At 70.7% G+C, this 51012-nt stretch carries 58 protein-coding genes and 1 riboswitch; of the genes, 5 read left to right on the forward strand and 53 right to left on the reverse strand.

Translation table 11 applies throughout. From position 1 onward, the window contains the following. Nucleotides 1–50 precede the first annotated feature (50 nt). Complete coding sequence (locus AC5RWQ_RS28640; RefSeq protein ID WP_494285744.1) at nucleotides 51–1082, reverse strand: ABC transporter substrate-binding protein; 1032 nt, start codon at nucleotides 1080–1082, stop codon at nucleotides 51–53. A gap of 265 nt (nucleotides 1083–1347) precedes the next feature. On the opposite strand from AC5RWQ_RS28640, the gene AC5RWQ_RS28645 reads away from it, so the two are divergent. The 4 genes from AC5RWQ_RS28645 (at nucleotide 1348) to AC5RWQ_RS28660 (ending at nucleotide 5952) form a co-directional block, all read left to right on the forward strand. Then, complete coding sequence (locus AC5RWQ_RS28645; protein ID WP_334488210.1) at nucleotides 1348–2136, forward strand: ABC transporter ATP-binding protein; 789 nt, start codon at nucleotides 1348–1350, stop codon at nucleotides 2134–2136. A 2-nt stretch (nucleotides 2137–2138) separates the two neighbouring features. Next, a complete protein-coding gene (locus AC5RWQ_RS28650) occupies nucleotides 2139–3089 on the forward strand; it encodes an LLM class F420-dependent oxidoreductase (RefSeq protein ID WP_494285767.1) in 951 nt (316 codons plus the stop codon). After that, nucleotides 3086–3394, forward strand: a complete 309-nt coding sequence (locus AC5RWQ_RS28655; protein ID WP_494285745.1) for a cupin domain-containing protein — start codon at nucleotides 3086–3088, stop codon at nucleotides 3392–3394. Before AC5RWQ_RS28650 ends, AC5RWQ_RS28655 begins: the two co-directional genes overlap by 4 nt. A gap of 65 nt (nucleotides 3395–3459) precedes the next feature. Continuing rightward, nucleotides 3460–5952: a hypothetical protein gene (locus tag AC5RWQ_RS28660; RefSeq protein ID WP_494285746.1), complete on the forward strand. Its 2493-nt coding sequence runs from the start codon at nucleotides 3460–3462 to the stop codon at nucleotides 5950–5952. 63 nt (nucleotides 5953–6015) lie between these two features. On the opposite strand, the gene thiC is transcribed toward AC5RWQ_RS28660, so the two are convergent. From thiC to AC5RWQ_RS28715, 11 genes are all read right to left on the reverse strand, one after another. After that, the gene (thiC, locus tag AC5RWQ_RS28665) at nucleotides 6016–7608 is read right to left on the reverse strand and encodes a phosphomethylpyrimidine synthase ThiC (RefSeq protein ID WP_494285747.1); all 1593 of its coding nucleotides are present in this window, start codon (nucleotides 7606–7608) and stop codon (nucleotides 6016–6018) included. Between the two features lie 17 nt (nucleotides 7609–7625). Further along, nucleotides 7626–8414 carry a bifunctional hydroxymethylpyrimidine kinase/phosphomethylpyrimidine kinase gene (gene thiD, locus AC5RWQ_RS28670; RefSeq protein ID WP_494285748.1) on the reverse strand — a complete coding sequence of 263 codons (789 nt, stop codon included), beginning with the start codon at nucleotides 8412–8414 and terminating at the stop codon, nucleotides 7626–7628. Next, nucleotides 8411–9061 carry a thiamine phosphate synthase gene (locus tag AC5RWQ_RS28675; RefSeq protein ID WP_494285768.1) on the reverse strand — a complete coding sequence of 217 codons (651 nt, stop codon included), beginning with the start codon at nucleotides 9059–9061 and terminating at the stop codon, nucleotides 8411–8413. Before AC5RWQ_RS28675 ends, thiD begins: the two co-directional genes overlap by 4 nt. 47 nt (nucleotides 9062–9108) lie before the next feature. Beyond that, complete coding sequence (locus AC5RWQ_RS28680; RefSeq protein ID WP_494285749.1) at nucleotides 9109–9879, reverse strand: thiazole synthase; 771 nt, start codon at nucleotides 9877–9879, stop codon at nucleotides 9109–9111. 5 nt (nucleotides 9880–9884) lie between these two features. Beyond that, complete coding sequence (gene thiS, locus AC5RWQ_RS28685; protein ID WP_334488228.1) at nucleotides 9885–10085, reverse strand: sulfur carrier protein ThiS; 201 nt, start codon at nucleotides 10083–10085, stop codon at nucleotides 9885–9887. Continuing rightward, complete coding sequence (thiO, locus tag AC5RWQ_RS28690; RefSeq protein WP_494285750.1) at nucleotides 10076–11200, reverse strand: glycine oxidase ThiO; 1125 nt, start codon at nucleotides 11198–11200, stop codon at nucleotides 10076–10078. Before thiO ends, thiS begins: the two co-directional genes overlap by 10 nt. After that, entirely contained in the window at nucleotides 11194–11820 is a 627-nt protein-coding gene (locus AC5RWQ_RS28695; RefSeq protein ID WP_494285751.1) for a thiamine phosphate synthase, read from the reverse strand. The genes thiO and AC5RWQ_RS28695 overlap by 7 nt, the downstream gene beginning before the upstream one ends. Next, nucleotides 11815–11923, reverse strand: a riboswitch (TPP riboswitch). It overlaps the preceding gene by 6 nt. Nucleotides 11924–12227: 304 nt before the next feature. Further along, nucleotides 12228–13190: an aldo/keto reductase gene (locus AC5RWQ_RS28700; RefSeq protein WP_494285752.1), complete on the reverse strand. Its 963-nt coding sequence runs from the start codon at nucleotides 13188–13190 to the stop codon at nucleotides 12228–12230. 183 nt (nucleotides 13191–13373) lie between these two features. Further along, nucleotides 13374–14183 carry a nucleotidyltransferase domain-containing protein gene (locus AC5RWQ_RS28705; protein WP_494285753.1) on the reverse strand — a complete coding sequence of 270 codons (810 nt, stop codon included), beginning with the start codon at nucleotides 14181–14183 and terminating at the stop codon, nucleotides 13374–13376. After that, on the reverse strand, nucleotides 14168–15847 hold the full coding sequence (locus AC5RWQ_RS28710; protein ID WP_494285754.1) for an ABC-F family ATP-binding cassette domain-containing protein: 1680 nt from the start codon (nucleotides 15845–15847) through the stop codon (nucleotides 14168–14170). The genes AC5RWQ_RS28705 and AC5RWQ_RS28710 overlap by 16 nt, the downstream gene beginning before the upstream one ends. A gap of 41 nt (nucleotides 15848–15888) precedes the next feature. Further along, on the reverse strand, nucleotides 15889–16491 hold the full coding sequence (locus tag AC5RWQ_RS28715; RefSeq protein ID WP_494285769.1) for a class I SAM-dependent methyltransferase: 603 nt from the start codon (nucleotides 16489–16491) through the stop codon (nucleotides 15889–15891). A gap of 125 nt (nucleotides 16492–16616) precedes the next feature. Here AC5RWQ_RS28715 and AC5RWQ_RS28720 point away from each other — a divergent pair, with 125 nt between their 5' ends. Further along, entirely contained in the window at nucleotides 16617–17750 is a 1134-nt protein-coding gene (locus tag AC5RWQ_RS28720; protein ID WP_494285755.1) for a hypothetical protein, read from the forward strand. A 60-nt stretch (nucleotides 17751–17810) separates the two neighbouring features. On the opposite strand, the gene truA is transcribed toward AC5RWQ_RS28720, so the two are convergent. The 41 genes from truA to rpoB all read right to left on the reverse strand — a co-directional run bounded on the left by truA (nucleotide 17811) and on the right by rpoB (nucleotide 50469). Next, nucleotides 17811–18641 carry a tRNA pseudouridine(38-40) synthase TruA gene (gene truA / locus AC5RWQ_RS28725; RefSeq protein ID WP_494285756.1) on the reverse strand — a complete coding sequence of 277 codons (831 nt, stop codon included), beginning with the start codon at nucleotides 18639–18641 and terminating at the stop codon, nucleotides 17811–17813. A gap of 74 nt (nucleotides 18642–18715) precedes the next feature. Beyond that, nucleotides 18716–19282, reverse strand: coding sequence for a 50S ribosomal protein L17 (gene rplQ / locus AC5RWQ_RS28730; protein WP_334488251.1), 567 nt, complete (start codon nucleotides 19280–19282; stop codon nucleotides 18716–18718). 34 nt (nucleotides 19283–19316) lie between these two features. After that, a complete protein-coding gene (locus tag AC5RWQ_RS28735; RefSeq protein ID WP_117665116.1) occupies nucleotides 19317–20339 on the reverse strand; it encodes a DNA-directed RNA polymerase subunit alpha in 1023 nt (340 codons plus the stop codon). A gap of 96 nt (nucleotides 20340–20435) precedes the next feature. Then, nucleotides 20436–21062, reverse strand: coding sequence for a 30S ribosomal protein S4 (gene rpsD, locus AC5RWQ_RS28740; RefSeq protein ID WP_334488256.1), 627 nt, complete (start codon nucleotides 21060–21062; stop codon nucleotides 20436–20438). Nucleotides 21063–21076: 14 nt separating this feature from the next. After that, nucleotides 21077–21484 (reverse strand): 30S ribosomal protein S11, encoded by a 408-nt coding sequence (gene rpsK / locus AC5RWQ_RS28745; protein WP_030329919.1) that lies wholly within the window; start codon nucleotides 21482–21484, stop codon nucleotides 21077–21079. Between the two features lie 18 nt (nucleotides 21485–21502). Next, on the reverse strand, nucleotides 21503–21883 hold the full coding sequence (gene rpsM / locus AC5RWQ_RS28750; protein ID WP_130340099.1) for a 30S ribosomal protein S13: 381 nt from the start codon (nucleotides 21881–21883) through the stop codon (nucleotides 21503–21505). Between the two features lie 262 nt (nucleotides 21884–22145). Then, nucleotides 22146–22259 carry a 50S ribosomal protein L36 gene (rpmJ, locus tag AC5RWQ_RS28755; protein WP_334488266.1) on the reverse strand — a complete coding sequence of 38 codons (114 nt, stop codon included), beginning with the start codon at nucleotides 22257–22259 and terminating at the stop codon, nucleotides 22146–22148. A 93-nt stretch (nucleotides 22260–22352) separates the two neighbouring features. After that, the gene (infA, locus tag AC5RWQ_RS28760; RefSeq protein WP_007073013.1) at nucleotides 22353–22574 is read right to left on the reverse strand and encodes a translation initiation factor IF-1; all 222 of its coding nucleotides are present in this window, start codon (nucleotides 22572–22574) and stop codon (nucleotides 22353–22355) included. A 251-nt stretch (nucleotides 22575–22825) separates the two neighbouring features. Beyond that, nucleotides 22826–23443, reverse strand: a complete 618-nt coding sequence (locus AC5RWQ_RS28765) for a DUF1707 SHOCT-like domain-containing protein (protein ID WP_494285757.1) — start codon at nucleotides 23441–23443, stop codon at nucleotides 22826–22828. A gap of 183 nt (nucleotides 23444–23626) precedes the next feature. Continuing rightward, nucleotides 23627–24478 (reverse strand): type I methionyl aminopeptidase, encoded by an 852-nt coding sequence (map, locus tag AC5RWQ_RS28770; RefSeq protein WP_494285758.1) that lies wholly within the window; start codon nucleotides 24476–24478, stop codon nucleotides 23627–23629. Between the two features lie 94 nt (nucleotides 24479–24572). Next, the gene (locus AC5RWQ_RS28775) at nucleotides 24573–25226 is read right to left on the reverse strand and encodes an adenylate kinase (protein WP_073834919.1); all 654 of its coding nucleotides are present in this window, start codon (nucleotides 25224–25226) and stop codon (nucleotides 24573–24575) included. Beyond that, nucleotides 25227–26555, reverse strand: a complete 1329-nt coding sequence (gene secY, locus AC5RWQ_RS28780; protein ID WP_494285759.1) for a preprotein translocase subunit SecY — start codon at nucleotides 26553–26555, stop codon at nucleotides 25227–25229. It abuts the gene before it with no gap. 233 nt (nucleotides 26556–26788) lie between these two features. Continuing rightward, entirely contained in the window at nucleotides 26789–27232 is a 444-nt protein-coding gene (rplO, locus tag AC5RWQ_RS28785; protein WP_088991891.1) for a 50S ribosomal protein L15, read from the reverse strand. After that, on the reverse strand, nucleotides 27232–27414 hold the full coding sequence (gene rpmD / locus AC5RWQ_RS28790; RefSeq protein ID WP_334488289.1) for a 50S ribosomal protein L30: 183 nt from the start codon (nucleotides 27412–27414) through the stop codon (nucleotides 27232–27234). Before rpmD ends, rplO begins: the two co-directional genes overlap by 1 nt. Then, nucleotides 27414–28028: a 30S ribosomal protein S5 gene (gene rpsE, locus AC5RWQ_RS28795; protein WP_109801290.1), complete on the reverse strand. Its 615-nt coding sequence runs from the start codon at nucleotides 28026–28028 to the stop codon at nucleotides 27414–27416. Before rpsE ends, rpmD begins: the two co-directional genes overlap by 1 nt. Before the next feature lie 33 nt (nucleotides 28029–28061). Next, nucleotides 28062–28451, reverse strand: coding sequence for a 50S ribosomal protein L18 (rplR, locus tag AC5RWQ_RS28800; protein ID WP_334488295.1), 390 nt, complete (start codon nucleotides 28449–28451; stop codon nucleotides 28062–28064). Next, complete coding sequence (rplF, locus tag AC5RWQ_RS28805) at nucleotides 28448–28990, reverse strand: 50S ribosomal protein L6 (RefSeq protein ID WP_088973237.1); 543 nt, start codon at nucleotides 28988–28990, stop codon at nucleotides 28448–28450. Before rplF ends, rplR begins: the two co-directional genes overlap by 4 nt. A gap of 16 nt (nucleotides 28991–29006) precedes the next feature. Continuing rightward, the gene (rpsH, locus tag AC5RWQ_RS28810) at nucleotides 29007–29414 is read right to left on the reverse strand and encodes a 30S ribosomal protein S8 (protein ID WP_007465270.1); all 408 of its coding nucleotides are present in this window, start codon (nucleotides 29412–29414) and stop codon (nucleotides 29007–29009) included. Nucleotides 29415–29510: 96 nt separating this feature from the next. Continuing rightward, the gene (locus AC5RWQ_RS28815) at nucleotides 29511–29696 is read right to left on the reverse strand and encodes a type Z 30S ribosomal protein S14 (protein ID WP_007465272.1); all 186 of its coding nucleotides are present in this window, start codon (nucleotides 29694–29696) and stop codon (nucleotides 29511–29513) included. A gap of 1 nt (nucleotide 29697) precedes the next feature. Then, nucleotides 29698–30267 (reverse strand): 50S ribosomal protein L5, encoded by a 570-nt coding sequence (gene rplE, locus AC5RWQ_RS28820; protein WP_088960259.1) that lies wholly within the window; start codon nucleotides 30265–30267, stop codon nucleotides 29698–29700. Further along, a complete protein-coding gene (gene rplX, locus AC5RWQ_RS28825; protein ID WP_179801876.1) occupies nucleotides 30267–30587 on the reverse strand; it encodes a 50S ribosomal protein L24 in 321 nt (106 codons plus the stop codon). The genes rplE and rplX overlap by 1 nt, the downstream gene beginning before the upstream one ends. After that, a complete protein-coding gene (rplN, locus tag AC5RWQ_RS28830; protein WP_007073026.1) occupies nucleotides 30584–30952 on the reverse strand; it encodes a 50S ribosomal protein L14 in 369 nt (122 codons plus the stop codon). Before rplN ends, rplX begins: the two co-directional genes overlap by 4 nt. A gap of 100 nt (nucleotides 30953–31052) precedes the next feature. Then, nucleotides 31053–31328: a 30S ribosomal protein S17 gene (gene rpsQ, locus AC5RWQ_RS28835; protein ID WP_334488308.1), complete on the reverse strand. Its 276-nt coding sequence runs from the start codon at nucleotides 31326–31328 to the stop codon at nucleotides 31053–31055. Then, nucleotides 31325–31561 carry a 50S ribosomal protein L29 gene (gene rpmC, locus AC5RWQ_RS28840; protein ID WP_007465283.1) on the reverse strand — a complete coding sequence of 79 codons (237 nt, stop codon included), beginning with the start codon at nucleotides 31559–31561 and terminating at the stop codon, nucleotides 31325–31327. The genes rpsQ and rpmC overlap by 4 nt, the downstream gene beginning before the upstream one ends. After that, nucleotides 31561–31986 (reverse strand): 50S ribosomal protein L16, encoded by a 426-nt coding sequence (gene rplP, locus AC5RWQ_RS28845; protein ID WP_073834927.1) that lies wholly within the window; start codon nucleotides 31984–31986, stop codon nucleotides 31561–31563. The genes rpmC and rplP overlap by 1 nt, the downstream gene beginning before the upstream one ends. Before the next feature lie 3 nt (nucleotides 31987–31989). After that, nucleotides 31990–32850: a 30S ribosomal protein S3 gene (gene rpsC, locus AC5RWQ_RS28850; protein ID WP_334488315.1), complete on the reverse strand. Its 861-nt coding sequence runs from the start codon at nucleotides 32848–32850 to the stop codon at nucleotides 31990–31992. Further along, nucleotides 32850–33305: a 50S ribosomal protein L22 gene (rplV, locus tag AC5RWQ_RS28855; RefSeq protein ID WP_334488318.1), complete on the reverse strand. Its 456-nt coding sequence runs from the start codon at nucleotides 33303–33305 to the stop codon at nucleotides 32850–32852. The genes rpsC and rplV overlap by 1 nt, the downstream gene beginning before the upstream one ends. A 40-nt stretch (nucleotides 33306–33345) precedes the next feature. Continuing rightward, on the reverse strand, nucleotides 33346–33627 hold the full coding sequence (rpsS, locus tag AC5RWQ_RS28860; RefSeq protein ID WP_088647003.1) for a 30S ribosomal protein S19: 282 nt from the start codon (nucleotides 33625–33627) through the stop codon (nucleotides 33346–33348). A gap of 12 nt (nucleotides 33628–33639) precedes the next feature. After that, a complete protein-coding gene (gene rplB / locus AC5RWQ_RS28865; RefSeq protein WP_154941820.1) occupies nucleotides 33640–34479 on the reverse strand; it encodes a 50S ribosomal protein L2 in 840 nt (279 codons plus the stop codon). Nucleotides 34480–34491: 12 nt separating this feature from the next. Beyond that, a complete protein-coding gene (gene rplW, locus AC5RWQ_RS28870) occupies nucleotides 34492–34794 on the reverse strand; it encodes a 50S ribosomal protein L23 (protein WP_091317975.1) in 303 nt (100 codons plus the stop codon). After that, complete coding sequence (gene rplD / locus AC5RWQ_RS28875) at nucleotides 34791–35441, reverse strand: 50S ribosomal protein L4 (RefSeq protein WP_494285760.1); 651 nt, start codon at nucleotides 35439–35441, stop codon at nucleotides 34791–34793. The genes rplW and rplD overlap by 4 nt, the downstream gene beginning before the upstream one ends. Then, the gene (rplC, locus tag AC5RWQ_RS28880) at nucleotides 35438–36103 is read right to left on the reverse strand and encodes a 50S ribosomal protein L3 (protein ID WP_494285761.1); all 666 of its coding nucleotides are present in this window, start codon (nucleotides 36101–36103) and stop codon (nucleotides 35438–35440) included. Before rplC ends, rplD begins: the two co-directional genes overlap by 4 nt. An 11-nt stretch (nucleotides 36104–36114) precedes the next feature. Next, entirely contained in the window at nucleotides 36115–36423 is a 309-nt protein-coding gene (rpsJ, locus tag AC5RWQ_RS28885; RefSeq protein ID WP_007073037.1) for a 30S ribosomal protein S10, read from the reverse strand. 353 nt (nucleotides 36424–36776) lie between these two features. After that, on the reverse strand, nucleotides 36777–37970 hold the full coding sequence (gene tuf, locus AC5RWQ_RS28890) for an elongation factor Tu (protein WP_494285762.1): 1194 nt from the start codon (nucleotides 37968–37970) through the stop codon (nucleotides 36777–36779). 223 nt (nucleotides 37971–38193) lie between these two features. Then, a complete protein-coding gene (gene fusA, locus AC5RWQ_RS28895) occupies nucleotides 38194–40290 on the reverse strand; it encodes an elongation factor G (protein WP_494285763.1) in 2097 nt (698 codons plus the stop codon). Nucleotides 40291–40365: 75 nt separating this feature from the next. Beyond that, entirely contained in the window at nucleotides 40366–40836 is a 471-nt protein-coding gene (rpsG, locus tag AC5RWQ_RS28900; protein WP_088647009.1) for a 30S ribosomal protein S7, read from the reverse strand. A 1-nt stretch (nucleotide 40837) separates the two neighbouring features. After that, the gene (gene rpsL, locus AC5RWQ_RS28905) at nucleotides 40838–41212 is read right to left on the reverse strand and encodes a 30S ribosomal protein S12 (RefSeq protein WP_007465318.1); all 375 of its coding nucleotides are present in this window, start codon (nucleotides 41210–41212) and stop codon (nucleotides 40838–40840) included. A 465-nt stretch (nucleotides 41213–41677) separates the two neighbouring features. Beyond that, complete coding sequence (locus AC5RWQ_RS28910) at nucleotides 41678–42100, reverse strand: hypothetical protein (RefSeq protein WP_494285770.1); 423 nt, start codon at nucleotides 42098–42100, stop codon at nucleotides 41678–41680. 490 nt (nucleotides 42101–42590) lie between these two features. Continuing rightward, nucleotides 42591–42959, reverse strand: a complete 369-nt coding sequence (locus tag AC5RWQ_RS28915; protein WP_494285764.1) for a hypothetical protein — start codon at nucleotides 42957–42959, stop codon at nucleotides 42591–42593. A 110-nt stretch (nucleotides 42960–43069) separates the two neighbouring features. After that, complete coding sequence (locus AC5RWQ_RS28920; RefSeq protein ID WP_494285765.1) at nucleotides 43070–46957, reverse strand: DNA-directed RNA polymerase subunit beta'; 3888 nt, start codon at nucleotides 46955–46957, stop codon at nucleotides 43070–43072. A gap of 80 nt (nucleotides 46958–47037) precedes the next feature. Continuing rightward, nucleotides 47038–50469 carry a DNA-directed RNA polymerase subunit beta gene (gene rpoB, locus AC5RWQ_RS28925; protein ID WP_494285766.1) on the reverse strand — a complete coding sequence of 1144 codons (3432 nt, stop codon included), beginning with the start codon at nucleotides 50467–50469 and terminating at the stop codon, nucleotides 47038–47040. Nucleotides 50470–51012 lie beyond the last annotated feature (543 nt).

Consider the following 51012-nt stretch of genomic DNA (forward strand, 5'->3'; position numbering starts at 1 on the left):
CGACCGTCGTGCCGGTCGGCCGCACCCCCGTTCGCAGCGGTCGGCGTCGATCAGGCCTTCGGCACGAGGCTGAAGTCGATGATCTGGTCCGGGGTGATGTTCTGCTTGAGCGCGCCCGCGCCCTGGAGGATCGCGATGCTCTTGGCGACCCGGTCGCTGTCCAGCGTGCCGAGCGCGGTGCCGGAGTTGCTGGACCGGACGTACCCGGCCATCAGCTGAAGCTCGGCGGCGGCCGCGGCCGGGTTGGTGGCGGCGACGTTCTTCTTCAGGATGTCGGCCGCCTCCTGCGGGTTGGTCAGGGCGTACTCCAGGCCCTTGAGCAGCGCGGCGGTGAACTTCTTCACCATCTCCGGCTTCTCCTTCGCGGTCTTGCTGGACGTGATCAGCGCGTTGCCGTAGAGGTCCTGCATCACGTTGCTGTACGGCAGCACGACCGGCTTCTTCTTGGTCACCGCCTCGACGGTGGGCTGGCCGACCACGAACTGGCCGATGCCGTCGACGGTGCCGGAGGCGAGCGTGCCCATCAGGGTCTGCGCCTCGCCGTTGACCCAGGTGACCTTGCTGGCATCGACGCCGGCCAGCCGGGCGTACGTCGGGAAGAGCTGGCGGACCACGGAGGTGGGCGTGTCGGCGAGCTTCTTGCCCTCCAGGTCCTTCGGTGAGGCGATGCCCTTGCCCTCGACGGTGACCACGGCCGCCATGGTGCGCTGCTGGATGGCCGCGACCGCGACGAAGTCCTTGGCCACGCCGTTGCCGAGCTGGAGCAGGCCGCCGGTCAGGTCGATCGGGCCGAAGTCGGCCTGGCCGCCGACCACGGTCTGGATCACCGAGCCGGTGCCCTGGCCCGGCTTGATCTCGACGTCGAACCCGGCCTCCTTGAAGAAGCCCTTGTCCTTCGCCACCCAGGCGTACGAGTCGCGACCGAAGTTGCCGAACGAGGTGAGGTACGTCACCTTCTCCAGCGTCTTGCCGTCCCCGCCCTTCGCGTCGTCCGAGGAGTCCGCGCCGCTGCTGCAGGCGGAGACCAGGGCGAGGGCGGTGGCCAGGGCGGCCGCGGCGACCGTACGGGTCAGCCTTCTCATCAGTGCACCATGTCCTTTCCGACCGGGCGTGGGGTACCCGGAAGGGGTCGTCGGTCGGCGGCGTCGACGTGAGGGGGAAACGGACGCCACCGTCGTGAAGGGACTTCTGACGGCACAGCGTACGAGACACCCACCGTCACGACACCAGGCGCATCGGGTTGCGGAACGGAAACATCTGGACTCCACCCCGGACGGTGCGCAAGGGACACTCGCCCGATAGCCTTGTCGGATTCCTGAACCGCAACTCAGGGGAGGCACGGCCGAGATGATCCGACTGTCCGAGGTGTCACGGATCTTCGACGGCCGGTCCGGTCGGGTCGAGGCGCTGCGCGGCATCGACCTGGAGGTCGCCGACGGCGAGTTCGTGGCCGTGCTCGGCCGCTCCGGCTGCGGCAAGTCCACCCTGCTCCGCATGATCGCCGGGCTGCTGCCGGTCAGCTCGGGCGAGATCACCGTCGCCGGCACCCCGGTCACCCGGCCCCGCCCGGACATCGCGATGCTCTTCCAGCGCCCCGCCCTGCTCCCCTGGCGCTCGGTGCTCGACAACGTCCTGCTGCCCGCCGAGATCTTCGGCTGGAGCCGGGCGAAGCACCGCGAACGCGCCCGCCAACTGCTCGACATGGCCGGCCTCGCCGGCTTCGAGAAACGGCTGCCGCACGAGCTCTCCGGCGGCATGCAGCAGCGGGTGTCGCTCTGCCGGTCACTGCTCGGCGAGCCCCGGGTGATGCTGATGGACGAGCCGTTCTCCGCCCTGGACGCGCTCACCCGGGAAGAGCTCTCCGGCGAACTCCAGCGGGTGCACATGGAGACCGGCGCCACCGTCGTCTTCGTCACCCACTCGATCGACGAGGCGGTGCTGCTGGCCGACCGGGTGGTCGTGCTCAGCCCCCGTCCGGGCCGGATCCGCGAGATCGTCGAGGTGGCCGTCCCCCGACCGCGGACCCTCGGTCGGCACGCCCACCTGGCCGACGTCGCCCGGATCAGCGCCGAACTGCACGAACTGCTGATGGAACGCGAGGCGCCGGCGGCTGCCGGGGCGGCGGAGGGACGATGAGCATGCGGGTGGCGATCTTCACCGAGCCGCACCGGGGCGCCGACTACGACGACCAGCTCCGCTTCGCCCGGGCGGTCGAGGCGGGCGGGTTCGACGGCTTCTTCCGGGCCGACCACTACCAGGCGATGGGCGACGAGCCGGGGCTGCCCGGCCCGACCGACGCCTGGCTGACCCTGGCCGCCCTGGCCCGGGAGACCAGCCGGATCCGGCTCGGCACCCTGGTCACCTCGGCCACCTTCCGGCTACCCGGGCCGCTGGCCGTGATGGTGGCCCAGGTCGACCGGATGAGCGGCGGTCGGGTCGAGCTGGGCATCGGCGCCGGCTGGTACGCGCGCGAGCACACCTCGTACGGCATCCCGTTCCCCGCGGTCGGCGAGCGCTTCGGCCGGCTCGCCGAGCAGCTGGAGATCATCACCGGCCTCTGGCGCACCCCGGTCGGCGAGAACTACAGCTTCATTGGCGACCACTACCAGCTGGTCGACGCCCCCGCGCTGCCCAAGCCGGTGCAGCGACCCGGGCCGCCGGTGATCGTCGGCGGGCGCGGCCCGAAGCGCACCCCCGAGCTGGCCGCCCGGTACGCCGACGAGTTCAACATGCCGTTCAAGTCGGTCGCCGAGACCGCCGAGGCGTACGAGCGGGTCCGCGAGGCGTCCGACCGGACCGGCCGTACCGCCTCCGGACGGGACCCGCTGGTGCTCTCCGCCGGCGTGGTGGTGGCGATCGGACGCACCGACGCCGAGGCCCGCCGCCGGGCGGAGCCGCTGCACGTCAAGAGCGCACTGCCGCCGGAGGACCCGGTGGTCGGCTCGCCCGCGCAACTGGTCGACCGGCTGGGCGAGTTCGCCGCGATCGGCACCACCCGGGTGCACCTGCGCCTGATCGAACTCGACGACCTGGACCACCTGGAGCTCATCGCCGCCGAGGTGCTCCCCCAACTGGACGGAACCCGATGACCGACCTGGCCCACTCCCGCGAACTCGGCCCGGTCGGCCAGGAGATCGTCTTCGAGAACGACCGGGTACGGGTGTGGCACATCCGGCTGGCGCCGGGCGAGCGGCAGCCGCTGCACCGGCACGACCACCCGTACCTGGTGGTGGCGATCGAGGGCGCGAAGAACGTGGTGCAGACGGTCGACGGCCTCGAAATCGACGCCGACGAACCGACCGGCGGGGTGGTCTACCGGGATCCGGGCGCCGTCCACATGCTCACCAATGTCGGGGACACGACGTACCTGGCCCGCCTGGTCGAACTGAAGTAACCCCAGGCTGCCGCCTCGCCGCGCCACAGTGGCGATCGGGCGCACCGCGCCGTAACGTGCCCGACATGGCCTTTCGGACGTGGGGCAGACTGCTGCTCACGGCACTCGGGGTGAGCGTACTGGCCGGGGCCGGTCAGCTCGGCATAGCGTACGGCTTCGGCATCGTCCGGCTCACCGGCGCCTTCACCGACGTCAACCGATGGCCGGCCCAGCTCGCCTGGGTCGGCTGGTTCGCGGTGACCGCGGCCGTGGTCGGCGCCGTGCTGACCGGACGCCTCGCCCGGCGGGAGGGCCTGCCGGAGGGCACCGGCGTCCAGCTGGCCGTCTCCGGCGCCGCCGCGCTCGGCGCCGTCGTCGTCGCCCCGCTCTGCATGCAGCCCGCCCGGGCCGCCGAGTTGAGCACCATCGACCCGGTCTGGGCGGTCGGGATCTGCGCCGTGGTCGGCGCGGTGGTCGGGGCGGGCGCCGCGTCGGCCGTGCTGCTCCGCCCGCCGCTGGGCTGGAACGTCGCCATCATCACCGGCGCGGTCTGGCTGATCGCCCTGGTCTCCGCCACGCCGGCGCTGCTGTCCGGCGGGCCGCTGCACACCGTACGTCTCGGGGTGCTGGAACCCTCCTGGCTGGACGCCGACGCCGCGCAACGGCTGGCGATCGTGGTGCTGCCCCTGGTGGCCCTGGTGGCCGGCGCGGTGACCGGTGGGCTGGCCCGCCGGCGCGGGCACGTCCCGCTGATCGCCGCCGCCGCAGGCGCGGCCGGCCCGGTCCTGCTCGCTTTCGCGTACCTCACCGCCGGCCCCGGCGACCCGGCCGACCGCTACCAGCTCGCCCCGTACTACGGCGCGCTGATCGCGGTGGCGGCCGGCGCGCTCGGTTCGACCGCCGCCGCCCTGCTGCGCTGGCCGCTCCTGCCGGCCCGGGACACCGTCCAGGACGCCATCGAGCCGAGCGACATCCTGGCTCCCCTGCGGGCCGCGCCCTCGCCGGTGTCGCCGGCAGGTGCTGGCGCGCGGTCGGCCGCCGGTACGGCGGGCAGCCTCAGCACCGTCGACCTCTCCGGTGCCGTCGCGGCCACCGGCCACACCCCGGCCCACTGGGACTGGCCCGCCCCGTCCACCCACACGGCGACCCCCGCGCCCGGTGCGCCGCCGGCCCCCTTCCCGACCCCGGCCCCCGCGCCGTTCCCGTCGCCGGCCCCCGCGCCGTTCCCGACCCCGACCCCCACGCCGTTCCCGACCCCGACCCCGTCGCCGGCTGACGCTCCGGACGGGTCCGCTGTAGCGGCTCTTGGGGCGGAGCAGGAGCGGGCTCCGGCCGTCCAGGGTCCGGTGCCGGAGGCCGCCCCGGACGCTGCTGTGGCACCGACCGCCGCTGCGGGGCGCGCGGACGCAGCGCCCCCGACCCCGACACGGGGGCAGCCTGTGGCCCCGACCCCGACCCCGACCCCGGCCTCGGCCCCTGCTCCGGTCCCGGCCCCAGCTTCGACCCCGGCCCCGGCTTCGGCTGCGGCTGCGGCTCCGATCCCGGCTTCGGCTGCGGCACCTCCTCCGGCCCAGGCTCCGGCTCCGGCGGAGCAGCCCGCGCCCGTCCGCGTTCCGGCGGTCGCCTCCGCTCCCGTTGCCGACAACGCCCCACCGGCTCAGCAGGCCGACCAGGCGCAGCCGGCCGAGCAGCCCGAGGCTCCCCGGGCGGAGACCGCGCCGAAGCCCCGGGCGAAGCGGGTCCGCAAGCCCCGGGCGACCGCCGCCGCCACCAGCACTCCACCGTCCGTCGAGGCCGAGCCGGCACCGGCCGGGCCCGCCGTCGCCGCCCCCTCCATGGCCGGGCCGGCGGCACCCGCGGCCGCCGCCGGGGACGACCGGTCCGGCGACAGCGCACCGCCGCGGAACCGGAGCACCGCACCGCCGCCGAAGCGGAGCACCGCACCGCCGCCAAAGCGGACCACCCCGCGGGTCACCGGGGACACCACGCCGGCAGCCACCCGGGACACGGCGCCGGCAGCCGCCGGGGACGCCGCCCCGACGGCGACCGGGCCGGCCACCGCCAACGGCATCGCCGACCGGACGTCCGGCGTCCTCCGGCACACCCCGCCGGTCCCCACCGAGTCGACGCCCCGCCCGCGCCACCGGCTGCCCGACCTGAGCAGCGCCGGCAACTGGGATGCCTTCGCGGGATCCCGGACCACCCCGCCTCCGGCGGCGCTGCGTTTCCCGGATCCCGGCGTGGAACCGGAGTCGACGCCCGAACCGGTCAGCCTGCGCTGGGACACCGACGCCCCCGCCCCGGACCGGAACGCCCAGCCGTCCCGCCCGTCGGCGACGCCCGACGGCGGGGAACCATCGGCCGGGAAGTCCCGGGGCAAGCGCGGGCTGTTCCGCCGCAATCGGGCCCGCGTCGCCGAGCAGGAGCCCGCGAGCGTCCCGGCCGAGCCGCTGGCGACCCAGGACGACGAGTACGTGGACTGGGTCACCGGGTTGAGCCGGCCGGTGCCGGACAACGAGCCGGAGACGGAGACCGCCCGCCGCTCGCTGCGCTCCACCGGCCGGCACCACCGGGACTGACCACGTCGGACGCACACGGGCCGCCGGTGTCGTTACCGGCGGCCCGTGACATCGACGGGTCGGTCAGGCCAGCGGCAGGTACACCCGGCCGCCGCCGGAGAGGAACTCCTCCGACTTGTCCTTCATGCCGCGCGCCGCGTACTCCTTCAGCTCCTGGGTGATCTTCATGGAGCAGAACTTCGGCCCGCACATCGAGCAGAAGTGGGCGGTCTTCGCCGGCTCGGCGGGGAGCGTCGCGTCGTGGTACGCCCGCGCGGTCTCCGGGTCCAGCGCCAGGTTGAACTGGTCCTCCCAGCGGAACTCGAACCGGGCCTTGGAGAGCGCGTCGTCCCAGGCCTGCGCGCCGGGGTGGCCCTTGGCCAGGTCCGCCGCGTGGGCCGCGATCTTGTACGCGATGACGCCCGCCTTCACGTCGTCCCGGTCCGGCAGGCCCAGGTGCTCCTTCGGGGTGACGTAGCAGAGCATCGCGGTGCCGAACATGCCGATCATCGCGGCGCCGATGGCCGAGGTGATGTGGTCGTACGCGGGCGCGATGTCGGTGGTCAGCGGGCCGAGCGTGTAGAACGGGGCCTCGTGGCACCACTCCTGCTGGAGGTCCACGTTCTCCTTGATCTTGTGCATCGGCACGTGACCCGGGCCCTCGATCATCACCTGGACGTCGTACTCCCAGGCGATCTTCGTCAGCTCGCCGAGGGTACGCAGCTCGGCGAACTGCGCCTCGTCGTTGGCGTCCGCGATCGAGCCGGGCCGCAGCCCGTCGCCGAGCGAGAAGGTGACGTCGTACCTCGCCAGCAGCGAGCACAGCTCGCGGAAGTTGGTGTAGAGGAAGTTCTCCTCGTGGTGCGCCAGGCACCAGGCCGCCATGATCGAGCCACCCCGGGAGACGATTCCGGTGACCCGGTCGACGGCGAGCGGCACGTACGGCAGCAGCACCCCGGCGTGCACGGTCATGTAGTCGACGCCCTGCTCGGCCTGCTCGATCACCGTCTCCCGGAACACCTCCCAGCTCAGCTTCACCGGGTCACCGCCGACCTTCTCCAGCGCCTGGTAGATCGGCACGGTGCCGATCGGCACCGGCGAGTTCCGCACGATCGCCTCGCGGGTCTCGTGGATCCGCTTGCCGGTCGACAGGTCCATCACCGTGTCGGCGCCCCACCGGGTGGCCCAGGTCAGCTTCTCCACCTCCTCGGCGACCGAGGAGGTGACCGCCGAGGTGCCGATGTTGGCGTTCACCTTGACCAGGAAGGCCTTGCCGATGATCGCCGGCTCGCACTCGGGGTGGTTGACGTTGAGCGGCAGTACCGCCCGCCCGGCGGCGATCTCGTCCCGGACCAGCTCCGGCGGCACGCCCTCGCGGATCGCCACGAACTCCATCTCCGGGGTCACCACTCCCGCACGGGCGTAGGCGAGCTGGGTCGGCCGCTTCCTGTCCGTCCCGGCCAGCGGCGTCCCCGCACCGCGCACGGGAGCGACATCCCCCCGGGAGGCGATCCACGGTCCGCGCATCGGCGGCAACCCCACCTCCGGGTCGGAGCCCGGTCCGGAGGTGTCGTAGAGGCGTACCGGCGGGTTGTCCCCGGTCAGCTCCACCTCGGCGAACGGCACCCGGACGTCCGGCCGGGACCCCTCGACGTAGACCTTGCGACGTGCCTGCATGACAGCCTCCCTGATGGTCAACGGGACCAGCCGAAGTGGTCCAGCGGCCCGCGTCCCGCGCCCAGCTCCCAGTCCCGCGCGCCGGTCAGCGCGCGGGTGACGTACTCCTTGGCGGCGGCGACCGCGACCGGTACCGGATCGCCGGCCGCCAGCCGGACGGCGATCGCCGCCGAGAACGAACAGCCGGTGCCGTGGCTGTGCCGGGTCGCCACCCGGGGCGCCCGCAGCAGCGTGGTCCGGCCCGCACCGACCAGCACGTCGACGGACTCGCCGCCGGCGTCCACGTCGCCGCCGGTCACCACCACGTGCGCCGGGCCGCCGGCCGCGAGGGCCTCGGCCGCCGCGACCATCTCCTCGACCGTGGTCACCGGGCGTCCGGTGAGGGCCGCGGCCTCCGCGCAGTTCGGCGTCGCCACCTCCGCGTACGGCAGCAGCCGCTCCACCGCCGACACCACGCCGAGCCGGTGTCCACTGGTGGCGACCAGCACCGGGTCGACGACGAGGTGCGGCAGGCGCCCCGCCCCGGCCGCCCCGGCCACCGCGTCGGCGACCGCCGGGGTGCCGAGCATGCCGGTCTTCACCGCCCGCACCCGGAAGTCGGCGAGGACGCTGTCGAGCTGCTCGGTGACGGTGCGCGGGGGCAGCGGCAGGACGGCGTCCACGCCCCTGGTGTTCTGCGCGGTGACGGCGGTGAGCACGCTGGTGCCGTACGCGCCGAGGGCGGCGAAGACCTTGAGGTCGGCCTGGATGCCCGCTCCCCCGCCGGAGTCGGATCCGGCGATGGTGAGGAGCGTTCTCGGCGTCACTGGTTTTCCTTGGCTGCGGTGAGGGGCTGGGTGGGCGGCGCGAGCGTGACCGCCTCCGCAAAGGCGCTGCCCAGCGTGGCGGCTGCCTCCGCCGGGTCCTCGGCTCGCATGATCGCGCCGAGCACCGCCACCCCGACGGCCCCGGCTTCGACGCAGGCCGTCACGTGCTCCGGTGTCTCCACTCCGCCGAGCGCGAGGACCGGGACCGGGCTGAGCCGGACCAGCCGGGCGAGCCCGTCGGGGTGCAGGGGTGGGCCGTAGCCGGGTTTCGTGCGGGTCGGGAAGACGGGCGAGAGGGTGACGTAGGCCTCGGTGGTGAGCCGGCCCAGCTCCGCCTCGTCGTGGCAGGAGCGGCCGACCAGGCCGAGTCGCGGCGGCGGGTACGGGCCGGCGGCCGGCAGGTGGACGGCGTCGCCGCCGAGCGGGTCGGGGCCGGCGACGACCAGGGTGCCGCCCGCCTCGGCCAGGATGGGCCGCAGCGCGGCGGCGAGGGCGGCGCGTTCGGCGCGCGGCAGGTCCTTCTCCCGCAGCACCACCACCCGTGCTCCCCCGGCGACCGCCGCCGCGACCACCTCCGGCAGCGGCCGCCGTGCCTGCCACCGGTCCGTGAGCACCACCAGGCCCGAGGGCGCCGCCCGCCCGGCGATCCACCCCGTGCCGGCTCGCCGCGCGACCGTGAGCTGCTCGATCGCGGTCACAGCTCGGGCCTTCCCTCGTCCGGGGTGGAGGCGAGGGCGTGGAAGCGACGGGCGATCCGCCCGGCCCCGTACGCGAGCCGGCCGGCCTCGACGGCGTACCGCATCGCGGTGGCCATCGCGACCGGGTCGGCGGCCCGGGTGACGGCGCTGGCCAGCAGCACCGCGTCGCAGCCCAGCTCCATGGCGAGCGCCGCGTCGGACGCGGTGCCGATCCCGGCGTCGAGGATCACCGGCACGTCCACGCCCTGCCGGATCAGCCGGATGTGGTGCGGGTTGCTGACGCCCAGCCCGGAGCCGATGGGCGCGCCGGCCGGCATCACCGCGGCGCAGCCGACGGCGGCCAGCCGGCGGGCCAGGATCGGGTCGTCCGAGGTGTACGGCAGCACGGTGAACCCGTCGGCGACCAGCTCCTCGGCGGCGCGCAGCAGCTCCACCCCGTCGGGCAGGAGGGTGCGCTCGTCGCCGATCACCTCCAGCTTCACCCAGTCGGTGTCGAACGCCTCCCGGGCCAGCTGGGCGACCTTCACCGCCTCACCGGCGGTGTAGCAGCCGGCGGTGTTCGGCAGCAGCTTCACCCCGCACCGCTCGAGCAGGTCGAGCAGCCCGCCGGCGGTGCCGGGGGCGGTGTCGACGCGGCGCAGCGCGAGGGTGACCAGCTCGGTGCCGGAGGCGCGGATCGCCTGTTCCAGCACGTGCAGGTTGACCGCGCCGCCGGTGCCGAGGATCAGCCGGGACCCGAACGTCTCGCCGGCGATGGTGAGGGTCACCGCGCTCACCCGCCCTGGGCGGCGCTGAGCACCTCGACCCGGTCGCCGTCGCGCAGCACGGTCGCCGGCCAGCCGCCGCGCGGCACCACCTCGCCGTTGACCGCGACCGCCAGGCCGCGCCGCTGGTCGGTGACCGCGCGGACCAGGTCCGCCACTGTCGAGCCGCCCGGCAGGTCGCGCCCGGCGCCGTTGACGGTCAGTTCCACGTCTCCTCCTCGGTGACGGATGTGCGCGGGGTCGGGCGGGCGGCGGCCGTGAACCGGTCGGCGCGGAAGGGGGCGAGCAGCGGGTCCGGTTCGCCGCCGACGACCAGCCCGGTGATGAGGTCGGCGGTGACCGGGGTGAGCACGATGCCGTGCCGGTGGTGGCCGGTGGCGGCGAGCACGCCGGGCCGCCCGGGCAGCGGCCCGAGGATCGGCGCGTTGTCCGGGGTGCCGGGGCGCAGCCCGGCGGACGTCTCGACCAGGTCGTACTCGGCCAGCTCGGGGACCAGGTCGACGGCGGCGCGGAGCAGCCGCAGCACCGCCCCGGCGGTCACCTCGGTGTCGGCGCGCTCCTCGACGGTCGCCCCGACCACCACCTCGCCGGTGTCCCGCGGCACCAGGTAGACCGACTCGCCGTCGGCGTACCCCCGGATCACGTGCCGGAAGCCCGGCGCGCCGCGGCCGGGCGCGCGGAGCCGGAGCACCTGCCCCTTCACCGGCCGGACCGGCAGCCCGGCCAGCGCGGCGCTCCCGCAGCCCGCCGCGACCACGGTGACGGCCGCGGCCACGTCGGAGATTCTGGCGACCGCGCCGGGCAGTAGCGTGACGCCGGCCCGCTCGGCGGCGGTCCGCAGCGCGACGACCAGCCGCCGGGGGTCGACCTGGTGGTCGCCGGGGGCGACCGCGCCGCCGCGCAGCCGCGGCGCCAGCGCCGGCTCGCGCTCCCGCAGCTGCGAGGGGCGCAGCGGCGTGATCGGCAGCCCCAACCCCTGCTGGTACGACCAGAGCCGCCGCGCCTCGGCCAGGTCGTCGGCGGTCAGCCCGACCACCAGGGTGCCCTCGGTGCGGTACCCGAAGTCCGTGCCGGCGGCCTCGGCGAGCTCGGCGGCGAACCCCGGCCAGCGGGCGGCGGAGTCGGCGAGCAGCCCGGTCAGCTCGGGCTCCCCGAAGTACGCCTCGGCGACCGGCGAGAGCATCCCGGCGGCCACGTGGGAGGCGCCGGAACCCGGGGCGGGATCGTGCACGACGACCCGCAGCCCACGCGCCGCGCAGCGCCACGCGATCGCCAGCCCGACCGGTCCCGCCCCCACGATGGCGACGTCCGGTCGGGTCAGCACGTCAGCGCCCCGAGCAGGACGGCGGTGGCTCTTCCCGGGTCCGACGCTCCCGACAGCGCCCCGACCACCGCCACCCCGTACGCCCCGGCGGCCCGCAGCGCCGGCACCGACCCGGCGGTCACCCCGCCGATCGCGATGACCGGCACGGGCACGGCGTCGGCGACAGCGCGTATGCCGGCCGGGCCGATCGGGTCGGGCAGGCCGATCTTGGTGCCGGTCGGGTGGCACGGCCCGACGCCCAGGTAGCTGGCTCCGGCGGCGACCGCAGCGGCGGCGGCCACCGGTTCCCGGGCGGTCGCGCCGAGCACCGCGCCGGTGCCGAGCACCCGGCGGGCCGCGCCGACCGGCAGGTCGTCGGCGCCGACGTGGCCGCCGTCGGCGCCGACCGCGAGCGCCACGTGCAGCCGGTCGTTGACCAGGCAGGTCGCCCCGTACGGCGCGCAGAGCGCCACCACCCGCCGGGCCAGGTCGTACGCCTCCCGATCGGTGGCGGCGTCCTCGACCCGGACCTGAACGACCAGCTCGGCGCGGGCCACCGGCAGGGCGGCGCGCAGCACGGCGAGCGGGTCACGCCCCGGCCGGGTGTCGGTGATCAGATGCAGTCGCCCAAGGGACGGCACGGCAACACTCCTCCCTGCGCCGGCATTACCCGGATCAGGTTCAACGGTCGGGGGCTTCAGCCCCCCTCTCAGCCCGGTGCACCGGGCTCCCGTGGGTCACTTGCGGCATACCGTACGACGGATGCGGCGGATCCGCCAAGGGCGGGGGTGCGCTTTTCCCACTGACCGTCTCATGTCGACGTCATGGGCAGCGCGTCACCGTCCACTCACGCCATGCTGTCCGGATGCCCTCGGTCCCCCGCGTCGCCCGCCGTCTGGCGTTCCTGCCCTTCCGGGCGCCCGGCGGACGTTGAACGGCGGCGGGCTGAGCGGGCATGGCCCGGCGAGGGGAACACCAGGGCTGTCAAACGGGCCGGATGACGTACCTGGTGTTCCACTCGCCGCGGCGGCAGCGAGGGTGTGGCGGGTCAGAGAATGGCGTCGAGGGCGGCGAGGTCCTCGTCGGTGGGCTGCCAGGTGCCCGCCTCGGCGTTGGCGCGTACCTGCTCGGGCGTGGTGGCGCCAGCGATCACCGACGTCACCGCGGGCCGGGCGGCCAGCCCGCCGATGGCCACCTGGAGCATGGTGATCCCGCGCTCGGCGGCGTACGCCTCGATCGCCTCGATCGTGTCCCAGTCCGCGGCGGCGAGGCGGGCGGCGTACCGGCCGCCACCGGAGAGCCGGCTGCCGGCGGGCGGGGCCTCGTTGCGCCGGTACTTGCCGGTGAGCAGGCCGTTGGCGAGCGGGAAGAACGGCAGCATGCCGAGGCCGAACCGCTCGCAGGCCGGGATGACCTCGGTCTCGACCGAGCGCTCCAGCAGCGAGTAGTGGTTCTGCGCGCTGATGAAGCGGGCCCGGCCGTTGGACGAGGCGACCCAGTCGGCGTCGGCGATCTGCCAGCCGGCGAAGTTGGAGTTGCCCAGGTAGCGGACCTTGCCGGCGCGGACCAGGTCGTCCAGGGCGGCCAGCGTCTCGTCGATCGGGGTGCCCGGGTCGGGCTCGTGCATCTGGTACAGGTCGATGTGGTCGGTGCCGAGCCGGCGCAGCGACGCCTCGACGGCCCGGGCGATGTAGCGCCGGGCACCCCGCGCACCGAAGTCCGGCCCGTTGAGGCCGTTCATGTCCATGCCGAACTTGGTGGCCAGCACCACGTCGTCGCGGCGACCCTTGAGCGCCTGGCCGAGCAGTTCCTCGGAGCCGCCCTGCGGCTCGCCGTAGATGTCGGCGGTGTCGAAGAAGGTGATCCCGGCGTCGAGCGCGGCGTCGACCACCGCCCGGGTGCCGTCGAGGTCCAGCTTGCGGCCGAAGTTGTTGCAGCCGATGCCGACCACGGACACCACGAGCCCGGAGTCGCCCAGCCGGCGGTAGTTCATCTCAGTCACGAGATCCACCCTATGCCCGCCCGACGTCCGCCACGGGCGCAGCCGGCAACCGCCGGGCGAGCGCCGCCCGACGGAGCCCGTACCCGGGCTCCCCGAGGGCAGCGATCCGTTCACGTCATCAAGTTCGTAGTCTCCGCGCCGACCATCGGCCCTCGCCCCGCCCCGAGCCGGGCCGGTCGGTGCGGCGCCCGCTCAGCCGAGCACGTCGGCGACCAGCCCACGGGCGGCGCCGGTGGCGGCCGCCAGCTCCTCCGGGGTACGGCCGACCCCACCGAGCAGCGCCTGCGCCCGCCACGCGAAGTCGGCCGGCGCACCGGGCAGCCGACCGGCCGCGGCGACCATGCCCTTCTCGTTGACCAGCCACCGCCCGGCCCGGGCGTGCAGCACCTGCGCCAGCACCCCGACGACCCGGAACAGGCAGCCCGCCACGTAGGCGGCATCGCCGGACCCGGCCGCCTTCGCCGCTCCCTCGACCAGGAAACCCGCCTCCCAGCCGGCGGCCTCCAGCGCGGCGGCCAGCGCCGGCGGGTACGACGACAGCTCGGCCCGCAGCGCGGTCAACTCCCCGGTCGGGTCACCGAGCACCCGGCAGAGCGCCACCTCCCCGGCGTAGGCGTGCGAGTAGAAGCCGAGCGGATGCCCGGCCTGCACGCCGACGGAGTACCGGCCGGCGCGGCAGTCGGCCGACACCTGGCGTACCCGGTCCAGGTCGCGGTAGATCCAGTCCACCGCGGCCCCGCCGACCCGAAGCCAGCCGCCGCCGTCCACCCAGGGCCCCCAGCCGCCGGGGGCGGTGAGCTCGACGGAGTCGTCGGCGACCGACTCGGCGACGGCCCGCAGCGCGGGCACGTCCAGCGGGCCCCGGTAGTAGAGCCCGAGGTCCCAGTCGGAGTCGGGCCGGTGCTCGCCCCGGGCCCGGCTGCCGCCGAGCGCCACCGCGACCACCCCGTCGACCGCGCAGAGGCGGTCGACCAGCGCGGAACCGATCACTTCACGTCCCACACCGGCTCCGTCGTCTCCACCACCTCGCCGTCGCCGCGGAACAGCACGAACCGGTCGAACGATCGGGTGAACCACCGGTCGTGGGTGACCGCGACCACGGTGCCCTCGAACGCGGCCAGCCCCGCCTCCAGCGCCTCGGCGGAGGCCAGGTCGAGGTTGTCGGTCGGCTCGTCGAGCAGCAGCAGCGTCGCCCCGGAGAGCTCCAGCAGCAGCACCAGGAAGCGGGCCTGCTGGCCCCCGGAGAGGGTGCCGAAGCGCTGGTCGCCCTGGCCGGCCAGCTCGTACCGGCTGAGCGCCGCCATCGCCGCGTGCCGGTCCATCCCGTCCCGGTGCTCGTCGCCCCGCCAGAGGATGTCGACCAGGGTCTTCGCCATCAGCTCGGGGCGGTCGTGGGTCTGCGAGAAGTGCCCGGGGCGGACCCGCGCGCCGAGCCGGGCCACCCCGTCGTGACTCACCGGGGGCAGCGCGGCGGCGCCGTCGACGGGGCCGTTGGCCGGGTCCGGGTCGGTGCCACCCCGGGCCAGCAGCCGCAGGAAGTGCGACTTCCCCGTTCCGTTCGCGCCGAGCACGGCGACCCGGTCGCCGTACCAGAGTTCCAGGTCGAAGGGGTACGTCAGGCCGTCGAGCTCCACCTGCTCGCAGATGACCGCGCGCTTGCCGGTCCGCCCGCCGGACAGGCGCATCCGGATGTCCTGGTCCTTCGGGGGTACGGGCGGCGGCCCGGCCTCCTCGAACTTGCGCAGCCGGGTCTGCGCCGCCTGGTACCGCGACGCCATCCCGTCGTTGTACGCCGCCTTCTGCTTGTACATCAGCATCAGCTCGCGCAGCTTCTGATGCTCCTCGTCCCAACGCTTACGCAGCTCGTCGAGGCGGGCGTGGCGGGCCACCCGGGCCTCATGCCAGCTGGCGAAGCCGCCCGGGTGCACCCAGGCGCTGCCACCCTCCACCGCGACCACCCGGTCGGCGGTACGGGCCAGCAGCTCCCGGTCGTGCGAGACGTAGAGCACCGACTTGCCGGACTCGCGGAGCCGGTTCTCCAGCCAGCGCTTGCCGGGCACGTCCAGGAAGTTGTCCGGCTCGTCGAGGAGCAGCACCTCCTCGCCGCCGCGGAGCAGCAGCTCCAGGGCGAAGCGCTTCTGCTGGCCGCCGGAGAGGGTCCGGACGGGACGGTCCCGGGCGGCGTCCCACGGCAGGTCGAGCACGATGGTGGCGACGGTGTCGAAGAGCACCTCGACGTCGTACCCGCCGGCCTCGCCCCAGGCGGCCAGCGCGTCCGCGTACGCCAGCTGGGCCTTGCCCGCGGCGGTGCTGTACTTGCCGCGCAGCTCGGTCGCCCGCATGGCCGCCTCGGTGTCGGCGAGCCGGCGGCCGGCGTCGCGCAGCGCCGGCGGGGCGAGCGAGAGGGCCAGGTCGGCGAGGGTGGACTCGTCGCCGATCATGCCGATGAACTGCCGCATCACGCCGAGCCCGCCGGCGCGGGCGACCACGCCCGTCTTCACCGGCAGGTCGCCGGCGACCATCCGCAACAGGGTCGTCTTTCCGGCGCCGTTCGGGCCGACCAGGGCCACCTTGGCGCCCTCACCGACCCGGAACGACACGTCGGCGAAAAGTTCCCGACCGTCGGGCAGGATGTGCCCGACCCCTGCCACGTCCACGTATCCCACGCCGGCATCCTGCCGGAGCGGGCCGGCCGGGCGACACTCGTTTACCGGGTGACCCGCAGCACCCGATAGCCCTTCTGGCTGGCGTGCCGCTCGACCTGCCATCCCTCGTCGGTCAGCCAGCGGTGCAGCGAGTCGCCGCCCAGGTGCCGGGCCACCACCAGCCAGGCGATGCCGTCCGGGGCGAGCCGGGGCAGCCAGCGGCGCAGCAGCTCGTGCAGTTCCGCCTTGCCGATATGGATCGGCGGGTTGGACCAGATCTCGGCGAAGGAGACGTCGGCGGGCACGTCGTCGGGGGCGACGGCGCGGACCCGGTCGGCGGCGCCCACCCGCCCGGCGTTCGCGGCGGTCAGGGCGCGGGCCCGTTCGTTGACGTCCACCGCCCACACCGTCGCGGCGGGCGCGACGTCGGCCAGCACGCAGCTGATCGGGCCGAAGCCGGAGCCGATGTCGAGCAGGTTGCCGGTGGCGCCGACGGGCAACTCCGCCTTGCGCAGCAGGACCGCGGTGCCCGGGTCGAGCCGGGCGGCGGAGAAGACGCCACTGGAAGAGGCGAGCGTGTAGTCGCGCCCCGCGACGGAGAACTCGACCTCGCGCGGGCGGGCCGCGACGGTCGGTTCAGCGGTGAAGTAGTGGTCGCCGGTCACGTCCGGCATTCTCCCACCAGGGGGTGAGTGACTCGCCGCCGCCTCGGCCGGAGGGCGCGACGCGCCGCGCGCCACAATTTCCCATTATTACCCCTAAAGGGACAATGGGTCCTACTCTGGGCGACATGGTGTATCGGTACGAGTCCGATGAGGACGCATTCGCGGAGTACCCTCCGCCCGGCTCGGAGCTGTCGGAGCTGCCCGTCGGTCCGCCCCGGCCGGCCGGCCCCTCCCCGTCCCGCTTCCCCACCCCGTCGCTGCCGCGCAGCGTGCCGCCGCCGGCCCTCCCGGCCGCCGATCCCATCCCGGTCCACTCGTCCGTCCAGGCCCCACCGCCGCCCACCACCCACGGGTACGCTCCGACCGAGCCACTCGACCTGCCCCACCCCCGCCGCACCGCCCCCGAGTCGCGGGGCGGCCGGTTCTGGCAGGTGCTCGTCGGCGGCGCGGCGGTGCTGGCGCTGCTCGGGCTCGGTGGCCTCGGCGCCGCCGCCGTGCTGGCCGACCGCTCGTCGGACGACCCGGCCGTGGAGGAGACCCAGCAGGCCGCGCCCGCCGACCAGCCCAGCGCCGCGGACCCCTCGACCGACCCGGCCCAGCGGGACCTCGACTCCCGGGACACCGACCAGCAGCCACTGACCGCCGCGGAGGTGTTCCCCGGCAGCAAGCTGGTGCTCGCCGACGGCCAGCCGGCCTACGTGGTGCTGAAGACCCACTCCGGCGGGGCCTGCGCGGTCGCCGCCACCGGGGAGATCTCCGACCTGCTGGTCCGGCTCGGGTGCAGCCAGGTGGTCCGGGCCACGCTGCGCTCCCCCGACGAGCAGTACCTGATCACCGCCGGCCTGTTCAACCTCACCGACGTGGCCAGCGCCCAGCGGGCCCGGGACCGGATCCGGCAACTGCTCGACGCGCGCCAGGGCCGCTTCCGCGGCATGCCCGCCGACGACGACACCGGCTCGATCGCCACCGCCGCCGCCCGGGTCGGCTGGCAGGTACGCGGCCACTACATCGCCTACTGTCTGGTCACCCGCGCGGACAGCGGCGCGGTGGCGGCCGGCGACAGCGCGGTCCGCGGGATCATCTACGACCTGATCGAGCGGCACCTGAACCGGGGCGTGCTCGACCGGCGGGCCGCCGGAGGCAGCGTCGTACAGCCGGGCGCCCAGCCGTCCGCAGCGAGCACCAGCCCCAGCCAGCGTCGCACCACCGGCAGCGACAGCCCGGACGACACGACCACCGACGAGCTGCCCGGCAACTGACCGGCGGCGGCCACGATCGGCAGGCCCGGTTCCGCGTCGGCGGACCGGGCCTGGTCGTGCTCAGGACTCGGTGGGCACCCGCAGCCGACGGGTGAGGTCGGCGCGGCGGGCGTACTCCGCCGGGTCGTCCGGATAGCCCACGGCGACCAGGGTGAGCCCGTGCGCCGGCGCCACGGTCACCTCGCTGGAGCGTTCCCGGCGGGTGAGCAGGGTCGCCGGCCACTCGACCGGCTTGCGGCCGTCCCCGGCCACCAGCATCGCCCCGACCAGGCTGCGCACCATCGCCTGGCAGAACGCGTCGGCTTGGACGGTGGCGACGAGGATGCCGTCCGGGTCGCGCCGCCAGTCCAGCCGGGTCACCGCGCGCAGCGTGGTGGCGTTCTCCTTGCGCCGGCAGTACGCGGCGAAGTCGTGCTCCCCCACGAGGCCGGCCGCGGCGGCGTTCAACGCGGCCAGGTCCAGCGGCTTCGGCCAGGCGAGGGTGTCGTGCCGGCGCAGCGGCTCGGCGCCCCACGGCGCGTCGGTCACCCGGTACTCGTAGCGGCGGAACGTCGCCGAGAAGCGGGCGTCGAATTCGGGGGGTACCTCGGTCATCGCCCGGACCCGCACGTCCGTGGGGAGCAGCCGGGCCAGCCGGCGCAGCAGCCGCCCGTCGTGCTCGCGCCACACCGGGTCGGGCAGGTCGAGGTGACAGACCTGCCCGGTGGCGTGCACTCCGGCGTCGGTGCGGCCGGCCACCGTCAGTCCGGTCACGGTGCCCGCCCCGAGCACCAGGTCTAGCGTCTCCATCAGGACCCCGGCGACGGTGCGCCGGGTCGGCTGGGCGGCCCAGCCGGAGAAGCCGGTGCCGTCGTACGAGACGTCCAGCCGCAGCCGGATCCGCTCGTCCACCTCGTACCTCCCGTTCAACGGCGGCGGGCCCGGCACCCCAGGAGGGATGCCGGGCCCGACGACGGTGCCTGTGCTCAGGCCTTGTTCTCGGTGTTCTCGGTGGCCTCGTCGCTGTCCTCGCGGGCGGCGTCGGTGTCACCGGAGGCCGAGACCGGGGCCTCGGAGTCCTGGTCGGCCGGGGCCGACTCCGGGGTCTCCTCGGCCGGGGCCAGCGCCTCGACCTTGTCCTGCTGGGCGGTCTTGCGGGCGGCCGTCTTCTTGTTCGCCTTCGGCTCGGCGACCTGCAGTTCCTCGACCAGCTCGATGATGGCCATCGGAGCGGCGTCACCCTTGCGCGGACCGGTCTTCACGATCCGGGTGTAGCCACCGTTGCGGTTGGCGTACCGGGGCGCGATCTGGTCGAACAGGGCGTAGACCACGTCCTTGTCCTTCACGACGCCCAGCACCCGACGCCGCGCGGCGAGGTCGCCCCGCTTGGCCTTGGTGATGAGCTGCTCGGCGAGCGGACGCAGCCGCCGGGCCTTCGTCTCGGTGGTCTTGATCTTGCCGTGCTGGAACAGCGCAGTGGCCAGGTTGGCCAGCATCAGCCGCTCGTGCGCGGGGCTGCCGCCGAGGCGGGGGCCCTTGGTGGGCGTGGGCATGCTTGGTGCTCCTCAGGTGTGGCGGCAGCGCGGACTAGAGCTGCTCGGTCTCGCGGTAGTCGTCGGTGTCGTAGTCGGCCTCGCCGAAGGCGTCCACGACGTTCGCCGGGTCGAAGTTGGGAGCCGAGTCCTTCAGCCCCAGACCCATTCCGGCGAGCTTCATCTTGACCTCGTCGATCGACTTCTGACCGAAATTCCGGATGTCGAGGAGGTCGGCCTCGGTGCGCCCGATCAGCTCACCAACAGAGTTGATGCCCTCGCGCTTGAGGCAGTTGTAGGAGCGGACGGTGAGGTCCAGCTCCTCGATCGGCAGGGCCAGGTCCGCCGCCAGCTGGGCGTCCTGCGGGGACGGCCCGATGTCGATGCCCTCGGCGGTCTCGTCCAGCTCCCGGGCCAGGCCGAAGAGCTCCACCAGCGTCGAGCCGGCGGAGGCCAGCGCGGTACGCGGGCCCATCGACGGCTTGGTCTCGACGTCGATGATCAGCCGGTCGAAGTCGGTCCGCTGCTCGACCCGGGTCGCCTCGACGCGGTAGGTCACCTTGAGCACCGGCGAGTAGATCGAGTCGACCGGGATCCGGCCGATCTCGGCGCCGGCCTGCTTGTTCTGCGCCGCCGTGACGTAGCCGCGGCCCCGCTCGACGGTCAGCTCCATGTCGAGCCGGCCCTTGCCGTTGAGGGTCGCGAGCTTCAGGTCCGGGTTGTGCACCGAGACGCCGGCCGGGGGCTGGATGTCACCCGCGGTCACGTCGCCCGGGCCCTGCTTGCGCAGGTACATGCTGACCGGCTCGTCGTGCTCGGAGCTGACGCAGAGCTCCTTGATGTTCATGACGAGCTCGACCACGTCCTCCTTGACCCCGGGGATCGTGGTGAACTCGTGCAGCACACCGTCGATCTTGATCGAGGTGACCGCGGCACCCGGGATGGACGACAGCAGCGTGCGCCGCAGCGAGTTGCCCAGGGTGTAGCCGAAGCCGGGCTCCAGCGGCTCGATGGTGAACCGGGAACGGGTCTCGTTGATCGACTCTTCGGAGAGAGACGGTCGCTGGCTGATGAGCATTTCTTCTCTTCTCTTCCGGGACGCCCGCTATTTGACGTCCACGACACAAACTGTTCCGGTGGCCCGCCCCGGAGGGCGGGCCACCGCAACGAGCCCTTACTTGGAGTAGAGCTCGACGATCAGCTGCTCCTGGACCTGCGTGTCAATGACCTGCCGGGCCGGGAGCGAGTGCACGAGGATCTTCATCTGGCTCGGGATGGCCTCGAGCCACGCCGGAACCGACCGCGAACCGGCCTGAGCCTGCGCCACCACGAACGGGGTGAGCTCCTTGCTCTTGCCCCGGACCTCGATGATGTCGTGCTCCTTGACGCGGTACGACGGGATGTCGACCTTCTTGCCGTTCACCGTGAAGTGACCGTGCTTGACCAGCTGGCGGGCCTGGTCCCGGGAGCTGGCGTAGCCGGCCCGGTAGACCACGTTGTCCAGCCGCGACTCGAGGATCTGCAGGAGGACCTCACCGGTCTTCGCCTGCTTGCCCACGGCCTCTTCGTAGTACCCGCGGAACTGCTTCTCCAGCACGCCGTAGACACGACGGGCCTTCTGCTTCTCACGGAGCTGGAGCAGGTACTCCGTCTCCTTCGTGCGGCCGCGGCCGTGCTGCCCGGGCGGGAACGGCCGGGACTCGAACGGGCACTTCGGACCATCGCACTTGCTGCCCTTGAGGAACAGCTTCATCTTCTCCCGCCGGCAACGGCGGCAGTCAGCACCGGTATAACGAGCCATTTCTCTCTAACCTCTCAGACCCGACGACGCTTCGGCGGACGGCACCCGTTGTGCGGCTGCGGGGTGACGTCGGCGATCTGGCCGACCTCGAGGCCCACGGCCTGCAGCGAGCGGATGGCGGTTTCCCGGCCGGAGCCGGGGCCCTTGACGAACACGTCGACCTTGCGCATGCCGTGCTCCATGGCCCGACGCGCGGCGGCCTCGGCGGCCAGCTGCGCGGCGAACGGAGTCGACTTGCGGGAGCCCTTGAAGCCAACCTGGCCGGCGGAGGCCCAGGAGATGACCGCACCGGTCGGGTCCGTGATGGACACGATGGTGTTGTTGAAGGTGCTCTTGATGTGCGCCTGCCCGTGGGCGACGTTCTTGCGTTCCTTGCGCCGGACCTTCTTGACAGCGGCTCCGGCACGAGCCTTCGGTGGCATAAGTCTGTGCGCTCCTAGTTACTTCTTGCCGGGCTTCTTCTTGCCGGCGACGGTCCGCTTCGGGCCCTTCCGGGTCCGCGCATTGGTCTTGGTCCGCTGGCCACGCACGGGCAGGCCCCGGCGGTGCCGGATGCCGGCGTAGCAGCCGATCTCGACCTTGCGGCGGATGTCAGCGGCGACCTCGCGGCGCAGGTCGCCTTCAACCTTGTAGTTGCCCTCGATGTGGTTGCGGAGCTGGACCAGCTCCTCATCCGTGAGGTCACGGGCGCGCTTGTCCGGCGAGATGCCGGTGGCGGCCAGGGTCTCCAGGGCGCGGGTACGACCGACCCCGAAGATGTAGGTGAGCGCGATCTCCATCCGCTTCTCGCGGGGGAGGTCCACGCCGACTAGACGTGCCATGTGCGGGCGTACTCCTCGTGATGTGTGGCGGAGGTGTGGACCCGTCCCATCCCGCTACCGACCGTCCCGTCCTTCCGACGCTGTGTGCGCCGGCGACCGGGGTCGATCGCTGCCCGAGCGGGCCCCGGCCTCCGACCGGGGGTCAACCACGATTGAGTACGCGCTGCGTACCGCTCGCGGCTGGGACGAGCTGGTGAGATGTGTCGAGATCTGCGGCCGGGACCTGTTCCGCCGGCCGCTCGTCGCGGTCGGCGGGACTGTGTCAGCCCTGGCGCTGCTTGTGGCGCGGGTCGGTGCAGATGACCATGACCCGGCCGTGCCGGCGGATCACCCGGCACTTTTGGCAGATCCTCTTGACGCTCGGCTTGACCTTCACGGTTGCCTTACTTCCCATCTGGCCCGGAGACGCGACGACTCGCGACACCGGACGTCGAAGACGGACACGGGGACGTCCCGGCCGCCGTCAGGCTTACTTGTAGCGGTAGACGATGCGCCCGCGGGTCAGGTCGTACGGCGAGAGTTCAACGACGACCCGGTCTTCCGGCAGGATGCGGATGTAGTGCTGCCGCATCTTGCCGCTGATGTGAGCCAGCACCTTGTGACCGTTCGCGAGCTCCACCCGGAACATGGCGTTCGGCAGGGGCTCGATGACCCGACCCTCGATCTCGATGGCTCCGTCTTTTTTCGGCATGTCCTCCGCTGTCCTGACGTCGGTTACTCCGGACGGCTCACAACGTCTTACACGGGCAATCTGACCAAGATCAGAGAACCCGCGCCAGCCGCGGCTCCGACTCCCACCGAAGCGCAGGATGGGCATGCCGGAGTGGACGCTGTGCGCCGATCTGAAAGTGTACGCCCGCCTGCGGTCCGTCGCCAAACCGGCCACCCCGCGCGTCACCCGCGCCGGGGAAAACCGGACAGCCGCCCCCACCGGGGACGCCCTCACCACCCGCCGGTACGCCGCTTCCGCCGGGCCCGGCGCCGTTCGTCCCGCCCGACGGCCCGCCGCCGTGCGACCGCTCCGCGCGCCCGCCCGCCGGCGTCGCGCCGCGAATTTCCGGTGGCGAGCCCGCCGGCGGTGCGCAGGAGCAGCAACGCCCCCCACGGCCCGAGCACCCAGACCGGCCAGAAGAAGCCGATCTCCCGCCTGCCGATCGCGCCGAAGAGCCAGATCGTGGCGAGGATGGCCGCCACCCGCAGCCACGGCCCCCACGCCTCGGCGAGCCAGCCACGCGGATCCCCGGCCACCGGTCGGTCTGCGCCGGCCGTCCCGCTCGCGGCCGCCGCCTCCAGCGGCGCTGCCGGCACCGGTCCCCCGGTGTCCGGCCCGCCTGGCCCGGTCTGGCGCGGGGCGAGGGCGGAGCGCTCCGCTGGCGCGGGCGCGGGAAGGTCCCCCACCACCGCGTCCAGTTCCCCGTAGGTCTTCGCCTCGTACGCCAGCCGCAGGCGCTCGTCGTACTCGTGCAGATCGAGCCGGCCCTCGTCGACGGCTACCCGGAGCTGTTCCGCCACCGCCTGGCGGTCGGCGTCTCCCGCCCGCATCCGGTCCCGCGCCTCCATGACGGCAAGCATGCCACCGGGCCGCCAGTGCCCACCGCCCCGTGACCCGCACCACCGGGCACGATCCGCCCGGTCGGGCCGGGTCGCGGTCGGGCCGGGTCGCGGCCGGGCTATCGCGGCCGGGCTGTGTCGCGGTCGCACCGTGTCACGGCCGGGCTGCCCGACGGACCGGAGGGGGCGGGCTCAGGCCGCCGGAGAGTCGGCCGGCTGCCGGGAGGTGACCAGGTCACCCAGGCGGGCCCGGCCCCCGTCGAAGGCGGTGAGCACCCACACGCCGTCCTCCAGCAGGGCCATCGAGTGCTCGACGTGCACCGCCATCGACCGGTCACGGGTGACCACGGTCCAGCCGTCGGAGAGCTCGACCGTCCGGGGCGAGCCCATGGTGATCATCGGCTCGATCGCCAGCGCCAGGCCGGGCACCAGCCGCGGCCCCTTGCCCGGGCGGCCGTGGTTGAGCACGTGCGGGTCCTGGTGCATCTCGGTGCCGATGCCGTGCCCGCCGTAGCCGTCGACGATGCCGTACCGGCCGCCCTTGCGGACCGCGGTCTCCACCGCGTGCGAAATGTCGGTGAGGCGCCCCTTGCCGCTGGCGGCGCCGCGCGCGGCGGCGGCGATGCCGGCCCACATCGCATCCTCGGCGACCGCGGCCATCTTCAGCAGCGAAGGGTCGACCTCACCCACTCCGACGGTGATGGCGGCGTCGCCGTGCCAGCCGTCGAGGATCGCGCCGCAGTCGATCGAGACCAGGTCGCCGTCGCGGAGCACCTGCCCCGACGACGGGATCGCGTGCACCACCTGCTCGTTGACCGACGAGCAGATCGAGGCGGGGAACCCGTGGTAGCCCTTGAACGAGGGGACGGCCCCGGCCTCCCGGATCGTCGACTCGGCGATCGCGTCGAGGTCGGCGGTGCTCACCCCGGGCGCCACCGCCTCGCGCATCCGACGCAGGGCCTCGGCGACCACCAGGCCGGCGGCCCGCATCTTCTCGATCTGGTCGGGGGTCTTCAGCTGGATGTCCAGCTGGGGACGGCGCATGGAGCGGTACCTTTCGTTGCCGAACAGCGAACAGCGGGGCACGTCTCGCGTACCCCGCTGTTCGCACTCTATCCGCCGGATCCCCGGCGGTCAGTCACCCGCCGTACGACCGGAGGGCGTCGATGGCCCGGACCGTGACGTCCTCCACCGGCCCGGTGGCGTCGATCCCGACCAGCTTGCCCTGGGCGCCGTAGTAGTCGACCAGCGGAGCGGTCTTCTCGGCGTACTCCCGCAGGCGGGCGGCGATGGTCTCCGGCTTGTCGTCGTCCCGCTGGAACAGCTCCGCGCCGCAGCGGTCGCAGATGCCCTCACGGGTCGTCGCGTCGAACTCGACGTGCCAGATCTTGCCGCAGCCCCGGCAGGTACGCCTTCCGGAGAGCCGCCGGATCACCTCGTCGTCGTCGACCACCAGTTCCAGGACCAGGTCCAGCGCCGTGCCCAGGTCCGCGAGGAGCTTGTCGAGCGCGGCGGCCTGCGGCGTCGTCCGGGGGAAGCCGTCGAGGAGGAAGCCCTCGCTGGCGTCCGGCTCGGCGAGCCGATCCCGGACCATGTTGATGGTGACCTCGTCCGGGACCAGCTTGCCGGCATCCATGTACCGCTTGGCCTCGACCCCAAGGGGCGTGCCCTGGGAGACGTTGGCCCGGAAGATGTCCCCGGTCGAGATCTTCGGCACCGAGAGGTGGGCGGCGATGAACTCCGCCTGTGTGCCCTTGCCCGCGCCCGGCGGGCCAACCAGAACGAGTCGCATCTACCGCAGGAACCCTTCGTAGTTCCGCTGCATGAGTTGGCTCTCGATCTGCTTCACGGTCTCCAGACCGACGCCGACCATGATGAGCACAGCGGTGCCGCCGAACGGGAAGTTCTGGAACTGCTGGCTGTTCAGCCAGATGAAGAAGAAGTTCGGCAGGATCGCGACGATGCCCAGGTAGAGCGCGCCCGGCAGGGTGATCCGGCTCAGGATGAAGTCGAGGTACTCGGCGGTCGGCTTGCCGGGGCGGATGCCCGGCACGAAGCCGCCGTACTTCTTCATGTTGTCCGCGACCTCGGTCGGGTTGAACGTGATCGACACGTAGAAGTACGTGAAGAAGATGATCAGCAGGAAGTAGATGATGATGTGCTCGGGCGCGCTGGCCTTCACGATGTGGTTCGTGATCCAGGCCTGGGTCTTGCCCGGGTTGGTCTGGTCGAAGAACTGCAGCGCCAGCTGCGGCAGGTAGAGCAGCGACGAGGCGAAGATGACCGGGATGACGCCGGCCTGGTTCACCTTGAGCGGGATGTAGGTCGAGGTGCCGCCGTACATCCGCCGGCCGATCATCCGCTTGGCGTACTGCACCGGGATCCGGCGCTGCGCCTGCTCGATGAAGCAGACCGCCGTGATGACCAGCAGGACCAGGACGAGCACCAGGAAGAACTTGGCCCAGCCCTCGTTGGTCTTGATCTTCCAGCCCTCGCTGGGGAGGCGCGCGGCGATCGAGGTGAAGATGAGGACGGACATGCCGTTACCGACGCCGCGGTCGGTGATCAGCTCACCGAGCCACATCACCATGCCGGTACCGGCGGTCATCGTCATGACCAGGATGCTCAGCGTCAGCCAGTCCGGGATGCCGGTCCCCTCGGGGATGATCGGGAACTGGTCGCAGCGGTTCTGGAAGAGCTGCCCGGAGCGGGCCAGCGCCACGAAGGCCGACGACTGGAGGATGCCCAGGCCGAGGGTCAGGTAGCGGGTGTACTGGGTGATCTTCGCCTGGCCGGCCTGGCCCTCCTTGCGGAGCTGCTCCAGCCGCGGGATGACCACCGTGAGCAGCTGCAGGATGATCGACGCGGTGATGTAGGGCATGATGCCCAGCGCGAAGACCGAGAGCTGCAGCAGCGCGCCGCCGGAGAACAGGTCCAGCAGGTTGAGCACACCGGTGTTCTGACCCTGCAGCGAGTCGAGGCACTTCTGCACGTTGCCGTACGAGACGCCGGGGCTGGGCAGAGTGGCGCCGAGCCGGTAGACCGCGATGATGCCTACTGTGAACAGCAGCTTCTTGCGCAGGTCAGGCGTACGGAACGCACTGAGAAAGGCGGACAGCAACTTCTTCCTCCTGCGCGAGGCGGGCCGCCGGTGATCCCTGGCGGGTGGGGGTGGGTGCCGGGCGAGTGCCCGATATCCATAGCTGGGATGGGACTCTAACAGCCCGCTCCCGCTCCGGGCAGATGCGCCCGGCTACATAAACCGAATCCGATGTTACCCGGCGCACATGCCCCGGGCAGACCAGGGCGCCCGCCCAGTTGCGGACAACTGAGCGGGCGCCACGGGTACCAGCCTTACAGCTCGGTGACGGAGCCACCGGCAGCGGTGATCTTCTCCTTGGCCGACGCGCTGAACGCGTGCGCCGACACCTGGAGGGCCACCCCGCCGAGGTCGCCGGTGCCGAGGACCTTGACCGGCTGGCCCTTGCGGACCGCGCCGGCCTCGACCAGCTCCAGCGGGCCGACCTGGCCGCCGTTCGGGAAGAGCTCGGCGAGCCGGTCCAGGTTGACCACCTGGAAGACGACCTTGAACTTGTTCTTGAAGCCCTTCATCTTCGGCAGGCGCATGTGGATGGGCATCTGCCCACCCTCGAACGCCGCCGAGATGTTCTTGCGGGCCTTGGAGCCCTTGGTACCGCGACCGGCGGTCTTGCCCTTGGAGCCCTCACCGCGACCCACACGGGTCTTCGCGGTCTTGGCACCCGGGGCCGGGCGCAGGTGGTGAACCTTGATCGTCATTACTCGACCTCCTCGACCTTCACGAGGTGGTTGACCGCGAAGATCATGCCCCGGATTTCGGGACGGTCCTCCTTGACCACCACGTCGTTGATCCGCTTCAGGCCGAGCGAACGCAGCGACTCACGCTGGTTGTGCTTGGCGCCGATCTCGGACCGGAGCTGGGTGACCTTCAGGCGAGCCATCAGGACGCCACCCCCGCCCGCGACGCCAGCATGGCGGCCGGCGCGACGTCCTCGACCGGCAGACCACGACGTGCCGCGACCTGCTCCGGGGACTCGAGGCCCTTCAGAGCCGCCACCGTGGCGTGCACGATGTTGATCGGGTTGGACGAGCCGAGGCTCTTGGAGAGCACGTCGTGGATGCCCGCGCACTCCAGCACGGCACGCACCGGCCCACCGGCGATGACGCCCGTACCGGCCGAGGCCGGCTTGAGCAGCACCACACCGGCGGCGGCCTCACCCTGCACCGGGTGCGGGATCGACTGACCGATCCGCGGCACCTTGAAGAAGTGCTTCTTGGCCTCCTCGACACCCTTGGCGATCGCCGCGGGCACCTCCTTGGCCTTTCCGTAGCCCACGCCGACGGTGCCGTCGCCGTCGCCCACGATCACCAGGGCGGTGAAGCTGAAGCGACGACCACCCTTCACGACCTTGGCGACGCGGTTGATCGCGACGACCCGCTCGAGGTGCGGGGTCTTCTCGACGGGCGCGTTTCCGCGGCCGCCCTCACGGCGGTTGTCGCGGCGACCACCCTCGTTGCCACCGGACCCGCCGCCACGGCGCTGTTGACCTGGCATCAGCAGCCTTCCTTCTCTCTCGTGACGGGGTTTCTAGAACTCGAGCCCGGCTTCGCGGGCGGCATCGGCAAGCGCGGCGACCCGCCCCGCGTACCGGTTGCCACCGCGGTCGAAGACGACCTTCGAGACGCCGGCGGCCTTGGCGCGCTCGGCGAGCAGTGCGCCGACCTTGCCGGCCAGGGCGCTCTTGTCGCCCTCCGTACCGCGCAGCGAGCCGTCCAGGGTCGAGGCCGACGCCAGGGTGTGACCCTTGGTGTCGTCGACGATCTGGGCGACGATGTGCCGCAGGGAGCGGGTGACGACCAGGCGGGGACGCTCGGCGGTGCCGCTGACGTTCTTGCGCACCCGGAAGTGTCGGCGCGCACGCCCGACGGCGCGCTTGGCGGCGACGCCGCGGCGGCGCTTGAGCAGCGTGGCGCTCACTTCTTACCTGCCTTTCCAGCCTTGCGGCGGATGACCTCGCCCTGGTACTTGACGCCCTTGCCCTTGTAGGGCTCCGGCGGGCGGATCTTCCGGATGTTGGCGGCGACCTCACCGACCTGCTGCTTGTCGATGCCGGCCACGTGGAACAGGGTCGGCCGCTCCACCGTGAAGGTGATGCCGTCCGGGGCCGGGACGACCACCGGGTGCGAGAACCCGAGCGCGAACTCCAGGTCCTTGCCCTTGGCGGTCACACGGTAACCGGTGCCGGCGATCTCCAGGCTCTTGCGGTAGCCCTCGGTGACGCCGACGATCATGTTGGCGACCAGGGTACGGCTCAGGCCGTGCAGTTCCTTGGCCTTGCGCTCGTCGTTCGGCCGGTTGACGTGCAGCTGGCCGTCCTCGCCCCGCTCCGCCTTGATCGGCTCGGCGAGCGTGTGCGACAGCTCGCCCTTCGGGCCCTTGACCTTGACGGTCTGGCCCTCGATCGTGATGTCGACGCCGGAAGGCACCGGGATCGACTTACGTCCAATACGCGACATTTCTACCTGTCTCCCGTTACCAGACGAAGGCGAGGACTTCCCCGCCAACGCTCCGCTTGCGGGCCTGCCGGTCGGTGAGCAGCCCCTGGGACGTCGAAATGATCGCCACGCCCAGCCCGCCGAGCACCCGCGGGAGCCCGTCCGACTTGGCGTACACCCGGAGACCGGGCTTGGACACGCGCTTGATGCCGGCCAGGCTCCGCTCCCGGTTCTGGCCGTACTTCAGCTCGACGACCAGTCGCTTGCCGACGGCGCCCTCCTCGGGCTCCTCGACGGACCAGGTGGCGATGTAACCCTCGGCCTTGAGGACCTCGGCGATGTTCGCCTTGATCTTCGAGTAGGGCATCTTCACCTGATCGTGGTACGCCTGGTTGGCGTTACGCAGACGCGTGAGCATGTCTGCGATCGGGTCGGTCATCGTCATGAAATTCGTCAACCTTTCTCGCCGGGGTTCCCCGAGCTGGGCCCGGGGCCTACGGCGAAGAGACAGTTCAGCTGACGCGCGAAGCGCGCCGGGCTATTACCAGGAAGCCTTGGACACGCCGGGCAGCTCACCGCGGTGGGCCATCTCCCGGATGCACACCCGGCAGAGACCGAACTTGCGGTAGACCGCCTTCGGACGCCCGCACCGCTGGCAGCGGGTGTAGGCGCGAACCGAGAACTTCGGCTTCGCGGCCGCCTTGATGATCAGCGCCTTCTTGGCCATCTCAGTTCTCCTTGAACGGGAAGCCCAGGAGCTTGAGCAGCGCCCGGCCCTCGTCGTCGGTCGTGGCGGTCGTGACCACCGTGATGTCCATGCCCCGCTGGCGATCGATCTTGTCCTGGTCGATCTCGTGGAACACCGACTGCTCGGTCAGACCGAACGTGTAGTTGCCGTGCCCGTCGAGCTTGCGCCCGTCCAGACCGCGGAAGTCGCGGATACGCGGCAGCGCGATCGACAGCAGCCGGTCCAGGAACTCCCACATCCGGTCGCCGCGCAGGGTCACCTTCGCGCCGATCGGCATGCCCTCGCGGAGCTTGAACTGCGCGATGGACTTGGTCGCCCGCCGCACCAGCGGCTTCTGACCGGTGATGGTGGCCAGGTCACGGACCGCGCCGTCGATCAGCTTGGCGTCCCGAGCGGCCTCGCCGACGCCCATGTTGACGACGATCTTGACGAGCCCGGGCACCTGCATGGGGTTGCCGTAGTTGTGCTGCTCCTGCAGCTTCGCCACGACCTCGTTGCGGTACCGCTCCTTGAGGCGCGGCATGGTCTTGGTTTCGGTAGCCGTGGTCATCACAGGTCCTTACCGGTGCTACGCGCGATGCGGACCTTCTGGCCGTTGTCGTCGATCCGGTAACCGACCCGGGTCGGCTTCCCTTCGGAGTCCAGGACCTGCACGTTCGAGACGTGGATCGGGGCCTCCTGGGTGACGATGCCACCGGTCTTGGCGCCACGCTGGGTGGTGCTGATGCGGGTGTGCTTCTTGACCCGGTTCACGCCCTCGACCAGGACCTTGTCCTGCCGCGGGTAGGCCGCAATGACCTTGCCCTTGGCACCCTTGTCCTTGCCGGCGATGACGACGACCGTGTCGCCCTTCTTGACCTTCACGGTCACAACACCTCCGGCGCGAGAGAGATGATCTTCATGAACCGCTTGTCCCGCAGCTCCCGACCCACCGGGCCGAAGATACGGGTACCGCGCGGGTCCCCGCCGTCCTTGATGATGACGGCGGCGTTCTCGTCGAAGCGGATGTACGAACCGTCCGGCCGCCGCTTCTCCTTGGCGGTGCGGACGACGACCGCCTTGACGACGTCGCCCTTCTTCACACCGGCACCCGGGATCGCGTCCTTGACGGTGGCCACGATGACGTCGCCGATGCTCGCGTAGCGCCGACCGGAGCCACCGAGAACCCGGATGCACAGGATCTCCCGGGCACCCGTGTTGTCGGCGACGCGCAGTCGCGACTCCTGCTGAATCACGTCTATCTCCTATGTCTGCCGGTTCTCCGGCCGCCCTCGCGGACGGCCGGAGCCTGGCGGAACCTGCGCCCGACCGAAACCGGCCGAGCTCGAGCCTTCGCTACTTGGCCTTCTCGAGGATCTCCACGAGCCGCCACCGCTTGGTGGCGGAGAGCGGCCGGGTCTCCATGATCAGGACCCGGTCGCCGATACCGGCCGAGTTCTGCTCGTCGTGCACCTTCAGCTTGCGGGTACGGCGCATGATCTTGCCGTACAGCGCGTGCTTGACCCGGTCCTCGACCTCGACCACGACGGTCTTTTCCATCTTGTCGCTGACCACGAGGCCCTCACGCACCTTACGGCTGGCCCGCGTGGTAGCGGTGGTGTTCTCGCTCATGATGCAGTCACCTCAGTCGGCGCGGCCGAGAGCCCCAGCTCGCGCTCACGCATGATCGTGTAGATCCGGGCGATCTCCCGACGGATGACCTGCAGCCGCCGGTTGTTGTCCAGCTGCCCGGTCGCGGCCTGCACGCGGAGATTGAACAGCTCCGCCTTGGCCTCCCGCAGCTTCGTGACCAGCTCCTCCTCGGAGAGCTCACGCAGCTCGGTCGCCTTAACGCCCGCTGCCATCAGGATTCACCCACTTCGCGCGTCACAATGCGGCACTTCATCGGGAGCTTGTGGATCGCACGACGCATCGCCTCTCGCGCAATCTGCTCGTTGGGGAAGGACATCTCGAAGAGAACCCGCCCCGGCTTGACGTTGGCGACCCACCACTCGGGCGAGCCCTTACCGGAACCCATCCGGGTTTCGGCCGGCTTCTTGGTCAGGGCCTGGTCCGGGAAGATCGTGATCCAGACCTTGCCGCCACGCTTGATGTGACGGGTCATCGCGATACGCGCCGACTCGATCTGGCGGTTGGTCACGTACGCCGGCTCGAGAGCCTGGATCCCGAACTCGCCGAACACCACCCGGTTACCACCCTTGGACGCGCCGTGGCGGTCCGGGTGGTGCGGCTTGCGGAAGCCCTTCGGGGGCTTGCGCGGCATCAGCATCTGTCAGCCCTCCTGCTGCGTTTCTGCCGCGGCGGCGACGGCGGACGGGTCCACCGGCTCGCCACTCGGCGTCTCGGCCTGCTGCGCGATGGTGGTCGCAGCAGCCCGGCCGGCCTCGGTGCCACCGGCCGTCGTGCCGGACGAACCGGACCGACCACGGCGCGGCCGCTCGGGACGGTCGCCACGCTCACCACGACGCGGGCGGGACGGACCGGCCTCGGCCGGAGCCTCCCGGCCCGGGACGGCGTCACCCTTGTAGATCCAGACCTTCACGCCGATCCGGCCGAAGGTCGTACGGGCCTCGAAGAAGCCGTACTCGATGTTGGCCCGCAGCGTGTGCAGCGGAACTCGACCCTCGCGGTAGAACTCCGTCCGGCTCATCTCGGCGCCGCCGAGGCGACCCGAGACCTGGACGCGGATGCCCTTGCAGATCGGGTTCTTCATGGCCGACTGCATGGACTTGCGCATCGCCCGACGGAAGCTGACCCGGCTGGAGAGCTGCTCGGCGACGCCCTGGGCGACGAGCTGCGCGTCCGACTCGGGGTTCTTCACCTCGATGATGTTGAGCTGCACCTGCTTGCCGGTGAGCTTCTCGAGCTCGCCGCGGATCCGGTCGGCCTCCGCACCCTTCCGGCCGATGACGATGCCCGGCCGGGCGGTGTGGATGTCGACGCGGACCCGGTCCCGGGTGCGCTCGATGTCGACCTTGGAAATGCCGGCGCGCTCGAGGCCCTTGGACATCATCCGGCGGATCTTGACATCCTCGCCGATGTAGTCCTTGTAGAGCTTGTCCGCGAACCAGCGGGACTTCCAGTCGGTCGAGATGCCGAGCCGGAACCCAGTGGGGTGAACCTTCTGACCCATTACTCGGCACCCTCCGTCGTGCTCTGCCCCTCAGCGGCCTCGGCCCGGGTGGCCGGAGCGGCCTTCTTCGCCGACTTCTTCGGCGCGGCCGGCGCGACCGCCTCCACCGCCACCGTGATGTGGCAGGTGCGCTTGCGGATCCGGTAAGCCCGGCCCTGCGCCCGCGGCCGGAACCGCTTCATGGTCGGGCCCTCGTCGACGAACGCCTCGCTGACGAGCAGCGCATCGGGGTCCAGCCGCTCGTTGTTCTCCGCGTTGGCGATCGCGCTCGCGAGCACCTTGTACACCTGCTCGCTCGCAGCCTGCGGCGCGAACTGCAGCACCGTGAGCGCCTCCTTCGCGGGCAGGCCGCGGACGAGGTTGACCACCCGGCGCGCCTTCATCGGCGAGATGCGCACGTGCCGCGCAACCGCCCGCGCGCCCGGAAGCACCGGAGCGTCGCCCTTTCCTGGCATCGCTGTAACCCCTTGTTCCTCTATCCGTATGCCCGCGGCGTCAGCGCCGGCGGCTCTTCCGGTCGTCCTTCTCGTGACCCTTGAACGTGCGGGTCAGCGCGAACTCGCCGAGCTTGTGCCCGACCATGGCCTCGGTCACGAACACCGGGACGTGCTTGCGTCCGTCGTGCACGGCGATCGTGTGCCCCAGCATCTCGGGGATGATCGTCGAGCGCCGCGACCAGGTCTTGATGACGTTCTTCGAGCCCTTGTCGTTCTGCGTCTCCACCTTCTTGAGCAGGTGGTCGTCGATGAACGGGCCCTTCTTAAGGCTGCGAGGCATGTCTTATCTCCCTCAGCCGCGCTTACGCGTGGCGTAGCGGCGGCGGACGATCAGCCGGTCGCTCGGCTGGCCCTTACGACGGGTGCGGCCCTCGGGCTTACCCTGCGGGTTGACCGGGTGGCGACCACCGGAGGTCTTACCCTCACCACCACCGTGCGGGTGGTCGACCGGGTTCATCGCGACACCACGGACGGTCGGACGCTTGCCCTTCCACCGCATCCGGCCGGCCTTGCCCCAGTTGATGTTCGACTGGTCGGCGTTGCCGATCTCGCCGATGCTGGCTCGGCAGCGGACGTCGACCCGCCGGATCTCGCCGGACGGCATACGAAGGGTCGCGTACACACCCTCGCGACCGAGCAGCTGGATGCCGACGCCGGCCGAACGGGCCAGCTTGGCGCCACCGCCGGGACGGAGCTCCACGTTGTGAATCGTGGTACCGACCGGGATGTTGCGCAGCGGGAGGTTGTTACCCGGCTTGATGTCGGCGCCCGGGCCGGACTCGACGCGGTCGCCCTGCTTCATGTCCTTCGGCGCGATGATGTACCGCTTCTCGCCGTCGGCGTAGTGCAGCAGCGCGATGCGCGCGGTGCGGTTCGGGTCGTACTCGATGTGCGCGACCTTCGCCGGCACGCCGTCCTTGTCGACCCGCTTGAAGTCGATCAGACGGTACTGCCGCTTGTGGCCGCCACCGTGGTGACGGGTGGTGATCCGGCCGTGGGCGTTGCGTCCGCCCTTCTTCGGCAGCGGAGCCAGCAGCGACTTCTCGGGCGTCGACCGGGTGATCTCGGCGAAGTCGGCGACGCTCGAGCCACGCCGGCCCGGCGTCGTCGGCTTGTATTTACGGATAGCCATTGTCTACACCCCTCAGCTGACCGGGCCGCCGAAGGCCTCGATACGGTCACCGTCAGCCAGCTTCACGATCGCCCGCTTGGTCGACTTGCGCTGACCGAACCCGGTCTTGGTGCGCTTGCGCTTGCCCTCGCGGTTGAGCGTGTTGACCGTCAGGACGCGGACGTTGAAGATCTGCTGGATAGCGATCTTGATCTCGGTCTTGTTCGCGTCCGGGTGCACCAGGAAGGTGTACCAGTTCCGGTTCAGCTCGCTGTAGCTCTTCTCCGAGACGACCGGCGCGACGATGATGTCGCGCGGATCGGCGATCGTGCTCACTTGCCACCCTCCTCGGTGGTCTCGGCGGGAACACCCAGGAACTCGTCCAGGGCGTCCTTGGTGAAGACCACGTCGTCGGCCACCAGCACGTCGTACGTGTTGAGCTGGCCGGCCTCGATCAGGTGCACCCGCGGCTCGTTGCGCAGCGACACCCAGTTCAGCTCGTCGGTGCTGCTCAGCACGACCAGGACCCGGGGGGCCTCGGTCAGCTTGACCAGCGTGGCCAGAGCGGCCTTGGTCGACGGCTTCTCGCCCGAGACGAACGCCTCGACGACGTGCACCTGGCCGGCGCGCGCCCGGTCGGAGAGGGCGCCACGCAGGGCGGCGGCCTTCATCTTCTTGGGGGTGCGCTGGCTGTAGTCACGCGGGACCGGGCCGTGCACCACGCCACCGCCGGCGAACTGCGGAGCGCGGATCGAGCCCTGCCGGGCGCGACCGGTGCCCTTCTGCTTGTACGGCTTCTTGCCGCCGCCGGCGACCTCGCCGCGGGTCTTGACCTTGTGCGTACCCTGACGGGCCGCCGCGAGCTGAGCCACCACTACCTGGTGCATCAGCGCGACGTTCGCCTGGACGTCGAAGATGTCGGCCGGCAGCTCGACGGAGCCGCTCTTGGCGCCTTCGACGTTGAGGACGTCAACGGTGGTCACTTGGCCGCACCGCCCTTCTTCGCCTTGCTCTTGGCCGCGGTACGGACCAGGACCAGCGCGCCCTTGGGGCCCGGGATGGCGCCACGGACGAGCAGGAGGTTGTTATCGGTGTCGACCGCCTGGACGGTCAGGTTCTGGACGGTGTAGCGCACGCCACCCATCCGGCCGGCCATCCGGGTGCCCTTGAAGACACGACCCGGGGTGGCGCAGGCGCCGATGGAGCCCGGCGAACGGTGCTTGCGCTCCACACCGTGGCTGGCGCGCAGACCGTGGAAGCCGTGCCGCTTCATCGGGCCGGCGTAGCCCTTGCCCTTGGTCTTGCCGGTGACGTCGATGGTGACGCCGGCCGGGAACTCCTCGACCGTGACCTCCTGGCCCAGCGAGTAGTCCGCGGCGTCCGCGGTGCGCAGCTCGACGATGTGCCGGCGCGGCGCCACGTCCGCCTTCGCGTAGTGCCCGCTGATCGGCTTCTTGACCTTGCGCGGGTCGATCGTGCCGTACGCCAGCTGGACTGCGGAGTAACCGTCCTTCTCGGCGCTACGAACCTGGCTGACGACGCACGGGCCGGCCTGAACCACGGTCACGGGCACAACGCGGTTGTTGTCCCAGACCTGGGTCATGCCGAGCTTGGCGCCCAGGATCCCCTTGACTTGCCTGTCCATTTGTCCGATCCCTACAGCTTGATCTCGATGTCGACGCCAGCCGGCAGGTCGAGGCGCATGAGCGAGTCGACCGTCTTCGGGGTCGGGTCGATGATGTCGATCAGCCGCTTGTGCGTGCGCATCTCGAAGTGCTCGCGCGAGTCCTTGTACTTGTGCGGCGAGCGGATAACGCAGAAACGGTTGATCTCCGTGGGCAGCGGCACCGGGCCCGCGACCTGCGCCCCGGTACGCGTCACCGTCTCGACGATCTTCCGAGCCGAGGAGTCGACGACCTCGTGGTCATAGGCCTTGAGCCGGATGCGGATCTTCTGTCCCGCCATGGTGGCTTCTGTTCCTTCTCTCGATGCCGCTGTGTTGCGGGCGCCTGTACCGGCTGGTACAGGCCCACTTCGCCGACCCCCGCGGTCGGGCGTGTCGCGCCCTGGGGCCAGGCTCCGCCCCGGGACTCCGGAGCGGTTCTTGAACCACGCGGTGGGTCAAGGCGCCGATCGCATCACAGCGATCCGGACGCCGTGCGAGGGTGGTTGACCGCCTGGGGCGATCAACCACCCTACGCGCGACTGTTGGTCTCCCGGAGGTCCAGCATTCACCGGACGCAGGTGACTAACCGTCGTTACGCAACCTGACTAGTATGCCGCACGACCGGCGGCGACGCTAATCGGGGTTACCCAGCTCACTTGAGGATGTTGGTGACGCGACCAGCGCCGACCGTACGTCCACCCTCGCGGATCGCGAACTTGAGGTTCTCCTCCATGGCGATGGGCTGGATCAGCTTCACCGTCATGGTGGTGTTGTCGCCCGGCATGACCATCTCGGTGCCCTCGGGCAGCGTGACGACGCCGGTGACGTCCGTGGTCCGGAAGTAGAACTGCGGACGGTAGTTCTGGAAGAACGGGGTGTGCCGGCCGCCCTCCTCCTTGGAGAGGATGTAGACCGTCGCCTCGAACTCCGTGTGCGGGGTCGTGGTGCCCGGCTTGACGACGACCATGCCGCGCTCGACGTCCTCGCGCTTGATGCCACGCAGCAGCAGACCGACGTTCTCGCCCGCGCGGGCCTCGTCGAGCAGCTTGCGGAACATCTCGATGCCGGTGCAGGTGGTCTTCATCGACTTCTCACGGATGCCGACGATCTCCACCTCCTCGTTCGGCTTGAGGATGCCGCGCTCGGCGCGACCGGTGACGACGGTGCCACGACCGGTGATCGTGAAGACGTCCTCGATCGGCATGAGGAACGGCTTCTCGGTCTCGCGCTCCGGCTGCGGGATCGCGGTGTCAACGGCGTTCATCAGGTCCATCAGACGCCCGGTCCACTCCGGGTCGCCCTCGAGGGCCTTCAGCGCCGAGACCCGGACGACCGGCAGGTCGTCACCCGGGTACTCCTGCGAGGAGAGCAGCTCACGGACCTCGAGCTCGACGAGCTCCAGGAGCTCCTCGTCGTCGACCATGTCGCTCTTGTTGAGCGCCACGACGATGTACGGCACACCGACCTGACGGGCCAGCAGCACGTGCTCGCGGGTCTGCGGCATCGGGCCGTCGGTCGCCGCCACCACCAGGATCGCGCCGTCCATCTGCGCGGCACCGGTGATCATGTTCTTGATGTAGTCGGCGTGACCGGGGCAGTCGACGTGCGCGTAGTGACGCGCCTCGGTCTGGTACTCGACGTGCGCGATCGAGATCGTGATGCCGCGGGCCTTCTCCTCCGGCGCCTTGTCGATCTCGTCGAACGGCGTGTACGGGTTGAGGTCCGGGAACTGGTCGTGCAGGACCTTCGTGATGGCCGCCGTCAGCGTCGTCTTACCGTGGTCGATGTGACCAATGGTGCCGATGTTGACGTGCGGCTTAGTCCGCTCGAACTTCGCCTTCGCCACTGGTGTCCTCCTGTGGACTTCTTGGTTCGTTCGCCCCGGCGCGCCAGGTCGGCGCTTAGGACTCTGTCGACAGCCTTTCCGGCCTGACGGCCGGAGAGCTTTGGTGGGTTCTGCGGCGATGAAGCCTACAGGCCCGGTCTCACACAATCCGATCGAGGTGGTCGCGGGCGGGGAGTGCCCTCCCGCGACCAGCCTCGGATCATCGGATCAGCTCAGGTGAGCTTCACTCACCCGTCGCCTTGGCGATGATCTCCTTCGCCACGCTCTGCGGAACCTCGGCGTAGGAGTCGAACTGCATGCTGTAGCTAGCCCGGCCCTGGGTCTTCGACCGCAGGTCGCCGACGTAGCCGAACATCTCCGACAACGGCACCAGAGCCTTCACGATGCGGGCGCCACTGCGCTCCTCCATCGCCTGGATGATGCCGCGGCGGGAGTTGAGGTCGCCGATGACGTCACCCATGTTCTCCTCAGGAGTGGTGACCTCAACGGCCATCATCGGCTCGAGCAACGCCGGGTCGGCCTTGCGGGCCGCGTCCTTCATCACCATCGAGCCAGCGATCTTGAATGCCATTTCCGACGAGTCGACCTCGTGGTACTGGCCGTCCAGCAGCGTCAGCTTGACACCCACCAGCGGGAAGCCGGCGAGGATGCCGTACTGCATCGCGTCCTGGGCGCCGGCGTCCACCGACGGGATGAACTCCCGCGGGATGCGGCCACCGGTGACGGCGTTGGCGAACTCGTAGGTCGGCGAGTCGTTGTCCAGCGGCAGCGGCTCGATGCTCACGATGACGCGGGCGTACTGGCCGGAACCACCGGTCTGCTTCTTGTGGGTGTACTCGACCTTGTCCACCTTGCGGCGGATGGTCTCGCGGTACGCCACCTGCGGCTTACCGATGTTCGCCTCGACGTTGAACTCGCGGCGCATCCGGTCGACCAGGATGTCCAGGTGCAGCTCGCCCATGCCGGCGATGACCGTCTGACCGGTCTCCTCGTCCAGCTTGACGCGGAAGGTCGGGTCCTCCTCGGCCAGCCGCTGGATGGCGGTGCTGAGCTTCTCCTGGTCGGCCTTGGTCTTCGGCTCGATGGCGACCTCGATGACCGGCTCCGGGAAGGTCATCGACTCCAGGATGACCGGGTTCGCCGGGTCGCACAGCGTGTCACCGGTGGTGGTCTGCTTGAGACCCTGCACCGCGATGATGTCGCCAGCCTGGGCCGAGCCGCGCTCTTCCCGCTTGTTGGCGTGCATCTGGTAGATCTTGCCGATGCGCTCCTTGCGGTCCTTGGTGGAGTTGACCACCTGGGTACCGGTCTCGACCACACCGGAGTACACCCGGACGTAGGTGAGCTTGCCGAGGTGCTTGTCGGTCTGGATCTTGAAGGCCAGCCCGGAGAACGGCTCCGACTTCGACGGCTTCCGCTGCAGCGGGGTCTCGCCGTCGGTGGCCGTACCCTCGATCGCCGGAACGTCCAGCGGCGACGGCAGGAAGTCGACGACGGCGTCGAGCATGGGCTGCACGCCCTTGTTCTTGAACGCCGAGCCGCAGAGCACCGGGTTGGCCTTGCTGGCGATGGTGGCGCGCCGGATGGCGGCCTTGATCTCCGCGACGGAGATCTCCTCGCCCTCCAGGTACTTCTCCATCACCGCGTCGTCGACGTCGGCCAGGGTCTCCACCAGCTTCTCGCGCCACTCGGCCGCGGAGTCGGCCAGCTCGGCCGGGATCTCCTCGATGGCGTAGTCCTCACCCTTCTGGGTCTCCCCGCGCCAGGTGAGCGCCTTCATTTCGATCAGGTCCACGACACCGATGTGGTCGCCCTCGAGCCCGATCGGGATCTGGAGCACCAGCGGGGTGGCGTTGAGCCGGTCGATCATCATCTGCACGCAGCGGAAGAAGTCGGCACCGGTCCGGTCGAGCTTGTTGACGAAGCACATCCGGGGGACGTGGTACTTGTCGGCCTGACGCCAGACGTTCTCCGTCTGCGGCTCCACGCCGGCGACACCGTCGTAGACCGCGACCGCACCGTCCAGCACCCGCAACGACCGCTCGACCTCGACCGTGAAGTCGACGTGACCGGGCGTGTCGATGATCTGGATCGTGTGGCCCTTCCACTCACACTTGGTAGCAGCGGAGGTGATGGTGATACCACGCTCCTGCTCCTGCTCCATCCAGTCCATGACGGCAGCGCCCTCGTGGACCTCACCGATCTTGTACGTGATACCGGTGTAGAACAGGATCCGCTCGGTGGTCGTGGTCTTACCGGCATCGATGTGCGCCATGATGCCGATGTTGCGTACGTTGGCGAGCGCGTCTGCGGCGGCCACTTCAATCCCTACTTATCGTCGTCTCGACTCAACTGGTGGCGGTTCCGGCGCCGGTCCGGCGCCGGAACCAGGGTGTTACCAGCGGTAGTGCGCGAAGGCCTTGTTCGACTCGGCCATCTTGTGCGTGTCCTCGCGCCGCTTCACCGCGGCACCCAGACCGTTGCTCGCGTCCAGCAGCTCGTTCATCAGCCGCTCGACCATGGTCTTCTCACGACGGGCCTTGGAGTAGGTCACCAGCCAGCGCAGACCGAGGGTGGTCGCGCGGGCCGGACGGACCTCGACCGGCACCTGGTAGGTCGCGCCACCGACGCGGCGGCTGCGGACCTCGAGGGTCGGCTTGACGTTGTCCATCGCGCGCTTGAGCGTGACGACCGGGTCGGTGCCGCTCTTCTCGCGGCAGCCCTCCAGGGCGGCGTACACGATGCGCTCGGCGAGCTGACGCTTACCGCGCATCAGGATCTTGTTCACCAGCTGGGTGACCAACGGCGAGTTGTACACCGGGTCAGCGACCAGCGGCTTCCGCGGAGCGGGTCCCTTACGCGGCATGTCAGCTCTTCTCCTTCTTCGCGCCGTAACGGCTGCGCGCCTGCTTGCGGTTGCGGACACCCTGGGTGTCCAGCGAACCGCGAACGATCTTGTAACGCACGCCGGGGAGGTCCTTCACCCGGCCGCCGCGGACGAGCACGATCGAGTGCTCCTGCAGGTTGTGACCGACGCCCGGGATGTAGGCGGTCACCTCGATCTGGCTGCTGAGCTTGACACGAGCGACCTTGCGGAGCGCCGAGTTCGGCTTCTTGGGGGTGGTCGTGTACACGCGGGTGCACACACCGCGCCGCTGAGGGGAACCCTTCAGCGCCGGGGTCTTGGTCTTGGTCGTCTTGGCCTGGCGGCCCTTTCGGACCAGCTGCTGAATCGTGGGCACCGGGTTTCTCCGCTCCCTTCGGCCGCTCGCGCGGCCGCGCCGTCTGCTCGTTAGCCGCCCTGATGGACGGCTCTCCTACATTCCGGCCAGGGCCACCTGGTGGAGGTCCCGGCACCCGCGGTCGGGCGTGTCGCCCAGATCACGGTCCCGGTGCCGTCGCTCGCGCGCGCACCGGATTTCTGTCACCGACACGCGGTCAACCGCGTACCGGGTCTTTGACTGTGTCGTGCGGCCGCTCGATCGCCGGAAGACCGGATCCCACGCACGCACGAGTTGCCCGGGCGAGCCCGGGCACAAGGGGAAAGAGTACCTACCACAGCCTCGCAGGTCAAAACGGAATGGTCCGACGGATCTCAGATCCCGCCGGTTGCCCCGCGCCCTGCCCGCTCACCCGTGATCGGCACCTACGGTCACCAGTGTACCGGCTCCGCCCGGAAGCGGCCCGTCGCCCCTGGGCGAGCAGCGTCACGCGAACTGCAGCAACAACGCCAGCCCCAGCCCCATCAGGCTGAGCAGCAGCCCCACCCCACCGCAGGCGATGCCCGCCGTGGCCAGGCCCCGCCCGGTGAACCGGACCGCCGGCGGCGGCGCCGGCCGGCGGATCTGCCGCCGGGCGAGCAGACCGGCGACGACCGCGGCCGTCCCGGCCAGGACGCCGGGCACGGTGAACGCGCCGGCCGCCCAGGCTCCGCCGTACCGCGCTCCCCCGACGCCGAAGCAGAGCACCAGGAGCGACACCAGGATCGACACCACCCCGGCGACCAGCGAACCCACCGCGGGACCGGAGGTGACCGCCGGCACGTCCAGGTGGACGACCCCGAACGGCGTACCGGGGACCGGCTCGACCCGCTGCGGCGGCCGGGGCGGCTCGGCGGGCGGCGCCGGCAGAGGACCGCGGCCGTACCCGGACGGCGGCGGCCACGCCCCGCCGGGACCGGCGCCGGGGTACGGCGACGGGAACGGAGCGCCCGGCTGGCCCTGATACGCCGGATCTCCCCCGCCCGGCTGGGCCGGCGACGGGTGGCCGGGGTACGGACCGGACGGCGACAGCGGCGGCGTGGTCCCGGCCTCCGGTGCGCTGCCCGCGGCACGGTCGGTACCGGGCGCGGGCGGCGCCCAGGGCGAACCCTGGCCCGGCGACGTCGGCCGGCCCCAGCCCGTGTCGGACGTGCCCCAACCGGCCGCGCTCTGCGTCACGGGAGTCCCGGACTCCGGCCGCGCCGGGGGGCGGCCGCCGGGGTCGTCGGCCGACGACGCAGCCGGTTCCGTCACGGGGTCCTCCTGTCGAGAAGTCTGATCCACCGCGACGCGACGGACACCGGCCAGGCTACCGCCGCACCGCTCCGCGGACGCACGGCGCGGACGATCACCGAACCGCTCAGTCCACGTTAGAGGAGAAGTCCTGCCCGAACGGCGCGTCCGCCAGCCGGACCACGCCGATCACCAGCAGCGCCACCACGGTCGCCGCGACCAGCACCAGGCCCACCCAGGCCAGCCGCTCCCCCCGGCGCAGCCAGGCCGCCCCGGTCAGGTAACCGCCCGAGGCGTACGCCTCGCGCCGGGCCTGCCGGGAGAGCTGGAGCGCGATCGTCGCGGGCACCACCCCGCCGACGAAGAGCCCGGTCAGGGCCCCGATCAGGCCGAGGGCGAAGACGGCGCGGGCCTTCGTCGCGCGCGCCGGGTCAGGGTCGAGCGGATGGCGTGGCGGCTGGTGCGTCACGGGCAGCTGCCCGGGAGCGGTCGTCATGCCCCCATCATGCCCGCCGACGGCCCGGGAGACCCGGCCACCGCGAGCTCCGCCCCGGACACGACGAGGGCCCCCGGCGATTGCCGGGGGCCCTCGTCGTCAACTGGTGCTTACCGGTACGACCCGAAGTCGAAGTCGTCCAGCGGAACAGCCTGGCCGCTGGCCGGCCCGAAGCCGTAGTCGCTCTCCGGGTAGCCGGTCATCGAGTAGACCTTGGCCTTCGCCTCCTCGGTCGGCTCCACCCGGACGTTGCGGTACTTGCTGATGCCGGTACCGGCCGGGATGAGCTTACCGATGATCACGTTCTCCTTGAGGCCGACGAGCGAGTCGCTGCGAGAGTTGATCGCCGCGTCGGTCAGCACCCGGGTGGTCTCCTGGAAGGAGGCCGCCGAGAGCCAGGAGTCGGTGGCCAGCGAGGCCTTGGTGATACCCATCAGCACCGGGCGACCGGCGGCGGGCTCGCCACCCTCACCGACGAGCCGGCGGTTCTCCGACTCGAACAGCGCCCGGTCGACCAGCACGCCCGGCAGGAACTCGGTCGAGCCGGAGTCGATGACCGTCACCCGCTTGAGCATCTGGCGGATGATGATCTCGATGTGCTTGTCGTGGATGAGCACACCCTGCGAGCGGTAGACCTCCTGGACCTCCTGGGTCAGGTGGACCTGGACCGCGCGCGGGCCGAGGATGCGGAGCAGCTCGTGCGGGTCGATGGTGCCCTCGGTGAGCTTCTCGCCGACCTCGACGTGGTCGCCGTCGTGGGCCCGCAGCTTGACCCGCTTCGAGATCTTGTCGTAGACGATCTCGTCGCTGCCGTCGTCCGGCACCACGATGATCTTCCGCGAGCGCTCGCCGTCCTCGATCCGGATCCGGCCGGGGGTGTCGGCGATGGGCGCCTTGCCCTTCGGGATCCGGGCCTCGAAGATTTCCTGGACACGCGGCAGACCCTGGGTGATGTCCTCACCCGCGACACCACCGGTGTGGAAGGTACGCATCGTCAGCTGCGTACCCGGCTCACCGATGGACTGGGCGGCGATGATGCCGACGGCCTCACCGATGTCGACCGACTTGCCGGTCGGCAGCGAACGGCCGTAGCAGGCCGAGCAGACGCCCAGCTTGGACTCGCAGGTGAGCACGCTGCGCACCCGCACCGTCTCCACCCCGGCCGCGACGATCTTGTCGACCCCGATGGAGTTGATGTCCTGACCCCGCTCGGCGACCACGGTGCCGTCCGGCGCCTTGATGTCGTCGGCCAGGGTACGGGCGTGCACGCTGGTCTCGGCGTGCGTGTGCACGACCAGCTTGCCGTCGAGCCGCTCGCCGATCTGCATCGGGATCGCCCGGTCGGTGCCGCAGTCCTCCTCGCGGATGATGACGTCCTGCGAGACGTCCACCAGACGACGGGTCAGGTAACCCGAGTCGGCGGTACGCAGGGCGGTGTCCGCAAGACCCTTACGGGCACCGTGCGTGGAGATGAAGTACTCCAGCACGGACAGACCCTCCCGGTACGAGGCCTTGATCGGCCGCGGGATGATCTCACCCTTCGGGTTGGCCACCAGACCACGGATCGCCGCGATCTGCCGGAGCTGGAGCAGGTTACCGCGGGCACCCGAGTTGATCATCTTCCACAGCGGGTTCTCCTGCGGCAGCGCGGTGTCCATCTCCTTGGCGACCTCGTTGGTCGCCTTGGTCCAGATCTCGATGAGTTCGCCGCGACGCTCCTCGGCGGTCATCAGACCACGCTGGTACTGCTTGTCGATCCGGTCGGCTTCCTTCTCGTACTTCTCCAGGATCTCCCGCTTGCGCGGCGGAGCGATGACGTCCTCCATGCCGATGGTGACGCCGGACCAGGTGGCCCAGTGGAAGCCGGCCTCCTTGAGCCCGTCCAGGGTGGCCGCGAGGGCCACCTTGGGGAAGCGCTCGGCGAGGTCGTTGACGATCGCGGAGAGCTGACCCTTGCGGATCTCGTAGTTCACGAAGCGGTAGCCCTGCGGCAGCGTCTCGTTGAACAGGACCCGGCCGAGCGTGGTCTCCACGGTCAGGGCCTCGCCCTCGACCCAGCCCTCGGGGGCGACCCACGGCTCGGCGCCGGCGCCGTTGTCGACACCGACCACGCCGCGCAGGCGGATCTTGACCGGCGTGCCCAGCTGCAGCTCGCCGGCGTCGAACGCCATCCGCGCCTCGGCGTCCGAGCTGAACGCCCGGCCCTCGCCCTTGCCACCAGGGGTGAGGTGGGTGAGGTGGTACAGGCCGATGACCATGTCCTGGGTGGGCATGGTGACCGGCTTGCCGTCGGCCGGCTTGAGGATGTTGTTCGACGACAGCATCAGGATCCGCGCCTCGGCCTGGGCCTCGGCGGACAGCGGCACGTGGACCGCCATCTGGTCACCGTCGAAGTCGGCGTTGAACGCGGTGCAGACCAGCGGGTGGATCTGGATGGCCTTGCCCTCGACCAGCTGCGGCTCGAAGGCCTGGATGCCCAGCCGGTGCAGGGTCGGCGCGCGGTTCAGCAGCACCGGGTGCTCGCCGATGACCTCTTCCAGCACGTCCCACACGACCGGACGCTGCCGCTCGACCATCCGCTTGGCGGACTTGATGTTCTGCGCGTGGTTGAGGTCGACCAGCCGCTTCATCACGAACGGCTTGAACAGCTCCAGCGCCATCTGCTTGGGCAGGCCGCACTGGTGCAGCTTCAGCTTCGGGCCGACCACGATGACCGAACGGCCGGAGTAGTCGACGCGCTTGCCGAGCAGGTTCTGGCGGAACCGGCCCTGCTTGCCCTTGAGCATGTCGGAGAGCGACTTCAGCGGACGGTTACCCGGACCGGTGACCGGCCGGCCGCGGCGGCCGTTGTCGAACAGCGCGTCGACGGCCTCCTGCAGCATCCGCTTCTCGTTGTTGACGATGATCTCGGGCGCGCCGAGGTCGATCAGCCGCTTGAGCCGGTTGTTCCGGTTGATCACGCGGCGGTACAGGTCGTTCAGGTCGGAGGTCGCGAAGCGGCCACCGTCGAGCTGCACCATCGGGCGCAGGTCCGGCGGGATGACCGGGACGCAGTCCAGCACCATGCCGAGCGGCGAGTTGCGGGTGTTGAGGAACGCCGCGACGACCTTCAGCCGCTTGAGCGCGCGGATCTTCCGCTGGCCCTTGCCGGAGCGGATGGTCTCGCGCAGGCTCTCGGCCTCGGCCTCGAGGTCCATGTTCTGGACCAGCGCCTTGATGGCCTCGGCGCCCATCCCGCCGGTGAAGTACTCACCGAAGCGGTCGCGCAGCTCGCGGTAGAGCAGCTCGTCGGTGACCAGCTGCTTCGGCTCCAGCTTGCGGAAGGTGTCGAGCACCTCGTCCAGGCGGTCGATCTCGCGCTGGGCCCGGTCGCGGATCTGGCGCATCTCGCGCTCTCCGCCCTCCTTGACCTTGCGCCGGACGTCCGCCTTGGCACCCTCGGCCTCCAGCTCGGCCAGGTCGGCCTCGAGCTTGGCGGCCCGCTTCTCGATCTCCGAGTCGCGGCTGTTCTCGGACTGCCGCTTCTCGGCGAGGATCTCGTTCTCGATGGTCGAGAGGTCACGGTGACGCGACTCGGCGTCCACGCTCGTCACGACGTACGAGGCGAAGTAGATGATCTTCTCGAGGTCCTTGGGGGCGAGGTCCAGCAGGTAGCCCAGCCGGCTCGGCACGCCCTTGAAGTACCAGATGTGGGTCACCGGAGCGGCGAGCTCGATGTGCCCCATCCGCTCACGGCGAACCTTGGAACGGGTCACCTCGACGCCGCAGCGCTCACAGATGATGCCCTTGAAGCGGACCCGCTTGTACTTACCGCAGTAGCACTCCCAGTCCCGCTGCGGACCGAAGATCTTCTCGCAGAAGAGCCCGTCCTTTTCCGGCTTCAGGGTGCGGTAGTTGATCGTTTCAGGCTTCTTGACCTCACCGTGGGACCACTGACGGATGTCGTCGGCGGTGGCGAGGCCAATGCGCAGCTCGTCGAAGAAGTTGACGTCGAGCACTATGTCCCCTATGTCGTCGTCTGTACTGCTAGCTAGTGGGTGCGGTCGGGAGCCGGCGGACCGGCTCCCGACCGATCACCTCAGACCTCTTCGACCGAGCTCGGCTCGCGCCGGGACAGGTCGATGCCCAGCTCCTCCGCGGCCCGGAACACCTCGTCGTCGGTCTCGCGCATCTCCAGGGCCACACCGTCGCTGGAGAGCACCTCGACGTTGAGGCACAGCGACTGCAGCTCCTTGAGCAGCACCTTGAACGACTCCGGGATGCCCGGCTCGGGGATGTTCTCGCCCTTGACGATCGCCTCGTAGACCTTGACCCGGCCCAGGACGTCGTCGGACTTGATGGTCAGCAGCTCCTGCAGGGCGTAGGCGGCGCCGTACGCCTGCATCGCCCAGCACTCCATCTCACCGAAGCGCTGGCCACCGAACTGCGCCTTACCACCCAGCGGCTGCTGCGTGATCATCGAGTACGGGCCGGTCGACCGGGCGTGGATCTTGTCGTCGACCAGGTGGTTGAGCTTCAGGATGTAGATGTAGCCGACCGCGATCGGGTCCGGCAGCGGCTCACCGGAACGACCGTCGAACAGCTGCGCCTTGCCGGAGGAACCGATCAGCTGCTTGCCGTCCCGGTTGGGCAGGGTCGACGCGAGCAGACCGGAGATCTCCTCCTCGCGGGCACCGTCGAAGACCGGGGTGGCCACGTTGGTGTCACCCTCGGACTCGTGCGCCTCGATCGAGCGGAGCTGGCGCTTCCAGTCGGCGTCGTCGCCCTCGACCTTCCAACCGGTCTTGGCCACCCAGCCGAGGTGGGTCTCCAGCACCTGCCCGATGTTCATCCGGGAAGGCACACCCAGCGGGTTGAGCACGATGTCGACGGGCGTGCCGTCCTCAAGGAACGGCATGTCCTCGACCGGCAGGATCTTGGAGATGACGCCCTTGTTGCCGTGCCGGCCGGCGAGCTTGTCGCCGTCCTGGATCTTCCGCTTCTGGGCGACGTAGACCCGCACCAGCTCGTTGACGCCCGGCGGCAGCTCGTCGCCGTCCTCGCGGGAGAAGGTACGCACACCGATGACCGTGCCGGTCTCGCCGTGCGGCACCTTCAGCGAGGTGTCCCGGACCTCGCGCGCCTTCTCACCGAAGATCGCGCGGAGCAGCCGCTCCTCCGGGGTCAGCTCGGTCTCGCCCTTGGGCGTGACCTTGCCGACCAGGATGTCGCCGGGGACGACCTCGGCGCCGATCCGGATGATCCCGCGCTCGTCGAGGTCAGCGAGCATCTCCTCGCTGACGTTCGGGATGTCGCGGGTGATCTCCTCCGGGCCGAGCTTGGTGTCCCGGGCGTCGACCTCGTGCTCCTCGATGTGGATCGAGGTGAGCACGTCCTGCTGCACGAGGCGCTGCGACAGGATGATCGCGTCCTCGTAGTTGTGGCCCTCCCAGCACATGAACGCCACGAGCAGGTTGCGCCCGAGCGCCATCTCGCCCTCGTCGGTGCAGGGACCGTCGGCGATGACCTGACCGGCCTCGACGCGGTCGCCCTCGAAGACGACCGGCTTCTGGTTGACGCAGGAGCCGGCGTTGGAGCGGCGGAACTTGTGCAGCAGGTACGTCCGGCGGTGGCCGTCGTCCTGGTGGATGGTGATGTAGTCGGCGCAGAGGTCCTCGATCACACCGCCGACCTCGGCGACGACGACGTCCCCGGCGTCCACGGCCGCGCGGTACTCCATGCCCGTACCCACCAGCGGCGACTCGGCCTTGACCAGCGGCACCGCCTGGCGCTGCATGTTCGCGCCCATCAGCGCCCGGTTGGCGTCGTCGTGCTCGAGGAACGGGATCATCGCGGTCGCGACCGAGGTCATCTGCCGCGGCGAGACGTCCATGTAGTCGACGGCGCCGGGAACCACGTCCTCGGTCTCGCCGCCCTTACGGCGGCACAGGACCCGGTCCTCGGCGAAGGTGCCGTCGGCCTTGAGCGGAGCGTTGGCCTGCGCCTTGACGAACCGGTCCTCCTCGTCCGCGGTCAGGTAGTCGATCTGGTCGGTGACCCGACCCTCGACGACCTTCCGGTACGGCGTCTCGATGAAGCCGAACGGGTTGACCCGGGCGAAGGTGGAGAGCGCGCCGATCAGGCCGATGTTCGGGCCTTCCGGCGTCTCGATCGGGCACATCCGGCCGTAGTGGGACGGGTGCACGTCACGGACCTCGAAGCCGGCCCGCTCCCGGGACAGACCACCCGGGCCGAGCGCGCTCAGCCGGCGCCGGTGGGTCAGGCCCGCCAGCGGGTTGGTCTGGTCCATGAACTGGGACAGCTGCGACGTACCGAAGAACTCCTTGATCGCCGCCACCACCGGGCGGATGTTGATCAGGGTCTGCGGCGTGATCGCCTCGACGTCCTGGGTGGTCATCCGCTCGCGGACGACCCGCTCCATCCGGGACAGGCCGACCCGCACCTGGTTCTGGATCAGCTCACCCACGGTACGCAGGCGCCGGTTGCCGAAGTGGTCGATGTCGTCGGCCTCGTAGCCGTCCTCACCGGCGTGCAGCCGGCAGAGGTACTCCACGGTGGCGACGATGTCGTCCTCGGTCAGCGTGCCGGTGGTGATCGGCACGTCGACTTCGAGCTTCTTGTTGAACTTGTAGCGCCCGACCTTGGCGACGTCGTACCGCTTCGGGTTGAAGAAGAGGTTGTCGAGCAGGGTCTGGGCGTTCTCACGGGTCGGCGGCTCGCCAGGGCGGAGCTTCCGGTAGATATCGAGCAGCGCCTCGTCCTGGCCCGCGATGTGGTCCTTCTCGAGCGTGGTCATCAGCAGCTCGGACCAGCCGAACTTCTCGCGGATCTGCTCCGCGGACCACCCGATGGCCTTGAGCAGGACGGTGACGGCCTGCCGGCGCTTGCGGTCGATACGGACGCCGACCGTGTCGCGCTTGTCGATGTCGAACTCCAGCCAGGCACCCCGGCTCGGGATGACCTTGACGCTGGAGAGGTCGCGGTCGGAGGTCTTGTCCGGCTGCTTGTCGAAGTAGACGCCCGGGGACCGGACGAGCTGGCTGACCACGACGCGCTCGGTGCCGTTGATGATGAAGGTGCCCTTGGGCGTCATCATCGGGAAGTCACCCATGAACACCGTCTGGCTCTTGATCTCGCCAGTGGTGTTGTTGGTGAACTCCGCGGTCACGAACAGCGGGGCGCAGTAGGTCAGGTCCTTCTCCTTGCACTCCTCGATCGAGGCCTTGACCTCGTCGAAGCGCGGTGCCGAGAAGGAGAGCGACATGGTGCCGGAGAAGTCCTCAATGGGACTGATCTCTTCGAGGATCTCCGCGAGACCCGAGCGTGCGTGCGGGTCGTCCGCCGACCGGCCCTGCCAACCCTCGTTGCCGACGAGCCAGTCGAAGGACTCGTTCTGGATGGCGAGGAGGTTGGGGACCTCGAGGTGTTCGGTGATCCTGCCGAAAGAAACTCGGCGGGGAGCGAAAGCGCTCGACGTACGACTGGTCTTCGCAGGGCGGGAAGCTGCCAAGATGCGTCCTTCCGAGGACCGGTGCTGCAGAACGGCTGGTACGCGTGCACTCCAATGACCCCACCAGAACTATCCGTAAACGGACATTTCCGAGCAGGGGTCAAGTCGGAAGGCAGCGCAAACTAGCAGTGTAGCCGAGAGGCTAACCGCTGTCCAGCCCACCCCGCAGGTCGTCGCGGAACGTGCCTCGGGACCTCGGAAAACCGGGTCTACCGGGCCGCTCGGAACGCGTCGTTCCTGCCGGGCCGCTCAGGTTGCCGCGGCCGGTGGTGCTGCCGCTGCCATTACCCAAGAGATGGCCGTCGCAAGCGCGGAAGGTCTTGCTGGTGTCAGCGTGCCTGGCAGGCCGGTGTCACGTCAAGGGGCTCCTCCAGGCTCGGCCCCCTGTTTCCCACCGACGGGCTACCGCCGGACACCCGCGCAGCGCCGTACGCCGGTCGCACACTCCCTGCTCACGCCGGTGCCACCGAGAGCCACCAACGACGGCGGGCGGTGATACGTTGCCCGATAAACCCCCCCCGCGAAAGTTTTTCCCCCGCTCAC

The organism is Micromonospora sp. BS32 (genome assembly GCF_059089345.1).

What these genes read in the sequence shown, in the direction of transcription:
- AC5RWQ_RS28640 (WP_494285744.1), bottom strand. Translation starts at nt 1,082, where the DNA reads ATGAGAAGGCTGACCCGTACGGTCGCCGCGGCCGCCCTGGCCACCGCC.
- AC5RWQ_RS28645 (WP_334488210.1), top strand. Translation starts at nt 1,348, where the DNA reads ATGATCCGACTGTCCGAGGTGTCACGGATCTTCGACGGCCGGTCCGGT.
- AC5RWQ_RS28650 (WP_494285767.1), top strand. Translation starts at nt 2,139, where the DNA reads ATGCGGGTGGCGATCTTCACCGAGCCGCACCGGGGCGCCGACTACGAC.
- AC5RWQ_RS28655 (WP_494285745.1), top strand. Translation starts at nt 3,086, where the DNA reads ATGACCGACCTGGCCCACTCCCGCGAACTCGGCCCGGTCGGCCAGGAG.
- AC5RWQ_RS28660 (WP_494285746.1), top strand. Translation starts at nt 3,460, where the DNA reads ATGGCCTTTCGGACGTGGGGCAGACTGCTGCTCACGGCACTCGGGGTG.
- thiC (WP_494285747.1), bottom strand. Translation starts at nt 7,608, where the DNA reads ATGCAGGCACGTCGCAAGGTCTACGTCGAGGGGTCCCGGCCGGACGTC.
- AC5RWQ_RS28720 (WP_494285755.1), top strand. Translation starts at nt 16,617, where the DNA reads ATGGTGTATCGGTACGAGTCCGATGAGGACGCATTCGCGGAGTACCCT.
- rplQ (WP_334488251.1), bottom strand. Translation starts at nt 19,282, where the DNA reads ATGCCCACGCCCACCAAGGGCCCCCGCCTCGGCGGCAGCCCCGCGCAC.
- AC5RWQ_RS28735 (WP_117665116.1), bottom strand. Translation starts at nt 20,339, where the DNA reads ATGCTCATCAGCCAGCGACCGTCTCTCTCCGAAGAGTCGATCAACGAG.
- rpsD (WP_334488256.1), bottom strand. Translation starts at nt 21,062, where the DNA reads ATGGCTCGTTATACCGGTGCTGACTGCCGCCGTTGCCGGCGGGAGAAG.
- rpsK (WP_030329919.1), bottom strand. Translation starts at nt 21,484, where the DNA reads ATGCCACCGAAGGCTCGTGCCGGAGCCGCTGTCAAGAAGGTCCGGCGC.
- rpsM (WP_130340099.1), bottom strand. Translation starts at nt 21,883, where the DNA reads ATGGCACGTCTAGTCGGCGTGGACCTCCCCCGCGAGAAGCGGATGGAG.
- infA (WP_007073013.1), bottom strand. Translation starts at nt 22,574, where the DNA reads ATGCCGAAAAAAGACGGAGCCATCGAGATCGAGGGTCGGGTCATCGAG.
- AC5RWQ_RS28765 (WP_494285757.1), bottom strand. Translation starts at nt 23,443, where the DNA reads ATGGAGGCGCGGGACCGGATGCGGGCGGGAGACGCCGACCGCCAGGCG.
- map (WP_494285758.1), bottom strand. Translation starts at nt 24,478, where the DNA reads ATGCGCCGTCCCCAGCTGGACATCCAGCTGAAGACCCCCGACCAGATC.
- AC5RWQ_RS28775 (WP_073834919.1), bottom strand. Translation starts at nt 25,226, where the DNA reads ATGCGACTCGTTCTGGTTGGCCCGCCGGGCGCGGGCAAGGGCACACAG.
- rplO (WP_088991891.1), bottom strand. Translation starts at nt 27,232, where the DNA reads ATGACGATCAAGGTTCACCACCTGCGCCCGGCCCCGGGTGCCAAGACC.
- rpmD (WP_334488289.1), bottom strand. Translation starts at nt 27,414, where the DNA reads ATGGCTCGCCTGAAGGTCACCCAGCTCCGGTCCGAGATCGGCGCCAAG.
- rpsE (WP_109801290.1), bottom strand. Translation starts at nt 28,028, where the DNA reads ATGCCAGGTCAACAGCGCCGTGGCGGCGGGTCCGGTGGCAACGAGGGT.
- rplF (WP_088973237.1), bottom strand. Translation starts at nt 28,990, where the DNA reads ATGTCGCGTATTGGACGTAAGTCGATCCCGGTGCCTTCCGGCGTCGAC.
- rpsH (WP_007465270.1), bottom strand. Translation starts at nt 29,414, where the DNA reads ATGACGATGACCGACCCGATCGCAGACATGCTCACGCGTCTGCGTAAC.
- AC5RWQ_RS28815 (WP_007465272.1), bottom strand. Translation starts at nt 29,696, where the DNA reads ATGGCCAAGAAGGCGCTGATCATCAAGGCGGCCGCGAAGCCGAAGTTC.
- rplE (WP_088960259.1), bottom strand. Translation starts at nt 30,267, where the DNA reads ATGACCACGGCTACCGAAACCAAGACCATGCCGCGCCTCAAGGAGCGG.
- rpsQ (WP_334488308.1), bottom strand. Translation starts at nt 31,328, where the DNA reads ATGAGCGAGAACACCACCGCTACCACGCGGGCCAGCCGTAAGGTGCGT.
- rpmC (WP_007465283.1), bottom strand. Translation starts at nt 31,561, where the DNA reads ATGGCAGCGGGCGTTAAGGCGACCGAGCTGCGTGAGCTCTCCGAGGAG.
- rplP (WP_073834927.1), bottom strand. Translation starts at nt 31,986, where the DNA reads ATGCTGATGCCGCGCAAGCCCCCGAAGGGCTTCCGCAAGCCGCACCAC.
- rpsC (WP_334488315.1), bottom strand. Translation starts at nt 32,850, where the DNA reads ATGGGTCAGAAGGTTCACCCCACTGGGTTCCGGCTCGGCATCTCGACC.
- rplV (WP_334488318.1), bottom strand. Translation starts at nt 33,305, where the DNA reads ATGCCAGGAAAGGGCGACGCTCCGGTGCTTCCGGGCGCGCGGGCGGTT.
- rpsS (WP_088647003.1), bottom strand. Translation starts at nt 33,627, where the DNA reads ATGCCTCGCAGCCTTAAGAAGGGCCCGTTCATCGACGACCACCTGCTC.
- rplB (WP_154941820.1), bottom strand. Translation starts at nt 34,479, where the DNA reads ATGGCTATCCGTAAATACAAGCCGACGACGCCGGGCCGGCGTGGCTCG.
- rplC (WP_494285761.1), bottom strand. Translation starts at nt 36,103, where the DNA reads ATGGACAGGCAAGTCAAGGGGATCCTGGGCGCCAAGCTCGGCATGACC.
- rpsJ (WP_007073037.1), bottom strand. Translation starts at nt 36,423, where the DNA reads ATGGCGGGACAGAAGATCCGCATCCGGCTCAAGGCCTATGACCACGAG.
- rpsG (WP_088647009.1), bottom strand. Translation starts at nt 40,836, where the DNA reads ATGCCGCGTAAGGGACCCGCTCCGCGGAAGCCGCTGGTCGCTGACCCG.
- AC5RWQ_RS28915 (WP_494285764.1), bottom strand. Translation starts at nt 42,959, where the DNA reads ATGACGACCGCTCCCGGGCAGCTGCCCGTGACGCACCAGCCGCCACGC.